59 protein-coding genes and 1 other annotated feature (1 of these 60 only partly in view) are annotated in these 57,031 nt (G+C 47.0%); of the genes, 6 read left to right on the forward strand and 53 right to left on the reverse strand.

What is annotated here, in order from left to right; translation table 11 throughout:
• Window positions 1-29 precede the first annotated feature (29 nt).
• On the forward strand, window positions 30-221 hold the full coding sequence (locus tag LQ247_RS09685) for a hypothetical protein (RefSeq protein ID WP_020452457.1): 192 nt from the start codon (window positions 30-32) through the stop codon (window positions 219-221).
• Window positions 222-239: 18 nt separating this feature from the next.
• On the opposite strand, the gene ysxE is transcribed toward LQ247_RS09685, so the two are convergent.
• The 8 genes from ysxE to hemA all read right to left on the reverse strand — a co-directional run bounded on the left by ysxE (window position 240) and on the right by hemA (window position 9,203).
• Window positions 240-1,262, reverse strand: a complete 1,023-nt coding sequence (ysxE, locus tag LQ247_RS09690) for a spore coat protein YsxE (RefSeq protein WP_095290849.1) — start codon at window positions 1,260-1,262, stop codon at window positions 240-242.
• 27 nt (window positions 1,263-1,289) lie between these two features.
• Window positions 1,290-2,795 carry a LysM peptidoglycan-binding domain-containing protein gene (locus tag LQ247_RS09695; protein WP_231005946.1) on the reverse strand — a complete coding sequence of 502 codons (1,506 nt, stop codon included), beginning with the start codon at window positions 2,793-2,795 and terminating at the stop codon, window positions 1,290-1,292.
• A 148-nt stretch (window positions 2,796-2,943) separates the two neighbouring features.
• Window positions 2,944-4,239, reverse strand: coding sequence for a glutamate-1-semialdehyde 2,1-aminomutase (hemL, locus tag LQ247_RS09700; RefSeq protein WP_025811039.1), 1,296 nt, complete (start codon window positions 4,237-4,239; stop codon window positions 2,944-2,946).
• 26 nt (window positions 4,240-4,265) lie between these two features.
• Window positions 4,266-5,240 (reverse strand): porphobilinogen synthase, encoded by a 975-nt coding sequence (hemB, locus tag LQ247_RS09705; protein WP_020452461.1) that lies wholly within the window; start codon window positions 5,238-5,240, stop codon window positions 4,266-4,268.
• A 3-nt stretch (window positions 5,241-5,243) separates the two neighbouring features.
• Window positions 5,244-6,035 (reverse strand): uroporphyrinogen-III synthase, encoded by a 792-nt coding sequence (locus LQ247_RS09710; RefSeq protein ID WP_231005948.1) that lies wholly within the window; start codon window positions 6,033-6,035, stop codon window positions 5,244-5,246.
• The gene (gene hemC / locus LQ247_RS09715) at window positions 6,025-6,966 is read right to left on the reverse strand and encodes a hydroxymethylbilane synthase (protein WP_095290842.1); all 942 of its coding nucleotides are present in this window, start codon (window positions 6,964-6,966) and stop codon (window positions 6,025-6,027) included. Before hemC ends, LQ247_RS09710 begins: the two co-directional genes overlap by 11 nt.
• 39 nt (window positions 6,967-7,005) lie before the next feature.
• Window positions 7,006-7,836, reverse strand: coding sequence for a cytochrome c biogenesis protein (locus LQ247_RS09720; RefSeq protein WP_020452464.1), 831 nt, complete (start codon window positions 7,834-7,836; stop codon window positions 7,006-7,008).
• A 5-nt stretch (window positions 7,837-7,841) separates the two neighbouring features.
• Window positions 7,842-9,203, reverse strand: coding sequence for a glutamyl-tRNA reductase (gene hemA, locus LQ247_RS09725; protein WP_231005950.1), 1,362 nt, complete (start codon window positions 9,201-9,203; stop codon window positions 7,842-7,844).
• 188 nt (window positions 9,204-9,391) lie between these two features.
• Between hemA and LQ247_RS09730 the strand changes: the two genes are divergently transcribed.
• Window positions 9,392-9,877, forward strand: a complete 486-nt coding sequence (locus LQ247_RS09730) for a hypothetical protein (protein ID WP_231005952.1) — start codon at window positions 9,392-9,394, stop codon at window positions 9,875-9,877.
• A gap of 48 nt (window positions 9,878-9,925) precedes the next feature.
• Here LQ247_RS09730 and yihA read toward each other — a convergent pair whose 3' ends face one another.
• From yihA to ilvE, 14 genes are all read right to left on the reverse strand, one after another.
• Entirely contained in the window at window positions 9,926-10,513 is a 588-nt protein-coding gene (gene yihA, locus LQ247_RS09735) for a ribosome biogenesis GTP-binding protein YihA/YsxC (RefSeq protein ID WP_025811037.1), read from the reverse strand.
• Window positions 10,510-12,834 (reverse strand): endopeptidase La, encoded by a 2,325-nt coding sequence (gene lon, locus LQ247_RS09740; protein ID WP_020452468.1) that lies wholly within the window; start codon window positions 12,832-12,834, stop codon window positions 10,510-10,512. Before lon ends, yihA begins: the two co-directional genes overlap by 4 nt.
• Before the next feature lie 216 nt (window positions 12,835-13,050).
• Entirely contained in the window at window positions 13,051-14,706 is a 1,656-nt protein-coding gene (lonB, locus tag LQ247_RS09745) for an ATP-dependent protease LonB (RefSeq protein ID WP_035338220.1), read from the reverse strand.
• Window positions 14,707-14,887: 181 nt separating this feature from the next.
• Entirely contained in the window at window positions 14,888-16,153 is a 1,266-nt protein-coding gene (gene clpX / locus LQ247_RS09750) for an ATP-dependent protease ATP-binding subunit ClpX (RefSeq protein WP_003184083.1), read from the reverse strand.
• 268 nt (window positions 16,154-16,421) lie between these two features.
• Entirely contained in the window at window positions 16,422-17,696 is a 1,275-nt protein-coding gene (gene tig, locus LQ247_RS09755) for a trigger factor (protein WP_020452470.1), read from the reverse strand.
• A 226-nt stretch (window positions 17,697-17,922) separates the two neighbouring features.
• The gene (ddcA, locus tag LQ247_RS09760; protein ID WP_023855434.1) at window positions 17,923-18,930 is read right to left on the reverse strand and encodes a DNA damage checkpoint antagonist DdcA; all 1,008 of its coding nucleotides are present in this window, start codon (window positions 18,928-18,930) and stop codon (window positions 17,923-17,925) included.
• 129 nt (window positions 18,931-19,059) lie between these two features.
• Window positions 19,060-19,659, reverse strand: a complete 600-nt coding sequence (gene leuD, locus LQ247_RS09765) for a 3-isopropylmalate dehydratase small subunit (RefSeq protein WP_231005955.1) — start codon at window positions 19,657-19,659, stop codon at window positions 19,060-19,062.
• Window positions 19,660-19,671: 12 nt separating this feature from the next.
• On the reverse strand, window positions 19,672-21,090 hold the full coding sequence (gene leuC / locus LQ247_RS09770) for a 3-isopropylmalate dehydratase large subunit (protein WP_020452473.1): 1,419 nt from the start codon (window positions 21,088-21,090) through the stop codon (window positions 19,672-19,674).
• A gap of 33 nt (window positions 21,091-21,123) precedes the next feature.
• Window positions 21,124-22,236: a 3-isopropylmalate dehydrogenase gene (gene leuB, locus LQ247_RS09775; RefSeq protein ID WP_023855435.1), complete on the reverse strand. Its 1,113-nt coding sequence runs from the start codon at window positions 22,234-22,236 to the stop codon at window positions 21,124-21,126.
• Window positions 22,237-22,263: 27 nt separating this feature from the next.
• Complete coding sequence (locus tag LQ247_RS09780; RefSeq protein WP_026579125.1) at window positions 22,264-23,820, reverse strand: 2-isopropylmalate synthase; 1,557 nt, start codon at window positions 23,818-23,820, stop codon at window positions 22,264-22,266.
• Window positions 23,807-24,835 carry a ketol-acid reductoisomerase gene (gene ilvC / locus LQ247_RS09785; RefSeq protein WP_020452476.1) on the reverse strand — a complete coding sequence of 343 codons (1,029 nt, stop codon included), beginning with the start codon at window positions 24,833-24,835 and terminating at the stop codon, window positions 23,807-23,809. Before ilvC ends, LQ247_RS09780 begins: the two co-directional genes overlap by 14 nt.
• Window positions 24,836-24,858: 23 nt before the next feature.
• The gene (ilvN, locus tag LQ247_RS09790) at window positions 24,859-25,377 is read right to left on the reverse strand and encodes an acetolactate synthase small subunit (protein WP_020452477.1); all 519 of its coding nucleotides are present in this window, start codon (window positions 25,375-25,377) and stop codon (window positions 24,859-24,861) included.
• Entirely contained in the window at window positions 25,374-27,098 is a 1,725-nt protein-coding gene (ilvB, locus tag LQ247_RS09795) for an acetolactate synthase large subunit (RefSeq protein WP_105980130.1), read from the reverse strand. Before ilvB ends, ilvN begins: the two co-directional genes overlap by 4 nt.
• A 157-nt stretch (window positions 27,099-27,255) precedes the next feature.
• Window positions 27,256-27,517, reverse strand: a binding site (T-box leader).
• Between the two features lie 4 nt (window positions 27,518-27,521).
• Window positions 27,522-28,436, reverse strand: coding sequence for a branched-chain-amino-acid transaminase (gene ilvE, locus LQ247_RS09800; RefSeq protein ID WP_023855438.1), 915 nt, complete (start codon window positions 28,434-28,436; stop codon window positions 27,522-27,524).
• A 455-nt stretch (window positions 28,437-28,891) separates the two neighbouring features.
• Between ilvE and LQ247_RS09805 the strand changes: the two genes are divergently transcribed.
• A complete protein-coding gene (locus tag LQ247_RS09805; RefSeq protein WP_224067341.1) occupies window positions 28,892-29,119 on the forward strand; it encodes a hypothetical protein in 228 nt (75 codons plus the stop codon).
• 44 nt (window positions 29,120-29,163) lie between these two features.
• Here the strand turns inward: LQ247_RS09805 and gdhA are convergent, their stop codons facing one another.
• Complete coding sequence (gene gdhA / locus LQ247_RS09810) at window positions 29,164-30,546, reverse strand: NADP-specific glutamate dehydrogenase (RefSeq protein WP_128823515.1); 1,383 nt, start codon at window positions 30,544-30,546, stop codon at window positions 29,164-29,166.
• A gap of 398 nt (window positions 30,547-30,944) precedes the next feature.
• Between gdhA and LQ247_RS09815 the strand changes: the two genes are divergently transcribed.
• Window positions 30,945-31,199 (forward strand): hypothetical protein, encoded by a 255-nt coding sequence (locus tag LQ247_RS09815; RefSeq protein ID WP_020452482.1) that lies wholly within the window; start codon window positions 30,945-30,947, stop codon window positions 31,197-31,199.
• A 44-nt stretch (window positions 31,200-31,243) separates the two neighbouring features.
• Here the strand turns inward: LQ247_RS09815 and LQ247_RS09820 are convergent, their stop codons facing one another.
• The 3 genes from LQ247_RS09820 to LQ247_RS09830 form a co-directional block, all read right to left on the reverse strand.
• Window positions 31,244-31,735: a hypothetical protein gene (locus LQ247_RS09820; RefSeq protein WP_031304790.1), complete on the reverse strand. Its 492-nt coding sequence runs from the start codon at window positions 31,733-31,735 to the stop codon at window positions 31,244-31,246.
• Between the two features lie 580 nt (window positions 31,736-32,315).
• Window positions 32,316-32,645, reverse strand: coding sequence for a YolD-like family protein (locus LQ247_RS09825; RefSeq protein ID WP_231005957.1), 330 nt, complete (start codon window positions 32,643-32,645; stop codon window positions 32,316-32,318).
• A 72-nt stretch (window positions 32,646-32,717) separates the two neighbouring features.
• Entirely contained in the window at window positions 32,718-33,500 is a 783-nt protein-coding gene (locus tag LQ247_RS09830) for a helix-turn-helix domain-containing protein (protein ID WP_231005958.1), read from the reverse strand.
• Between the two features lie 130 nt (window positions 33,501-33,630).
• On the opposite strand from LQ247_RS09830, the gene LQ247_RS09835 reads away from it, so the two are divergent.
• Window positions 33,631-33,849 (forward strand): helix-turn-helix transcriptional regulator, encoded by a 219-nt coding sequence (locus LQ247_RS09835; RefSeq protein WP_231005960.1) that lies wholly within the window; start codon window positions 33,631-33,633, stop codon window positions 33,847-33,849.
• 42 nt (window positions 33,850-33,891) lie between these two features.
• Here LQ247_RS09835 and LQ247_RS09840 read toward each other — a convergent pair whose 3' ends face one another.
• The 26 genes from LQ247_RS09840 to terL all read right to left on the reverse strand — a co-directional run bounded on the left by LQ247_RS09840 (window position 33,892) and on the right by terL (window position 56,222).
• Window positions 33,892-34,194 carry a hypothetical protein gene (locus tag LQ247_RS09840; protein ID WP_231005962.1) on the reverse strand — a complete coding sequence of 101 codons (303 nt, stop codon included), beginning with the start codon at window positions 34,192-34,194 and terminating at the stop codon, window positions 33,892-33,894.
• 120 nt (window positions 34,195-34,314) lie between these two features.
• Window positions 34,315-34,545: a phage holin gene (locus LQ247_RS09845; protein WP_003181194.1), complete on the reverse strand. Its 231-nt coding sequence runs from the start codon at window positions 34,543-34,545 to the stop codon at window positions 34,315-34,317.
• 20 nt (window positions 34,546-34,565) lie between these two features.
• The gene (locus LQ247_RS09850; RefSeq protein ID WP_231005963.1) at window positions 34,566-35,558 is read right to left on the reverse strand and encodes an N-acetylmuramoyl-L-alanine amidase; all 993 of its coding nucleotides are present in this window, start codon (window positions 35,556-35,558) and stop codon (window positions 34,566-34,568) included.
• 65 nt (window positions 35,559-35,623) lie between these two features.
• Window positions 35,624-35,887 (reverse strand): hemolysin XhlA family protein, encoded by a 264-nt coding sequence (locus LQ247_RS09855; RefSeq protein ID WP_231005964.1) that lies wholly within the window; start codon window positions 35,885-35,887, stop codon window positions 35,624-35,626.
• A gap of 67 nt (window positions 35,888-35,954) precedes the next feature.
• Entirely contained in the window at window positions 35,955-36,782 is an 828-nt protein-coding gene (locus LQ247_RS09860; RefSeq protein WP_331000500.1) for a glycerophosphodiester phosphodiesterase, read from the reverse strand.
• A 28-nt stretch (window positions 36,783-36,810) separates the two neighbouring features.
• On the reverse strand, window positions 36,811-36,987 hold the full coding sequence (locus LQ247_RS09865) for an XkdX family protein (RefSeq protein ID WP_231005965.1): 177 nt from the start codon (window positions 36,985-36,987) through the stop codon (window positions 36,811-36,813).
• Entirely contained in the window at window positions 36,977-37,273 is a 297-nt protein-coding gene (locus LQ247_RS09870; RefSeq protein WP_144498706.1) for an XkdW family protein, read from the reverse strand. The genes LQ247_RS09865 and LQ247_RS09870 overlap by 11 nt, the downstream gene beginning before the upstream one ends.
• A gap of 19 nt (window positions 37,274-37,292) precedes the next feature.
• Complete coding sequence (locus tag LQ247_RS09875; protein ID WP_231005966.1) at window positions 37,293-38,840, reverse strand: phage baseplate upper protein; 1,548 nt, start codon at window positions 38,838-38,840, stop codon at window positions 37,293-37,295.
• Window positions 38,841-38,863: 23 nt separating this feature from the next.
• A complete protein-coding gene (locus LQ247_RS09880) occupies window positions 38,864-40,840 on the reverse strand; it encodes a right-handed parallel beta-helix repeat-containing protein (protein WP_144498704.1) in 1,977 nt (658 codons plus the stop codon).
• A 15-nt stretch (window positions 40,841-40,855) separates the two neighbouring features.
• Window positions 40,856-42,220, reverse strand: coding sequence for a phage tail protein (locus tag LQ247_RS09885; protein ID WP_144498702.1), 1,365 nt, complete (start codon window positions 42,218-42,220; stop codon window positions 40,856-40,858).
• A 10-nt stretch (window positions 42,221-42,230) separates the two neighbouring features.
• Window positions 42,231-43,073, reverse strand: coding sequence for a phage tail family protein (locus tag LQ247_RS09890; RefSeq protein WP_231005967.1), 843 nt, complete (start codon window positions 43,071-43,073; stop codon window positions 42,231-42,233).
• 18 nt (window positions 43,074-43,091) lie between these two features.
• Window positions 43,092-45,908: a phage tail tape measure protein gene (locus LQ247_RS09895; RefSeq protein WP_231005968.1), complete on the reverse strand. Its 2,817-nt coding sequence runs from the start codon at window positions 45,906-45,908 to the stop codon at window positions 43,092-43,094.
• A 335-nt stretch (window positions 45,909-46,243) separates the two neighbouring features.
• Window positions 46,244-46,612 carry a hypothetical protein gene (locus tag LQ247_RS09900; protein WP_003181177.1) on the reverse strand — a complete coding sequence of 123 codons (369 nt, stop codon included), beginning with the start codon at window positions 46,610-46,612 and terminating at the stop codon, window positions 46,244-46,246.
• Between the two features lie 58 nt (window positions 46,613-46,670).
• Complete coding sequence (locus LQ247_RS09905) at window positions 46,671-47,216, reverse strand: hypothetical protein (RefSeq protein ID WP_003181175.1); 546 nt, start codon at window positions 47,214-47,216, stop codon at window positions 46,671-46,673.
• A 38-nt stretch (window positions 47,217-47,254) separates the two neighbouring features.
• Window positions 47,255-47,629, reverse strand: a complete 375-nt coding sequence (locus LQ247_RS09910; protein ID WP_003181173.1) for a minor capsid protein — start codon at window positions 47,627-47,629, stop codon at window positions 47,255-47,257.
• A 3-nt stretch (window positions 47,630-47,632) separates the two neighbouring features.
• Complete coding sequence (locus LQ247_RS09915; RefSeq protein WP_231005969.1) at window positions 47,633-48,043, reverse strand: hypothetical protein; 411 nt, start codon at window positions 48,041-48,043, stop codon at window positions 47,633-47,635.
• Window positions 48,040-48,378 (reverse strand): hypothetical protein, encoded by a 339-nt coding sequence (locus tag LQ247_RS09920; protein WP_048350738.1) that lies wholly within the window; start codon window positions 48,376-48,378, stop codon window positions 48,040-48,042. The genes LQ247_RS09915 and LQ247_RS09920 overlap by 4 nt, the downstream gene beginning before the upstream one ends.
• Window positions 48,379-48,765: a hypothetical protein gene (locus LQ247_RS09925; protein WP_231005970.1), complete on the reverse strand. Its 387-nt coding sequence runs from the start codon at window positions 48,763-48,765 to the stop codon at window positions 48,379-48,381.
• A gap of 14 nt (window positions 48,766-48,779) precedes the next feature.
• On the reverse strand, window positions 48,780-48,992 hold the full coding sequence (locus LQ247_RS09930; protein WP_231005972.1) for a hypothetical protein: 213 nt from the start codon (window positions 48,990-48,992) through the stop codon (window positions 48,780-48,782).
• A gap of 54 nt (window positions 48,993-49,046) precedes the next feature.
• Window positions 49,047-50,138, reverse strand: a complete 1,092-nt coding sequence (locus LQ247_RS09935; RefSeq protein ID WP_231005973.1) for an SU10 major capsid protein — start codon at window positions 50,136-50,138, stop codon at window positions 49,047-49,049.
• 51 nt (window positions 50,139-50,189) lie between these two features.
• Entirely contained in the window at window positions 50,190-50,921 is a 732-nt protein-coding gene (locus LQ247_RS09940; protein WP_231005976.1) for a phage scaffolding protein, read from the reverse strand.
• 114 nt (window positions 50,922-51,035) lie between these two features.
• Window positions 51,036-51,590 carry a hypothetical protein gene (locus LQ247_RS09945; RefSeq protein ID WP_231005978.1) on the reverse strand — a complete coding sequence of 185 codons (555 nt, stop codon included), beginning with the start codon at window positions 51,588-51,590 and terminating at the stop codon, window positions 51,036-51,038.
• A complete protein-coding gene (locus LQ247_RS09950) occupies window positions 51,587-52,411 on the reverse strand; it encodes a phage minor capsid protein (protein WP_269146000.1) in 825 nt (274 codons plus the stop codon). Before LQ247_RS09950 ends, LQ247_RS09945 begins: the two co-directional genes overlap by 4 nt.
• Window positions 52,411-54,018 (reverse strand): phage portal protein, encoded by a 1,608-nt coding sequence (locus LQ247_RS09955; RefSeq protein ID WP_231005980.1) that lies wholly within the window; start codon window positions 54,016-54,018, stop codon window positions 52,411-52,413. Before LQ247_RS09955 ends, LQ247_RS09950 begins: the two co-directional genes overlap by 1 nt.
• A gap of 2 nt (window positions 54,019-54,020) precedes the next feature.
• Window positions 54,021-54,449 (reverse strand): phBC6A51 family helix-turn-helix protein, encoded by a 429-nt coding sequence (locus LQ247_RS09960; RefSeq protein ID WP_144498678.1) that lies wholly within the window; start codon window positions 54,447-54,449, stop codon window positions 54,021-54,023.
• A gap of 12 nt (window positions 54,450-54,461) precedes the next feature.
• Complete coding sequence (gene terL, locus LQ247_RS09965) at window positions 54,462-56,222, reverse strand: phage terminase large subunit (RefSeq protein ID WP_231005982.1); 1,761 nt, start codon at window positions 56,220-56,222, stop codon at window positions 54,462-54,464.
• 104 nt (window positions 56,223-56,326) lie between these two features.
• On the opposite strand from terL, the gene LQ247_RS09970 reads away from it, so the two are divergent.
• Window positions 56,327-56,872: a tyrosine-type recombinase/integrase gene (locus tag LQ247_RS09970; RefSeq protein WP_231005984.1), complete on the forward strand. Its 546-nt coding sequence runs from the start codon at window positions 56,327-56,329 to the stop codon at window positions 56,870-56,872.
• On the opposite strand, the gene LQ247_RS09975 is transcribed toward LQ247_RS09970, so the two are convergent.
• Window positions 56,869-57,031, reverse strand: the 3' portion of a protein-coding gene (locus tag LQ247_RS09975) for a hypothetical protein (RefSeq protein ID WP_061576361.1). The gene runs 62 nt beyond the window's last position; the window shows 163 of its 225 coding nt (coding positions 63-225); its start codon lies off the right edge, out of view; its stop codon occupies window positions 56,869-56,871. The two genes, LQ247_RS09970 and LQ247_RS09975, sit on opposite strands and share 4 nt — an antisense overlap.

Below are 57,031 nucleotides of genomic sequence, written 5' to 3' on the forward strand. Positions count from 1 at the left end.
GCTGTAACGATAAGGAGAGGAGGCATAAGATGCGAAAAAAATTCAACACACATTCATTCCAGCCGTGGCTGAAGCAAGTCAGGCTTGTTGCTGTTCAAGTCGTCCTCCCGATCACGATCTTCCAGGGCATACGCACGATCATCTTTCCGACCACATTTGATGTCCTCCTTTTGGGCATTCTCATATTCCTTGCGTGCGCCTTTCACCTTGACTGGATATAAGCACGAAAAAAGTCCGCATCATGATGATGGGGACTCTGTTTCTTCCTGCAGTTTTCTGTTTTCTTCCGTCTCGTGAATGCTCATCACAAGCGGTTCGGCGTTTTTCATTTGCCAGTACGCCTTCAAAAGCGTTGTACAGGCTTCTTTTTCTCCGGGCCCCTTCTCAAGGTCGTAGCGGTTCAGCACACCGTATACAGGCCCGGGGTAAGCCATATAGCTGAGGAATAAGCTGATTTCTTCCTCCCGCAAAGGATAGACATTGTGATACGTATAAAACCAGTTTACACATTCCGTGCACATCACGGGATTCGTCTTAAACATTCTTGTAAAAAATACGATGAGATCGTTCGCTGGGGGCCCGTGTCCCGCTTTCTCAAAGTTCGTAAAGTAACCCGTTCCGGTATCGTTATAGAGAAAATGCCGGACGGACAGCTGCCCGTGGTTTAAAACCATTCTCGAAGACTCTTTGTCTTTCATGGTCTCATACCACTCTTCAAGGCGGGCAAGCGCAAAGTCTGCAGCTGATATCGTCTCTTTGAAATACATGGCTGCCTGAAGCTGGAACGGGGACATATACCATTCGTTTTCCGCTCTTGAGATGAATTCTTCATATTTCTGTTTTTGCTGTTCCCATTTCCGTTTTGTCCGTTCATAGTGCCCGAGTATTTCTTCCCGCCTCACACCGAGCTCTTTTTCCGTTCGCTGGTGAAGAAGAGCGATTTCTTTAAACATATATTCGTGTTTTTGGTCACGCTCTTCCTCTCTTTCAAGGGTAAGCCAAGGCATGAGATAACAGACATCTTCTCCGGCTTGCGTTAAAAATTCGCCCGTGCGATTTCGATAGACGGGAACAAACTGCCTGTAGCCTTTTTCCTCCAGCAAGATCATCTGTTCTGTGAAGCGGGCGTTTCTTGAAGCCGCCAATTTTTTCAGGGCGAATACACCGTGATCCGTATACACTTTCCATACCTTTGGACTGACCGATTCCATATATTCAGGCGTAAGACCGTACTCATTTAAAACAGACTGGATGCCTTCCATCGGCTTCACCACATTTTTATCAATGCATTAGGCATGGCTGCTTTGATAATCCGGTATATAAAGGATCTGTCCCTCTTTTAATTCCTCGTCAAGGGAAAGGGAATTCATCCGGATGAGCTGCTGGACATTAATATCATAGCGCTCGCACAAAAGATCAATGGTATCGTTTTGCTGAACGATGCACATCCTCATTCGAGTAAACTCCTCCTCTCCCTGTTTTGTAAACAGCTTTGTCAAATAGAGAGCATTGTCATTCTCCTTCGCTGACACTTCCTGGTCGTCTGCTGCCGGCATCTCATCTCTTTCTTCTTCAGGCTCCGTCTGCTCATGAAACGAATATTCCGGAATTTCAATGGTATGCCCGGCTTCCTCTTCTTCATCAATCGCTTCTGCTTCCTGTGTCACTTCAACTTCAAACGTCTCAGGCTCCCTGTCATTCTGGTCTTCCTCCAAAAGAGGCGGAACACCGTAGAACGGGGTTTCTTTCAGTTCATCATGAGGTTGATAAGCCCTTTGGAGCGGCTCCGGCTCTTCTTCCGCTTCTTCCCTTTTTAACTCGTATTCTTCCGGCTTCTCTTCCGCTTTCTCCCTTTTCAGCTCATATTCTTCCGGCTTTGCTTCTTTCTCCTCTTTCAGCTCATATTCTTCCGGCTTTGCTTCTTTCTCCTCTTTCAGCTCATATTCTTCCGGCTTTGCTTCTACTTTCTCCCTTTTCAGCTCATATTCTTCCGGTTTTGCTTCTACTTTCTCCCTTTTCAGCTCATATTCTTCTTCCGGATGTTCAAGAGCGGCGTCTTTTGGATTTTCCATTTCACGCTTCGTCCGCTCTGCCGCAGACAAAGACGCTGTAAAAAACGGCTTTGTTTCCTCTGTATCGTCTCCGAGAAACGACTGGTAAATCGGAACCGCTTCCGCATCGGTATCAGTTTCTTCTGCTTCTTCATACGGCTGTTCTTCGTCCTGCTCTTCATAAGACCTGTCAAGCTGAATCAAAAATTCTTCCTCTTTACCCTGTTCTTCGTCGTCTGAAGGTGATCTGAAGGCAGGCTCAAGCTCCTCTTCCGGCTGGACTGCCGCAGGCATAGTACGCGGTTCTTCTTCTCCGGCTTCACCGCTTACATTCAAGAGGCCTTCAATCGCCAAATCAGCTTGAATCGTCAACATCCTCGCATCTGTCAGCTGATAATCGAAAGCATCAATAAAAACAAATACGTCGTTTAAATGATTGACCTTGTCTTTCGGGATGGTGATATCCACTGGGAAACAATGCGTCAGCTCTGCGCTGCCGTCCCCTTTCAGCTTTACATCTTCCACAAATCGGCTTGTCGCAGGCAGCTCTGCATATTCCCGGGTTTGATCTATGTTGTATTCGCCTGTCAGCTCTAATGACCCTCGTATGGATACATAATCATTTACTTCCTGAACGGTAATGTCAGGATCCAATGAAATCGATAATAATTCGGATACTTCCTGTCCTTTTTGAAAACAGATTGACTCTTCTACAGAAAATTGCAAACGATTGTTTTGCGGCAAACTGATATCCTCCCTTCACCTAATTTTTAAAATTAGATGTCAGTAAAGATGTATGAGAAAAGCTGGCAGAATATGAACAGAAAAATCATAAGCCGTTACCGGCACCATGCAAAAAAGAGCCGCCGGCAATGTCCGGCAGCCCTTTTCTTTATCTGGAGCGGCTGATTCTTTCGAATACGCGTTCAGCAGCTTGAATCGTATGCTCAATGTCGTCATCCGTATGAGCGGTTGACAAGAACAGCCCTTCAAACTGTGAAGGCGGGAGAAACACGCCTTCATCGGCCATCCCTTTATAATATTCGGCAAACAGTCCGAGATCAGACTGTTTCGCTGTATCATAATTGATGACCGGTTCATTTGTGAAGAAAAAGCCGATCATAGACCCCGCTCGATTAAATGTACACGGAATGCCATTTTTCTCGGCAGCTTCAGAAATTCCTTTTTCCAAACGGTCTGCTTTGCGGGAGAATTCCTGGTAGGATTCAGGAGTCAGCTGTTTCAATGTTTCGAGTCCGGCTGTCATGGCAAGCGGGTTGCCGGACAGCGTGCCGGCCTGATAGATCGGACCGCTCGGCGCAATTTTCTCCATGATTTCCGCCTTTCCTCCATAAGCGCCGACAGGAAGACCGCCGCCGATCACTTTTCCGAGGCAAGTCAAATCAGGCGTCACTCCGAAATAGCCTTGCGCACAGTTGTAGCCCACCCTGAAGCCTGTCATTACTTCATCAAAAATCAGCAGAGCGCCATGCGTCTCAGTCAGCTCGCGAAGCCCTTCGAGGAACCCTTTAACCGGAGGTACGACACCCATATTGCCCGCGACAGGTTCAACGATAACGCCGGCAATGTCCTCTCCGAATTCCTGAAAGACAAGCTTCATGCTTTCCAGGTCATTGTAAGGAACGGTAATCGTGTTTTTTGCAATGCTTTCCGGAACTCCGGGGCTGTCAGGGAGGCCGAGCGTTGCTACTCCAGAGCCCGCTTTAATCAGCAGGGAATCACCGTGTCCATGGTAGCAGCCTTCAAATTTCACGATTTTGTTACGGCCTGTGTAACCGCGCGCCAGCCGCAAGGCGCTCATCGTCGCCTCCGTACCGGAGCTCACCATCCGAACGATTTCTATGGAAGGAACGCGGTCGATAACAAGCTCGGCAAGCTCGGTTTCCAGTTCTGTCGGTGCACCGAAGCTTGTCCCGTGTTCTGCCGTCTTTTGAATTTCTTTCACCACTTTTTCATTGCTGTGTCCTAAAATAAGCGGTCCCCATGACAAGACATAATCGATGTATTCGTTTCCGTCAATATCATAGATTTTTGATCCTTTTCCCCGCTCCATAAAAATCGGGTCCATGTTCACTGATTTAAAGGCTCTGACCGGGCTGTTCACCCCGCCAGGCATGACTCGTTGCGCCTCCTCGAATGCCGCTTTAGACTTCTCATAGCTCCGCATCCTCTAAAACCCCCAGTTCAAAATTCTTATTCCGAAATCCATTTTGCCGCATCTTTTGCAAAGTACGTAATGATCAAATCAGCGCCCGCCCGTTTCATGCTTGTCAGCATTTCGAGAACAAGAGCTTTTTCTTCAATCCAGCCGTTTTGGGCCGCGGCTTTGACCATCGCATACTCCCCGCTTACATTGTATCCGACAACAGGCAGGTTAAATTCGTTTTTCACTTCTCTGACGATATCAAGATATGAAAGCGTCGGCTTGACGATCAGGAAATCGGCGCCTTCTTCCACATCGGATTTTGCCTCCCGGAGAGCCTCCCTGCGGTTGGCATAATCCATTTGGTACGTCTTGCGGTCGCCGAACTGCGGACTGCTTCCCGCGGCATCGCGGAACGGGCCGTAAAACGCGCTCGCATATTTTACAGCGTACGACATGATCGGCACATTTGTAAATCCTTCCTGATCAAGCGCATCCCTGATGGCGGCAACGAAACCGTCCATCATGTTTGAAGGCGCAATAATGTCAGCGCCTGCACGGGCTTGGCTGACAGCGGTTTTTGCCAAAAGAACGAGCGATTCGTCATTTAATATTTCACCGTTTTCCACAAGGCCGCAGTGACCGTGGTCCGTGTACTCGCATAGGCATGTATCTGCGATAACGACAAGCTCAGGAAAGTCTTGTTTAATTTGCGCAATCGCTTTTTGAACGATGCCGTGGTTGTGATAGGCTCCGCTTCCCACATCATCTTTGTGTTCAGGCACGCCGAAGACGATCACAGATTGAATGCCGAGGCCTGCGACTTCCTCCATTTCCTCTTTCAGCCGGTCCAAAGACAGCTGGTATACGCCCGGCATGGACGGAACTTCGCTTTTAACGTTCTCTTCCTCGGTTACAAATATCGGATAAATGAAGTCAGATGCTCTTAACTCGGTTTCTCTTACCAATTTTCGCATACCTGCTGTCGTCCGCAGGCGGCGGTGTCTTTGAAATGATGCTTCCATTTGTCATTCTCCCTTTCTTGAAATGCGGCATATTTCACGCAGCATTCCGTCGATTGTATAGACGTCCGGCATATATGAAGGAATTCCGTAGTCCGACAGCGCCTTCTTTGTCATAGGCCCGATCGTAATAAAAGCCGTACCGTTCTTTTCGGCCCACGTTCTGCTCTCCTCTTCCAAAATGGACATGAATGTATGTACCGTCGAGGAGCTGGTAAATGTCACAAAATCAAAAGACGCGTGTTTTGCTGCTTCCTTAAGCTCCAGAATTCCTTTTTCATCACGAACGGTTTCATACAAAATCCATTCCGAAACTTGAATTCCGAGCGGAGTGAGGGTTTTCTTGATGACGTCCCGGGATAAATTTCCTTTTAAAACGGCCACTTTATCATGACGGCCGGCATTTCGCTTCAGTGCCTCCGCCAAATGTTCAGCCACGTATAACTCAGGCATCAGATCGACAGAAAGACCCCTGTCGCGCAAATACCTGGCCGTTTTTTCACCGACAGCGGCAACCTTGGCCTTTGATGCGAAAGGAACGCTGAACCCGGCGTTCTTCAAATAAGAAAAAAAGAATTTTGCCCCGTTCACGCTTGTAAAAACAAGCCAGTCCGCGCTTTCAAGATCTGCTCGAAAGCGCTGGGCCTGTTCTCGCGGGAGGGCGGGCCGAAACGAAATCAATGACGTTAAAACAGCTTCTCCGCCCAAAGCCTCCACCTTTTCCCTGAAGGATTGGGCTTGGGCTTTATTGCGGGTGACGAGCACTTTCTTTCCCTGTAAAGGAAGATCATGCTTCATTGTCTTCCAGCTCCTGTTTCACACGGTCAATCAGTGCCTTTGCTCCTTTTTCCGACATGACCGCCGCGCATTCTCTGCCGACAGCCTCCGGATCTTTTCCTTTTACTGTTTCTCTGTATGCGGTTTTTCCGTCAGGCGATGCCACAAGACCGGTCAGTTCGATGACGCCGTCTTCGTCCATCGTCGCAAATCCGGCGATTGGCACTTGGCAGCCGCCTTCCATCGCATGAAGAAAAGCACGCTCGGCCGTGACGGTCAGCTGTGTGTAGCGGTCGTTCAGGCGCGAAAAGAGGGACAGCAGCTCCTCATCCGAGCCTCTGCACTCGATCGCCAACGCGCCTTGCCCAACGGCGGGAAGGCAGCTCTCTGGATCAAGAAATTCGGTGACGACATCGTCCTTCCAGCCCATTCTTGACAGGCCGGCCGCTGCTAAAATAATCGCGTCGTAATCTTCGGTTTCAAGTTTTTTCAACCTTGTATCGATATTTCCCCTGATCCACTTGATCTCAAGGTCGGGGCGCATTTGCAAAAGCTGCGCGCTTCTTCTGAGGCTGCTCGTGCCGATAACCGCATCTTGTTTCAGGTCGGCCAGCTTTTGACGGCTTTTTGAAATGAGAACGTCCCTGGCATCTTCCCGTTTTGGAATGCAGCCGACCACCAGCCCTTCGGGAAGCGCCGACGGCATGTCCTTCATGCTGTGAACGGCCATATCAATTTCCCCGGAAAGCATCGCCTGTTCGATTTCTTTGACGAACAGGCCTTTCCCGCCGACCTTTGACAGCGTAACATCCAAGATCCGGTCGCCTTTTGTAACGATTTCCTTTATTTCAAACGTGAAATCCGGATTTAATTCCTCCAGCTTTTTGATCACCCATTTTGTCTGGGTCATCGCCAATTTGCTTCTTCTTGAGCCTACAATGATGTTTCTCATGTTTTCTTCCTCCCAATCCGTCACGGGCAACCGTTTTAACTAACTAAACCAATGAAATTGCGAAAAGCTGCCGAGCAAAAAGAAATTGATTAAAAGAACAAGAAAAGACGCGGTATTCCACATGGCCGCGATCCTTCCCTGCAGCTCTTTGACAATCCTGATAAATAAATAGTATCCGTATAAAAAAAGCAGCACGATCGATCCGAGCACTTTCGGATCCGCCCAGTACAGGGTTTCAAGCGATACATACGACCAGATAATCCCCAGAATCAGACTCAGCAAAAGCATAGGAACGCCGATGAGATTAAGGACATAAGCCATATGATCAAGTTTTGGCAAATCTTCGATTCGTAAGAGCCATTTCCCCCACTTTTTCTTTTTCAATAAACGGTACTGAAAAAGATACAGCACGGAAAAGACAAACGACAATGAAAACGCTCCATACGAAAGAATCGCCATTGTAATGTGAATGATCAAGAGCTCGGACACGAGCCTTCCCGAAAGCTCCGCCGACTGCTGGGCCGTCGGTGTAAACGTGTGGATCGCCGCCATTGAAAAGCCGATGAGATTGGTGAAAAAAACGAGAAATTCCACTTTCAAAAGCTTCGTCAAAACGAGAGACAGCGTGACAAGCACCCACGCGTAAAAATAAAGCCCCTGTGCATTATTCAAAACAGGAAACTGATCTGTGTACTGCATGAAATAAAAAAGGTATACCGTCTGCAGAATCCAGACAATAGAAAGCAACCAGAAGGCCGCTTTTCCCGCCTTCCGGTTGTGCTGTAAAAAGTCTATAAAATAAAAGAGGACGGTGAGCGCGTACAACACGATTGTAACTTCGTTAAGCCTTGCTAACAATGTGTCTGTCATGTCTGTCACTCGCTCGCGATAGAAGTCAAACCCTGCTGGTTTTGCCGCTTAAACGCATGAACCGGCTGGCGTTCGTCTTGATTCTCTCCGTCAGGAAAAGCCGCTTCTTCAATATCAAAAATCTGCGAAAACAGTGCAAGCTTTTCTTCGGCATCAGCTTCTGACGCAAACTCCTTCACTTTTAAAATCGGGTCGCGCAAGAGCTGGTTGATAATGCTTTTCGTATGCTTGTTTAAAAGTTTTTTCTCTCTTGTGCTCAAGTGAGGGAGCTTCCGTTCGATGCTCTGCATCGTTTCCGCCTGGATTGTCAAAGCTTTTTCCCTGAGAGCAGAGATGACCGGCACGACGCCGAGCGTATTCAGCCATTGTTTAAAAGCGACGATCTCAGTTTCAATAATCAGCTCCACTTCTTCAGCAACGGCCTGACGCTCCTTCAGATTTTCTTCCACGATCCCTTCAAGATCGTCAATATCGTACAGAAAGACGCCTTCCACATCGCTGAGAGCCGGGTCAAGATCCCGCGGCACGGCAATATCCACCATAAAAAGCGGACATCCTTTGCGAAGCTTATTGACATGTTCGATCATCTCTTTTGTGACGACATAGCCGCTTGCGCCCGTTGAACTGATGAGAATGTCGGCTTCCATTAAAGCGCATTGCAGCTCATTTAAGCTTTTCGCCGCGCCTGAAAAACGGCCGGCAAGCTCCTTCGCTTTTGAAAATGTTCTGTTGATCACGGTAACCTGTCCGATTCCGTGGCCGTGCAGGTTTTGAACCGCAAGCTCTCCCATTTTGCCCGCGCCGAGAATCAGCACGTGTTTATCGGAAAGGTCGCCGAAGATTTTCCTGGCAAGCTCGACGGCTGCATAGCTGACGGATACAGCATTTGAAGCAATGTCCGTTTCGGCATGGCAGCGCTTCGCGACGGTGACAGCCTGCTTAAACAAATAGTTGAAAACGGTACCAATTGTCTTCTCTTCCTGAGCCAGCTTAAAACTTGTACGCACTTGGCCTAAAATCTGCGTTTCTCCAATAACCATCGAATCCAATCCGCACGATACGCGGAACAAATGTTCAACGGCTCCGTCGTTTTCATAAAACTTCAAGTAAGGCGAAATGTCCTCTTTGCTTAGTCCGAACCAGTTCGCCAAAAACATTTTCATATAATAACGCCCGGTGTGCAGCTGATCAACGACTGCATACAGCTCTGTCCGGTTGCATGTCGACACGATGATATTCTCAAGTATGCTTTTTTCTTCTTTCAATTGCGACATTGCCTGCCCCAGCTCATCCGGCTGAAAGGTTAACTTTTCACGTATATCAACAGGGGCTGATTTGTAATCCAATCCCACGACAAGTATATGCATAACTCTTGCTTGCACCCCCAGCATCTATCTAAATTAGAATGATTATAATATAGAATTTATTATTCAAAACGATTATAACATATATTCACTATTTTCTCTTCCCAAAATGTGAACAGATTTTAAAAAATTGATGTGATATAGTAGAAAATGTGTTTCTATTTCTTTCACTACATCAAGAAGGTGATACTTTGAAAAAGAAATCTGTTTTGCTTCCATTGCTGTTGATAGCCGTGGCTGTCTACGCCTTTCTGCGGTCGGGCCGGATCAGCCTGTTTGACGGACAGGAAGAATGGTCTGTACTTGCGGGGCTCATCGGGCTGGCTCTTTTTTATCAGGGGCGGAAGGAAGCCGATTCCGCCCATTCCTTTGCAGGGCTCTTCATGACAGCGATCGGCGTTTATTTCACATTTAAAGAGGACTATTTCAGCCGCGCGGATGATTTTGCGGTCATCGTGCTGATCCTTGGTGCGGCGCTTCTTGTCAAATCGTTTAAGACGAAAGAATATCAATATGAGAGTCTGCTGATGATCGCAGTCGCCCTCTATCTTTATTTTTTCCGGCAGATTGCCGCCTGGCTGAAGACGGCGAATATCGAGACGGCATATGTAGAAGCTTATTGGCCGGCCGCTTTTATCGCGGTTAGTCTGCTTTTATTATTCTTAAAAAGAAAATAGTTTATTCAAGAAAAAGCACTTGCATCAATCCCGCAAGTGCTTTTTCTTTTATCTCGCGATCATTTGCTCGATCGCCGACCACGCTTCTTGTTTACCCTTTTTCGTCTCGGAGGAAAACAAGATGAGCTGGTCTTCTTTTTCTATATTGAGCGTCTCTTTGACGACTTTGGCATGCTTTTCCCATTTACCTTTAGGGATTTTATCCGCTTTTGTCGCAATCACGATCACAGGAATTTCATAATGCTTTAAAAAGTCGTACATGATGACATCATCCTGTGAAGGAGCATGTCTGAGGTCGACGATTTGGACGACCGCTTTCAGTTCTTCGCGGGATGTCAAATACGTCTCTATCATACGGCCCCAAGCCTCGCGCTCCGTTTTGGAGACTTTCGCAAATCCGTAACCGGGCACATCGACAAAGTGAAGAACATCGTTAATGATATAAAAGTTTAATGTCTGTGTTTTGCCCGGCTTTGATGATGTCCTCGCCAAGTTTTTACGGTTGATCATTGTATTGATAAATGACGATTTTCCGACATTAGATCTCCCGGCAAGGGCGATTTCCGGCAGCCCCCCTTCAGGGTACTGCTCGGGTTTCACCGCACTGATGACAATCTCTGATTTCGTTACTTTCATTTCTCTTCTCCTACTAGCGCATGCTTTAGAACTTCGTCCAGGTGAGCGACAGGAATGAAGGTTAAGCCTTCCCGCACGCTGTTTGGAATGTCCTCAATGTCTTTTTCATTATCTTTCGGCATAATGACAGTCTTTAAGCCGGCACGGTGTGCGCCGAGCGCCTTTTCCTTCAAGCCGCCGATCGGAAGGACGCGGCCTCTTAACGTGATTTCGCCGGTCATGCCGACATTTCGTGAAACAGGTCGGCCCGTCAGCGCCGAAACAAGAGCTGTCGCCATTGTGATCCCCGCGGATGGCCCGTCCTTCGGAACGGCCCCTTCCGGTACGTGAATGTGAATATCGTGTTTTTCATGAAAATCAGGGTTGATGTTTAACTCTTCCGCTTTTGAACGGACATAGCTGAATGCGGCTTGTGCCGACTCTCTCATGACATCGCCGAGCTTTCCGGTTAAAATGAGCTTGCCTTTCCCGGGGGAAAGAGACACTTCGATGGACAGCGTATCTCCGCCGACCGTCGTGTAAGCAAGACCTGTGACAACGCCGATCTGATCGTCGAGCTCAGCCTGTCCGTACCTGAACATTCTTTTTCCTAAATAGTCTTCAAGGTTTTTGTCCGTGACCGTAATTCTTTTTCTTTCCCCTGATACGATCAGCTTCGCCGCTTTTCTGCATATCGCTGCGATTTGGCGTTCAAGACTTCTGACGCCGGCTTCCCTCGTATAATAGCGAATAACATCAAGGACAGCCTGCTCCCGTATTTGCAGATTGGATTTTTTCAGACCGTGTTCTTTCAGCTGTTTTGGAAGCAGATGGTCTTTGACGATTTCGACCTTTTCCACTTCCGTATAGCCCGCGATCGTGATGATCTCCATTCGGTCTCTGAGCGGACCGGGGATTGTGGCCAGGTTGTTCGCGGTCGCAATAAACAAAACCTTTGATAAATCAAACGTCTCTTCAATATAATGGTCGCTGAACGTATGGTTTTGTTCAGGATCGAGCACTTCCAGCATCGCTGAAGCAGGATCTCCCCTGAAATCCGAAGCCATTTTGTCAATCTCGTCCAAAAGGAACACGGGATTGTTCTTGCCTGCTTTTTTCATCCCCTGAATAATGCGGCCCGGCATGGCGCCTACATATGTGCGGCGGTGGCCGCGGATTTCGGATTCATCCCTCACGCCGCCAAGGGAAATGCGGACAAATTTGCGTCCGAGCGATTTGGCGATCGATTTGGCCAGCGAGGTTTTTCCGACACCCGGAGGTCCAGCCAAGCATAAGATCGGTCCTTTTAACGAGCGGGTCAGCTTTTGGACTGCCAAATATTCGAGAACCCGTTCTTTCACTTTTTCAAGGCCGTGATGTTCTTCATCAAGAATTTGACTGGCGAGATTTAAATCAAGCCTGTCTTCTGTTGCATCATTCCATGGGAGGGAAATAAGCCATTCAATATAATTGCGGATGACAGAACTTTCAGCTGAGCTTGACGGAATTTTTTCGTACCGGTTTAGCTCTTTAAACGCGGTTTCTTTCACATTGTCAGGCATGCCGGCCTGTTCGATTTTCTCAGTCAGCTTTTGGACCTCGCCCGTTTTTCCTTCTTTATCGCCAAGCTCTTTTTGAATGGCTTTCATCTGCTCGCGCAGGTAATACTCCTTTTGCGTTCTTTCCATTGAACGCTTGACGCGCTGCCCGATCTTCTTTTCAATCTCAAGGACTTCTTTTTCGTTGTGAATCAGGTCGATCACTTTGTTTAATCTGGCTTTGACATCGATCGTTTCCAGCACTTCCTGCTTGTCTTTCAGCTTAAGCGGCAGGTGGGAGGCGACGATATCGGCCATTCTTCCCGGCTCTTCAATATCTGTCACAGCGGCAAATGTTTCAGCCGATATTTTTTTCGAAATCTTTATGTATTGATCGAAGTGGTCAAGCAATGTGCGCATGAGTGCTTCATCTTCAACATCTTTTTCAGTCTCTTCATCGATTCGTTCGATTTTTACAGACGTATATTCATCTAAATCATGGTACTCAAGAATGCGGGCGCGCTGCAGCCCCTCCACCAAAACGCGGATCGTTCCGTTCGGCAGCTTGAGCATCTGCTTGATTTTTGTATAGGTTCCGAATGTAAAAATCTCGTCTTCATCCGGTTCGTCTATGGATATGTCCTTTTGTGTTGCCAAAAAGATCATATGGTCATTCATCATCGCCTGTTCAAGCGCCTGAACCGACTTTTCACGCCCGACGTCAAGGTGCAAAACCATCGTCGGATAGACGAGTAAACCTCTTAAAGGGAGGAGCGGGATGTTTCGTTTCGTTTCATCTGCCATTTTGACTGACACCTCCGTAACTTTAGTATGAACCATTATAATATACTTTTTTTATCCCTGTACAATTGTAAGCCCGGCGAAATAAAAAGGGTCTCCTGTAGTATACCCTTTCTTTCAGTTCTGAAAAAGGAAAAGATGTCCTCCGCTAAGAAAACATGCCGGCGCCTGTCGGAGAAAACCGGCCCGAAAAAAATCCCCATCTGAAATGATGGGGATTTATACGGATTCTCTTTTCATCTGAGCGCCGTCAGGCATTTCTGAAGGAGGGTTGACCAATGCAAGGTCCAGCACTTCCTGCAAGGTTTTGACGGGAATGATATGTACGCCTTCTATCCGCTTTAAAATCGACTGGACATTTTCATGCGGAATAATAACCGTTTTTGCCCCCGCATGCTTGGCCGCTTTGATTTTCGGAATCACGCCGCCGATCGGCTTTACCCGGCCGTTCAGGCTGATTTCCCCCGTCATGGCGACAGTATGGTCTATCGGAACCTTATGAATGGCGGAGAAAATGCCCGCCGCCATGGCAATTCCTGCAGATGGTCCGTCAACCGGGATACCGCCGGGGAAATTCACGTGAATATCATAATCCGAAGCTTTTACTCCCATTGTCCGCAATACAGTCATGACATTTTCGACCGACCCTTTCGCCATGCTTTTCCGGCGGATCGATTTTGACTGGTTGCCGATATTCTCTTCTTCTGCGATGCCTGTGATATTAATCGATCCCTTATCAGCAGCCTTGTTGACTGTGACTTCAATTTCGAGCAGCGAACCGCTGTTAGGGCCGTGGACGGCAAGTCCGTTGACGATGCCGACCTGCGGTTTGGAGGCAATTTTTTGTTCATATTTCGGTGTCAGCTGGCTCGAATGGATCACCCATTCGATATCTTCAACCGTCACCTCGTCGCGCTCTTCAGTCAAAGCCATTCCGGCGGCGATTTGCATCATATTGACGACTTCGCGGCCGTTTCTCGCATACCGCGTCAACAGGTCAAGTCCTTCCTCTGCGACTTTCTTCTGAATCTTATCAGCCGCTTTTTTGGCGACCGTTTTTAATTCTTGCTTTTCAAGGTCGCGGAAGAACACTTCCAGACATCTCGACCGAATCGCTGGCGGGATTTCGTCAGGCATCCTCGTCGTCGCGCCGATCAGTCTGAAATCCGCCGGCAGCCCGTTTTGAAAAATGTCGTGGATGTGTTTGGGGATTTGCGTGTTTTCTTCACTGTAATAGGCGCTTTCCAAAAACACTTTCCGATCTTCAAGCACCTTCAGCATTTTATTCATTTGAATCGGATGAAGCTCTCCGATTTCGTCGATGAATAATACCCCGCCGTGCGCATGCGTAACGGCTCCCTGCTTTGGCTGAGGAATTCCGGCCTGCCCCATCGCTCCGGCACCCTGATAAATCGGATCGTGGACCGATCCGATCAACGGGTCGGCGATTCCCCGCTCGTCGAAGCGGGCCGTTGTCGCGTCAAGCTCGACAAAGACGGAATGTTCCTGGAACGGTGAGCGCTTGTTCTTTTTCGCTTCTTCGAGGACAAGCCTTGCAGCTGCGGTTTTCCCCACACCTGGAGGGCCGTAAATAATGACATGCTGCGGATTTGGTCCGCAAAGGGCGGCTTTCAGCGCTTTAATGCCGTCCTCTTGGCCGACGATGTCTTTAAAAGCTGTCGGCCTTACCTTTTCTGATAACGGTTCTGATAAATGGATTGATCTCATTTTCCGGAGCTGTTCCATCTCTTTTTTGGACTCTCTGTCTATCGTAACCTTTTGGGTTCTTTGATTCTTGAGCAGATTCCAAAAATATAATCCGATGATGATCCCGAAAAATAGTTGTACAAAAAGTGCAATGCTCGTCCAGCTCAACTGATGGTCCCTCCTGAAATGGTTTCGTATCTTTAAGTATGTCAGATAGTATTTCCTGATCACGGAGGGAATAAACGTACAGAAAGGGATAATTTTGCTTTTCGAACCGTCACTTTTTTCTGTATGGCGACGGTTTCCAAATGCAAAAAAAGAACCTCCTTTGGCTAGGAGGTTCTCTGCATTATGCTGAAGTTTTTTTGTCTTTATTGACGACCGTGCCGTCTTTCATAATGAGACGCGGCGGTTCGCCGTCAGTGACGGTTTTACCTGTAATCACGCATTTTTCAATATCCTCGCGTGACGGCAGATCGAACATCACGTCGAGCATGATTCCTTCGATAATGGAACGAAGTCCGCGTGCTCCTGTTTTACGTTCAATTGCTTTTTTAGCGATTTCTGTGAGCGCTTCGTCTTCAAATACAAGCTCCACATCATCCAGCTCAAGCATTTTTCTATATTGTTTAACAAGTGCGTTTTTCGGTTTTGTTAAAATTTCAACCAGCGCTTTTTCATCGAGTGGTTCAAGGCTTGCGATGATCGGGAGACGGCCGATGAATTCAGGGATCAGACCGAAGCGAAGCAAGTCTTCCGGAAGCACTTTGGAAAGAAGCGCCTCTTTTTCAAGATCTTCATGCTTGTTGTCAGAGCCGAAGCCGATGACCTTTTGACCGAGACGGCGCTTGATGATTTGCTCGATTCCGTCAAAAGCTCCGCCGCAAATGAACAGGATGTTCGTTGTGTCAATCTGGATGAACTCTTGATGAGGATGCTTTCTTCCGCCTTGTGGAGGAACGCTTGCAACCGTACCTTCAAGAATTTTAAGCAGAGCCTGCTGAACGCCTTCACCTGATACATCGCGTGTAATTGAAGGGTTCTCGGACTTTCTGGCCACTTTATCGATTTCATCGATGTAGATAATGCCTTTTTCCGCTTTTTCAACATCGTAGTCAGCAGCCTGAATCAGCTTAAGCAAAATGTTCTCCACATCTTCACCGACATAGCCTGCTTCAGTAAGCGAAGTGGCATCTGCAATGGCAAACGGCACATTCAGGATGCGGGCTAGTGTTTGAGCAAGAAGCGTTTTTCCGCTTCCAGTCGGTCCGATCATGGAAATATTACTTTTTGACAGCTCGACATCATCGACTTTGCTGTTCGAATTGATCCGCTTGTAATGATTGTAGACGGCCACGGCAAGGGATTTTTTTGCCTGGTCCTGGCCGATGACGTATTCATCAAGAATCTCGCGGATTTCCTTTGGTTTTGGGACATCTTTGAACTCCACTTCTTCTTCAGAGCCGAGTTCCTCTTCTACAATTTCAGTGCAAAGTTCGATGCACTCGTCACATATATATACGCCTGGTCCGGCGACAAGCTTGCGTACCTGATCTTGTGTTTTTCCGCAAAACGAGCATTTTAATTGTCCTTTTTCCTCGTTGAATTTAAACATTCTTTCACCCCTTATATCCTTGTCATTCCTGTTTCTTCGTTAAAAGAAACATCGCTTGAAAACATTCGTTCCATTATGTATTGCATTTTACCACACTTTCCAAAAAGGCGATAACGTTGTGTTTGCCGTTCGGCATATTCAATATGTATGTTGATCAAAACGACATTATCTATCCTTTCCCAAAGAAAAGATGATAAGTCAAAATTGTATAAAACAAGGCACGAAACATTCGCGCCCTGTTTTATATAAAGTATGATTATGAAACATATTAACGGTTTTCTACAAGAAAATCAATTGCTTTGCGAACTTTTAAGTCCTCTTTCATTCCTTCTGTAGAACCGATTGCTTGTTTGATGTTTTCAACAGGCATGTTGTACGCTTCAGCCATTTTAGAAAGCTCTTCTTCGACTTCTTCGTCAGTGACTTGAAGGTTTTCAGCTTTGGCGATGGCTTCCAGTGTCAGGTTGGATTTCACGCGTTTTTCAGCATCCTCTTTCATTTGCTCTTTCAGCGCGTTTTCATCCTGTCCTGAGAATTGGAAGTAAAGCTCAAGGTTCATGCCTTGCATTTGCAGACGCTGTTCGAATTCTTTCATCATGCGGTCAAGCTCTGTGTCGATCATCGCTTGAGGAATGTCAGCTTCAGCGTTTTCAGCTGCTTTTACGACAAGCTCTTCGCGAAGTTTAGCGTCCGCTTCGTTTTCTTTTGCTTCCTCGAGACGTTTTTTCGTTTTTTCAGTCAGCTCGGCAAGCGTTTCAACTTCCTCATCGACATCTTTCGCAAACTCGTCATTAAGCTCAGGAAGCTCCTTCGCTTTGATTTCGTGGATTTTCACTTTGAATACGGCAGGTTTGCCCGCAAGCTCTTCCGCATGGTATTCCTCAGGGAATGTTACTTCTACGTCTTTTTCAGCACCGGCTTCAAGTCCGACAAGCTGATCTTCAAAACCTGGAATGAAAGAGCCTGAACCGACTTCAAGGGAATAGTTTTCCGCTTTTCCGCCTTCGAACGCTTCGCCGTCTACGAATCCTTCGAAGTCAAGAACAACAGTGTCCCCTTCTTCCACTTTGCCGTCTTCTTTTACAACGAGTTCAGCCTGGCGCTCTTGAAGAGACTTCAGTTCATTTTGAACGTCTTCATCCGTTACGGCAGTATCGTCTTTTTCAATGCCAAGGCCTTTGTATTCGCCAAGTTTCACTTCAGGCTTAACCGTTACCTTCGCAGTGAAGATCAGGTTTTCGCCTTTTTCGATTTTTTCCACATCGATTTCCGGGCGATCAACAGGCTCAATGCCCGCTTCCTCTACCGCTTTCGGATACTCGACAGGAAGCAGGATGTCCAGCGCATCCTGATAAAGCGCCTCAACACCAAAACGCTGTTCAAACAAACCGCGCGGTACTTTCCCTTTGCGGAATCCAGGAATGGATACTTGCTTTACGACTTTTTTAAATGCATCATCAAGGGCTTTATTAAAGGTATCGGCATCTACCTCAACCGTTAAAACGCCTTCGTTTCCTTCTTGCTTTTCCCATTTTACTGACATGTGTTTCCCTCCAAAATCTATTCAGGTTGTGTCGGTTTTCCATTTTAAAACAAACAAACGGCTACGTCCATCGCAAGCTGCCGACTGTGTGCAGCTCATGTGTTTCTGACAGCCATCATTATGTATACAAAGATAAATAATGAACTTTAAGCGGCAAACGGATCAACTTCCGTTTTTCACAAATGCAACCACTATATTATAACACAATGCCCGCTGCTTTCAACATTTACAAATAAGAAATTTCTTCTATGTCTTTGATGAGCGCGCAGGCCTCGTCAAGCTGTCTGTCATTGAATTCATAGAGAATATGAAGCTCCTCTTTATCGATGTCGATCCCGTGCATTTCGTATCCGACTTTATGCAGCGCAGCAGCCCAGAGCTCGCGGTTTGAGTATTTAGGCTGAAACGGATAGAGGACGTAAATATGCCTTCTCCACAGCTCTTCGACCGCTTGGTACAGCGTGGGATTTTCATTCCCCAGCGTGTCATCCAGCACGCTCAGAACATGCTTTAATATCGGCATATCATCCGGCTTGACTGTCTCTGTCGGATTAATTGTCATCGAATCGCCAAATTTTGCGACAAGTGTCGGCTTTTCATGGTCTGACTCGGCCAAAAGCTGGAGAATCATCGTTTTTACGACAGGATGCGCGCTCGGATTTTGCAAAATTGTTTTCAACAAGCCGATATAGCTTGTCAGATTGCGGTCCTTCAGTCCGTGAAGAAGCTTAACCTGCTCTTCCGTGTCATTCAAAAGCCTTTCCTGATCAACCTCCTCCGTCTCGGGAAGGTCTTCGGTGATATCCTCAGGTCCGGGGTCTTCCGTCATCTTGCGGCTGAAATCAAGCAGTTTATAAAACTGTTCCGCGCTTTCAGGAGGCAGCTTATTTTCTTCGAGTACAGCTTCAATCGTTTCTTTTACTTTTTCGTATTGTCTGAGCTGGATTAAAATCGTCATATAGACTTGTAAAACGGTAAAATAATGGCCGTGGCCTTCTTTCAGCATTTTTTCACAGATGCCTTTCGCTTCTTCAAGCTCGCCGATTTCCAGCAGGCAGATGGCCATTCCCAGATAAATATCCGATTCCTCGTCATCATAGCGCTTCGCTTCAGAAAACAGCCTGAGCGCTTCATGGTAATTCTTTTCTTTAAGCGCGGCCATCCCTTTGTGCACTAAACGCTCCTTAACGTTCGGGAACGGGATGATCTTCGAGTTTTTCTTGTCATGCTTCATTTCTAAGTTCCTTTCAGGCACTTATTTTTTAACAAGTGTAACAACCCGGCCCGCTAAACACAAGAAAGAACCGGCGGCAGTATGCTGCCTTCAGCAAAAAAAGCCTCCGATCTACATCGGACAGCTTTTTTATGCTTGCAGCCAAGAACTTCTCTGTTTCTCAAATTGTTCGATTTCTTCTTCAAGGAGCAATGTTAAAGAAATTTCATCGTACCCGTTCAGCAGCATCTCTTTCCAATGCGGATCGACCTCAAATGCAATCTGCTGCCCGGCGTGGTCTGTTATCGTCTGTTTTTCAAGATCGACAGTCATCGGCAAAGACTGATGTTCATACTGTTCAGCAAGCACTTTCCACGTCTCGTAAGGAAGGCGGATCGGCAGCATGCCGTTTTTGAAACAGTTTTGGTGAAAGATATCAGCAAAAGACGGCGCGATAATGATTTTAAATCCGTAGTCGTCTAGCGCCCATGGGGCGTGTTCCCTTGAAGAGCCGCAGCCGAAGTTTTCGCCGGCGATTAAAATCGAAGCGCCTTTGTATTCCTGCCGGTTCAGCTCAAAATCAGGGTTTGGATCGCCGTTATCCAAATACCTCCAGTCAAAGAAAGCAAAGCGGCCGTATCCCGTTCTTTCGATCCTCTTTAAAAATTGCTTCGGAATGATCTGGTCCGTGTCTACGTTGATTCTGTTTAGCACCGCCGCTATTCCGGCATGGGTCTTTAATGGCTCCATCTTGTCACTCCTCTATACAGCTGTTGTCTCTTGGTAATATTTTCTGACATCGACAAAGCGTCCGTGAATCGCGGCCATCGCGGCCATCGCCGGGCTGACGAGATGCGTCCTGGCCCCTTTGCCCTGTCTGCCTTCAAAATTGCGGTTGGAAGTAGAAGCACAGCGCTCTCCTTCAGGGACAACATCGTTGTTCATGCTCAAACACATGCTGCATCCCGATTCTCTCCATTCAAAACCCGCTTCGATGAAAATCTGGTGAAGCCCTTCATTTTCAGCTTGAATTTTGACGCTTTGCGAGCCGGGAACGACGATCGCTCTGACGCCGTCGGCGACTTTTTGGCCTTTTATCATTTCAGCAGCCTGGCGAAGATCTGTCATGCGCGAGTTGGTGCATGAACCGATAAAGACGTGCTCGATTGTAATGTCCTCGATTTTTTTATATGGTTCAAGACCCATATATTCATATGCGCGCTGCGCTTCTTTTTTATCGTCTTCCTGAGAGAAGGCCTCAGGGCCCGGAATCGCTTCATCAACCGGCAGCACCATGCCAGGGTTGATGCCCCACGTCACCATCGGTGAAATCGCGCTTCCGTCCATCACGATCGTCCGGTCGTAGACCGCCCCCGGATCGGTTCTCAGATTCTTCCACTCTTCTACAGCTTTCTCAAACTCTTCGCCTTTTGGCGCATATTTTTTCGTTTTGACATATTCAAATGTTGTTTCATCCGGTGCAATCAATCCTGCTCTTGCCCCAGCTTCGATTGACATGTTGCACACCGTCATCCGTTCGTCCATCGACATGTTTCGGAATACTTCGCCGGTATATTCAATGACATAACCCGCACCGAATTTAACCCCGTATTTTCCGATGACCGCCAGAATGACGTCTTTAGCCGTCACTCCTTTTTGCAGTTTGCCGTCAACGCGGATTTCCAGCGTCTTCGGTTTTTGCTGCCAAAGCGTCTGCGTCGACAAGACGTGCTCCACCTCGCTCGTTCCGATTCCGAAAGCGAGCGCACCAAACGCTCCGTGTGTAGATGTATGACTGTCTCCGCAAACGATCGTTTTGCCCGGCAGCGTCAGCCCCAGTTCAGGCCCGATGACATGGACGATCCCCTGGTCGACGCTTGACAAGTCTGCGAGGCGGATGCCGAATTCTTCGCAATTCCGTTCGAGCGCACTGACCTGCCGTTTGGCGACATCATCTTTAATCTCAAACCGATTGACAGTCGGAATGTTGTGGTCCATTGTGGCAAACGTATTTTGAGGCCGTCTGACTTTTCTATTCTTTTGCCTTAGGCCTTCAAAGGCCTGGGGTGACGTTACCTCGTGTATCAGATGCAGATCGATATAGAGAAGGTCAGGCTTCCCTTCACCTTTTTTAATCACGTGTTGATCCCAAATTTTTTCGATGATCGTTCGAGGCATCATCTTTCTTCCTCCCTCTACCAATATCCATTTTCCTTAAACGTAAGCGGTCATGATGTTTGAAATGGCATTGTCGTCTGCCAGCGCAGCTTTTACTTCCCCTGTAATCGATTGAGTCGTGGAATGTTCCGATCCTTTTGCCAGGTCCTTCGTCCGCTTACCTGCCCGGAGAACTTGATCAACTGCGTGTTCAACAGCTTTCGCTTCAGCTTCAAGACCGAATGACGTCCTGAGCATCATAGCCGCGGACAAGATCGCCGCAAGCGGATTGGCTATGTTCTGTCCCGCGATATCAGGGGCCGAGCCGTGCACAGGTTCATATAGATGAAGTCCGGAGCTTGATAAGCTTGCCGACGGCAGCATGCCGAGCGACCCGGTTAGCATCGATGCTTCATCGCTTAAAATATCGCCGAACATGTTTTCAGTCACGATAATGTCAAACTGTCCAGGCGCATAAATAAGCTGCATCGCTGCATTGTCGACGAGCATGTGCTCAAGCTTGACGTCAGGAAACTCTTTCGCTACTTCTTCCGCCGTCTTGCGCCATAGTTTGCTTGACTCAAGGACGTTCGCTTTATCAACTGAGGTCACTTTGCCTTTTCGTCTCTGCGCCATTTGGAAGGCCTCCCTGATGACCCTTTCCATTTCCGACTTTTTATAAAACAGCGTGTCAACGGCTTCTTCCTCGCCGTTCTGATTGACGTACTGCTCGCTAGGCTTTCCGAAATACAGGCCGCCCGTCAGCTCGCGAACGATGACAAAGTCAACACCTTCGATATATTCAGCTTTTAACGGAGAAGCCCCCGCAAGGCTTTCAAATACTTTAACAGGCCGCAGATTGGCAAAAAGATCGAGCTGCTTGCGGATGGCGAGCAGCCCTTTTTCAGGCCTCAGCTCAGAAGGATTTTGATCCCATTTCGGCCCGCCTACTGCTCCGAGCAAAATGGCGTCCGCAGCTTTGCAAGCGGCGACAGTTTCCTCGGGAAGCGGCGCTCCCGCCTCATCAATTGCCGCTCCGCCGATCAGGCCGTATTCAAATTCGAATTCATGCTGATAATGTTCAGCAACGCTTTTCAGCACATCAACAGCCGCGTCCAATACTTCGGGACCAATTCCGTCACCGGGCAAAAGTGCGATTCGTTTTTTCAAATTCAACAAACTCCTTCCTTATTACTGTTATGATCCTACAGCCGCCTGTTTTGACAATCCTTCCGTATTCGTCTTCAATACAAGATAGCGGTTCACTGCGTTCAAGTAAGCTTTGGCAGATGCTTCGAGAACATCCTGGGCGACTCCGCGTCCTCCGGATTCTTTTCCGTCGATCATCACCCTGACGTATACTTGCGCGAATGCATCCTGTCCCTTGCGATTGGATTGAATCCGGTAATCAAGGAGCTGAACTTCTTTATCCATACAGCGCTTCAGCGTGTTGTACACCGCTTCAACACTTCCCGCTCCGGTCGCCGCTTCCTGGATGATCTGATCCGTTTCCTGATCTTTAAGGGAAACCGTTGCTGTCGGAACCTGCGAGGTGCCGTAATGAACCTGCAGTGAAATAAATTCATAGCCGATTTTGCGGTCTGCCGTTTTCTCCTCGAGAATCAGCGAGATGAGATCTTCATCCGTAAATTCCTTTTTCTTGCCGGTAAGTTCTTTAAAGATGTTAAAAAATTTATTGATTTCTTCTTCTCCAAACTGGAATCCGAGGTTTTGCAGCTTATCTTTAAATGCGTGGCGCCCTGAATGCTTTCCGAGGACAAGCGCATCCGTTTTTACGCCGACAAGCTCCGGAGAAATAATTTCATATGTTGTTTTTTCTTTTAAGAAGCCGTCCTGGTGAATGCCTGATTCGTGGGCAAAGGCATTATCGCCGACGACCGCTTTGTTCCGCGGCACGGCCATGCCGGTCAGTTTGCTCACTAAATCACTTGTCCGCTTAATCTCATTCAGCTGAATCGTTGATTCCGCCTGGTAGAAATCTTTTCGGAGATAGAGGGCGACGGCGATTTCTTCAAGAGAGGCGTTCCCCGCTCTTTCGCCTATGCCGTTGATGACCGATTCGACTTGATCCGCTCCGTTTTCAATCGCAGCCAAAGAGTTGGCGACAGCCATGCCTAAATCATCGTGGCAATGGGCTGAAAGCGTGACTTTGTCAGCATTGCGGGCATTTTCTTTAATATAGCGGAAAATATTTCCGTACTCGGCGGGCGCTAAATAACCGACCGTATCCGGAAGATTGACGACGTCCGCTCCCGCGGCGATCACTTCGCTGACGATCTCGGCTAAAAACGGAAGGTCGGTCCGGCACGCATCTTCGGCAGACCACTGGACGATCGGGAAGCGTTCTTTGGCGTATTTCACCATTGCGACCGCCTGTTCCAGAACCTGTTCGCGCGTTTTTTTCAGCTTATATTTTAAATGGATGTCAGAAGTGGCGATAAAAATGTGAAGCCTTGGTTCAGCCCCGTCTTTGAGCGCTTCCCACGCCGAATCGATATCTCCTTTGACAGAGCGGGCAAGCCCCGTTACCGAACAGTTTTTAATCGTCCTTGCGATTTCTTTTACTGCGTTGAAATCCCCGGGGGATGAAGCGGGGAAACCCGCTTCCATAATGTTGACCCCGAGTTTTTCAAGCTGCTGGGCGATCGCCAGCTTCTCCTGCGTGTTTAAATTAACGCCCGGCGACTGCTCACCGTCACGGAGTGTCGTATCAAAAAAGTTAATTTTTCGCACCGGCTACCACCGCTTCCTTCTTCTTGCCCTGCTTGACAAACGGCATCATTTCGCGAAGCTTTCTTCCGACCACTTCGATTTCGTGTTCGTTTTCGCTTGTATTGATGGCGTTGAAACGCGGACGGTTGACTTGGTTTTCGACGATCCATTCTTTCGCGAATGTACCGTTTTGGATGTCTTTCAATACTTCTTTCATTGATGCTTTTACCTTCTCATCGACGACGCGCGGGCCTGATACGAAATCTCCCCACTGCGCTGTGTCTGAAATCGAATATCTCATGCCTGCCAAACCTTCTTCATACATCAAGTCGACGATGAGCTTCAGCTCGTGCAGACACTCGAAGTATGCGAGTTCAGGCTGATAGCCCGCTTCTGTCAGCGTTTCGAATCCTGCTTTGACAAGGGAAGTCAATCCTCCGCACAGCACCGCCTGTTCACCGAAAAGATCGGTTTCAGTTTCTTCTTTAAATGTTGTTTCAAGAACACCGGCTCTTGCTCCGCCGATCGCTTTAGCATAAGCAAGGGCTTTGTCTTTCGCTTCCCCTGTGACATCCTGATAGATCGCAAACAGCGCCGGAACCCCTGCACCTTGTTCAAACGTTCTTCTGACAAGATGTCCCGGTCCTTTAGGAGCGACAAGGAATACGTCAACATCTGCCGGAGGCACGATCTGATGGAAATGAACGTTGAATCCGTGGGCGAATACGAGTGAATTGCCCGCTTGAAGTCCGTCTTTAATTTCCGCTTCATACACTTTTTGCTGCTGTTCATCCGGAAGAAGCACCATAACGATGTCGGCCTGTTCTGCCGCTTCTCTTACCGTGAAAACTTGATGGCCGTCTTCCTCTGCTTTAGCAAAGGATTTCCCTTTTCTGACGCCGACAATGACGTCCACTCCGCTTTCTTTCAGGTTCAGTGCGTGCGCATGGCCTTGAGAGCCGTATCCGATTACCGCTACTTTTTTGCCTGCCAATACGTTTTCTTTGATATCACCGTTATAATATACTTTTACCATTTCAATCTCTCCCTTTTTATGTTTTATACAATAGATATTGTTTTAATAGAGGACGGCTTTTGCTGGGTTCCCCTCGCAAAGGCCGTGGTGCCTGTTCTGGCAACCTCTTTAATCCCGTATGGTTTCAACAGTTCGATCAGGGCTTCGATCTTGCTTGATTCCCCCGTCACTTGAATCACGACGCTGTCTTTTGCGACATCGACGACAGTCGCCCGAAACGGTTCAATGACGCCGTTTATTTCCGCCCTGCTCGACGGAGGGGAAACCACCCTGATTAATGCCAGCTCTCTTTGGACGATCGATTGATTTGTAATATCCGTGACTTTCAGTACATCAATCTGTTTGTTTAATTGTTTTGTCAGCTGTTCCGTTTCTTTTTCATCTGCCACATGCACGACAAACGTGATCCTGGAAATCCCCGCTGTTTCGGTGTGGCCGACGGTAATGCTTTCAATGTTGTAATGCCGTTTTGTAAACAACCCTGTAATTCTGTTTAAGACGCCGCTTTGATTCAAAACTGTCAGCGTGATGATTCTTTTCAAGGTTTCACCCCCACCATTTCGTGCAGCCCTTTTCCAGGCGCAACCATTGGAAATACTTTTTCAGCTTGTGCAACCTGAACATCGATGACCACCGGTTCATTCGACGTTAGCGCCGCTTCCAGCTTTTCTTCCGCTTCTTTTTCAGATGTGATTCGGACACCTTTGATGCCGTATGCTTCAGACAGCTTGATAAAATCAGGCTGTGATGCGAACTTGGAGTGTGAATAGCGCTCATCGTAAAAGATCTCCTGCCATTGCCGGACCATTCCGAGGCAGCGGTTGTTTAAGACCACGACTTTGATCGGAAGGTTCAGATCGCGAATGACGGACAGCTCCTGCAGTGTCATCTGGAATCCTCCGTCGCCGAGTATCGATACAACTGTCGCATCCTTATCCGCAAGCTGTGCCCCGATTGCCGCCGGAAGCCCGAAGCCCATCGTGCCGAGCCCGCCGGAAGTGACCCACCTGTCGGCTTTTTGGAACTGATAAAATTGCGCGGCCCACATTTGATGCTGTCCGACGTCCGTCGTTAAAATAGCTTCGCCTTTTGTATAGCGGTGGATATATTCGATCAGCTTCTGCGGTTTGAATCCTTCTGCTTCATTCTCTTCATACCAGAGCGGATATTCGTTTTTCCAGTCCGCAAGCTGCTTTTTCCACTCATCGGAAGCGCTCGGTTTGCCGTTTTGCTTGATTAGCTCTGTCAGTACAAGCTTGCTGTCGCCGACAACCGGAATGTGCGTATGAACGATTTTGCCGATTTCAGCCGGATCGATGTCAATGTGAGCGACTTTCGCATATTTTGCAAAATGCTTCAAGTTTCCTGTGACCCGATCATCGAATCTCGCACCGATGCTGATTAACAGATCGCTTTCATACAGAGCCATGTTGGCCGCATACGTTCCGTGCATTCCGGCCATCCCGAGGAAAAGCGGATGGTCGGCTGGAAATCCTCCCAAGCCTAACAGCGTATGCGCCACCGGAATTTGCTGCTGTTCGACATAATTTTTTAATTCTTCTGACGCTTTCCCGTGCAAGACGCCCGCGCCCGCTAAAATTACCGGCTTTTTCGCTGCACTGACCGCTTCCACAAGCTTTCTGATCTGCAGATAATTCGGTTCCTTCGTCGGCTGATAGCCAGGAAGGTGAATCTCATGGTCGTAGCGGAATTCTCCTTCTACAACGGCGATGTCTTTAGGAATATCGATTAAAACGGGGCCCGGTCTTCCTGTTGTTGCGATATGAAATGCTTCTTTAATAATTCTCGGCAGATCTTCTGCATGGCGAACCTGGTAGCTGTGCTTTGTAATCGGCATCGTAATTCCGATGACATCAGCTTCTTGAAATGCGTCAGATCCGATAACCGAGGTCGCAACCTGACCGGTGAATACGACGAGAGGCAATGAATCGATCATCGCGTCGGCCAGACCTGTTACAAGGTTGGTCGCTCCCGGACCGGATGTGGCGATGACGACACCCGGTTTCCCCGAAATCCTCGCATATCCTTCGGCTGCGTGGATAGCACCTTGTTCATGGCGCGTTAGTACATGAAACATCCCCGATCCGTAGAGTTTGTCATAAATCGACAGGACCGCACCGCCGGGATACCCGTAGATCACTTCGACATTTTCCTGTTTTAAAGCCTCAATCAGCATTGACGCCCCTGCCATTGTTTGTGTACATTGGGCATTTTCAGCATCCAACTGTACATTCGTCCCCATTTTTCTTCCTCCTTATCAAGTGATCATCATCACTGTTCATTCACGTGGTTTTTTTAAAAATAATTCATGTATATATGCCGCAAAGCATGTTTCCAATCTGCTTTTGCAGCTAAAAAAAGCCTTCCCGCCCACTGTTGACGCTGCACACCTTGCAGGCCAAAGGGGCGAAAAGGCTTTTCTTTCCGCGGTACCACCCTTGTTCGCGGCTTTCGAAAGCCGCCTTATGGATAATCGCTTATCCGGTTTAATAACGAGTGAACCTTCGTGACGTTCACCCGGCCAGCCTTACTAAACTTGGAAGTCGTTCAGGCTGACACTCAGAGGGGAGTTCACAAGCGGAGGCCGTCACCGGTTTCCAGCAATCCCGGCTCTCTGCAGGCGGCGTTTCCGCTGTTACTTATCCTCTTCAACGTTTGTCTTTATTCAACTGACACTTAAGCTTTGATCTTCGAGGCTGACTTTTATCCCTTCACGGACGACGCGCTCGCGGAACTTTTCAAGCATCCGGTTTGTGTGGACTCCCGGTTTGCCGTCCCCGATCTTGCGGCCGTCAACTTTAACGACCGCGATGACTTCTGCAGCCGTTCCGGTTAAAAACACTTCGTCGGCTGTGTATACGTCATGGCGGGTAAACGGCTCCTCCTTCACTTCATAGCCGAGCTCCTGCGCTATTTCGATAATGGCATTCCGAGTGATTCCTTCAAGCGCTCCGATATAGCCCGGAGGCGTCAAAAGCTTTCCGCTTTTATAAATAAATACGTTATCCGCAGAACCTTCGGCGACATAGCCTTGATCATTGAGCATGAGCGCTTCTGTCACGCCCGCCATGTGCGCCTCGATCCGGACAAGAATATTGTTTAAATAGTTCAGCGATTTCACTTTAGGGCTCAGCACATCAGGTCTGTTTCTTCTTGTCGGAACCGTAACGATGTCAATTCCCGTTTCATATAAGTGTTTCGGGAATATTGCCAATGGTTCGACAATTATAATGACACTCGGGTGTGAACAATTGTTTGGATCGAGTCCGAGGTCACCTGCTCCTCTTGAAACGACCAAGCGGATGTAAGCGTCTTTAAGCCCGTTTTTTTCGACTGTTTTGAGAACGTGCTGTGTCAGTTCTTCCTGCTGATATGGAATCTCCAGCATGATCGATCTCGCAGAATCGTAGAGGCGGTCCATGTGCTCTTTCATTCTGAAGATGTTGCCGTCGTATACCCTGATCCCTTCAAACACGCCGTCCCCGTATAAAAATCCGTGATCATAGACTGATATTTTAGCGTCTTCTTTTTTAACGAGTTTGTCGTTTAGGAAGATCCACTGGTCTTTCTGGTCCCCCATCCCTCTAGCACACCTTTCTGTTGTAAATGAACGCTTTAAACGGTTAAAAATCGATGATGCGGGAACCCGTTTTCCCGCTGTCATTCCCGGGAAAGATGAAAAGTTTTCAAGTGATTTGTTCTTTTGTTTGAACTCATATTACGCCCCTTTACATGCAGTGTCAACCGTATTTTTTAAAATTATTAGACAATTTCGATTAATCAATCTACTTGTATACGCTTACATGATTGATATAAAAGGAAATGCAAAATTGAAAAACAATTTGAAATTTTTTATGCAATCTATAAAGATTACATAAAAAAACTGGTGTTTTATACAGTTTTGTTAGATTTTATGACTGACAACTTTTTGAAATTTCATCCCGGAAGGTTAGATTTTTTACCACATTTGTGTACAGACTCCATTTTACGATTTTTTACATAAACTGCTGTTAATCCAAATAGAAACGGGTGAATATGATGTACCGCACCTTTCCTCCATACTCTGATCCCCGCGTGCGCCAATACCCGGGATACTTCGGTTATCCGACTACTTATGTCTATAATCCTTCAGCACACGGGCCCTATACCTATTATCCGTACGGCGGAGTGTTCACCACTCCGACTCTCGGATTCAGCATCAGCTATCCGGGAATTTCCGTTCCCGCTGTGCACGGCTTTACCGGTGGATTCAGAGAAGATTAACAAAGCACAAAAAAGAGAGAGCATTTTGCTCTCTCTTTTTACGGTTAAACGACTCCCTGAGCGATCATCGCATCCGCCACTTTAATAAATCCGGCTATATTGCAGCCGTCAAGCAGATTGCCGGGACGTCCGTATTCTGAAGCCGCTTCAACGCTTCTCTTGTAAATATCGGTCATGATCGTTCTGAGCTTCTCATCCGTTTCTTCCGCCGTCCAGTGGAGCCGTGCGCTGTTCTGCGCCATTTCGAGCGCTGAAACGGCCACACCGCCGGCATTTGCAGCCTTAGCCGGCCCGAAAAGAACCCCCGCATCCAAAAAGCGTTTGACGGCGCCCTCTTCAGACGGCATATTCGCCCCTTCTCCGACGGCTTTGACCCCATTTGAAATGAGCACTCCGGCCGCCTCTTCGTCAATTTCGTTCTGGGTCGCGCACGGAAGCGCGATATCGCACGGAATAGACCAAATACCGGAGCATCCTTCGAAATAGTGTGCTTCCGGATGCTCGCTGACATACTCGCGAATCCTTCCGTTCCCGCTTTCTTTAAGCCGCTTCACCGTCTCAAGGCTGATGCCTTTTTCGTCATAGACATAGCCGTCAGAATCACTGCAGGCCACTACTTTTGCGCCGAATTGAGCCGCTTTTTCCATCGCATACAGCGCGACATTGCCTGAACCGGAGACGACAACGGTGCTGTTTTCAAAACGCAGCCCCTGATCCTTCAGCATTTCTTCTACGAAATAAACCAGACCGTACCCTGTCGCTTCTTTCCTCGTCAAACTGCCCCCGTATTCAAGGCCTTTGCCTGTTAACACACCTGCATCATAGCGGCCCCGAATCTTTTTATACTGTCCGAACATAAACCCGACTTCCCTAGCTCCGACACCAATATCACCGGCAGGGATATCCGTGTCCGGTCCGATATGTCTGTACAGTTCATTCATGAAGCTTTGCGTAAAACTCATGATCTCCCTGTCAGACTTGCCCTTCGGATCAAAATCAGCCCCGCCTTTTCCGCCGCCGATTGGCTGGCCGGTCAAAGAATTTTTAAAAATTTGTTCGAAGCCCAAAAATTTAATAATGCTCGCATTTACAGAAGGATGAAAACGGATGCCGCCTTTATACGGACCGATTGCGCTGTTAAATTGAACCCGGTATCCCCTGTTAACCTGGATATTGCCTTCATCATCGACCCACGGCACCCTGAAGGTGATCATCCGTTCAGGCTCTGCAATCCTTTCAAGAATGCGGTGTTCGATATACTTTGGATGTCTTGCCAATACAGGGACGAGGGAATCGAAAATTTCTTTTACAGCTTGAAGAAATTCGCTTTCGTGAAGATTTCGCTGCCGCACTGTCTCATATGCTTTTGTCACATAATCTCTCGCCATCTGAACATTTGTTTGCTCCATTTTTTCTAGCGTATGCATCTTTCTTCAGCTCCCTTTCTAAAATAAAAGCAGAACGAACGTTGTAAGATTTTCTACATGGTAAATTTTACAACCAATGCCCCATTTACATCAATCTGAAAAACAGATTAAACCATTGCTGAATTGAGATGTATAACAAAAAGCGAGAATAGACGGGTATTAAGATAGAAGAACCGTTCTTAAATGCTGAGGAGAAAAGAACCAATAAACCATAAAATACCATAACATCTGAAAGGTTTTTTCTGTGCTTTTCGTTGCGATCGGCGCATTTGCCCGTTGTACTCTCGGCAGAAAATGAGCATCTTCTCCCGTTCTTAAAATGAATCGTACTGCACAAAACGAAAACACATAGCTCTTCTTTTTCATGGCAACAATAAAACTAAAACAGGGGTGATCTGATGGACGACAAAAAAGAACTGTCAAACGTTGAAACACAAAGAAACTTTTTAACGGCAGAAGAATTTCCTGAAGGAGCATATGGAGCTGCCCAGGGCAAAGACAAGCCTGTTGAAAACAAAAACACGCCATGGAAGGAAGGTCAGCAGTACTACAGCAATTTCACATATGAATTCCGCAACCTCCACCAAGGAATGCCGCGGCAGTACCCCGGGGCGCATCCAACCCATGACGAAAAGGATCAAAACGAGGAATGACCGATATAAAAAAGAGCCGTGCTAAACGGCTCTTTTAAGCTTTTTTATTGGAGGGGCTGCTGGAAATTTTGATTGTGCTGCTGGTTTTGTTGGTTTTGCTGACCCTGTTGACCTTGCTGTCCTTGCTGGTTAAATGACTGCTGCGCCTGCTGAAGTGCCTGGCTCATTTGGTTCATGGCCTGGTTTGTCTGGATCCCTTGAAGAGCCTGATTCAGCTGCTGGACAGCCTGCTGAATGCTTTGCTGAATTTGCTGATCCGTCTGCTGCATCTGCTGCTGAGATTGGGAGCTGAACTGCTGAATTTGCTGCTTCAGCTGATTGATTCCCTGGCTCAATTGAGAGCTCTGCTGGCCGCTTTGGCCCTGCTGCTGTGACCCCATTTGATTAACAGTTTGCTCCAGCTGGGCAAGCTGCTGCTGGATATTTCCGAATTCCTGAGCAAGTTCGGTATCCGTGATGTTCACTCCGAGCAGCTGCTCATGCTTTTGTTTTTGTTGCTTTTGTTTTTGCTGCTGGTTTTGCTGTTGTTTTGTCATGACAACATCCTCCTTAAAATTGATCACACCCTTTATCTTTTTCATTTTGTTCGAAATGATGAAAGGGAATTTTTAGGATGTTGTTATTTGAAGAAAAAGGCCATTCAGAGAACTACTCTCACCTCAAGATACAAATGGAGATGTTCTTGGAAGAAGTATAGAAAGAGGATTAGGTACCTCAGAAGTTGTTATAAATGAAAAAATGGAGTGTATATTTTAATAGGTTATCCAATAAATAATGGAGTTTTAAATCCACTCCCAAAACACATTTTCAAACCAAAAATAGAGCAGAAGTCCCATCAAATAAAAAAGCCTCAAACCCTTGTATACCAAGAAGTTTGAGGCTTTTTCCAGAGACGTCCCAGGAGAGATTCGAACTCCCGACCGACGGCTTAGAAGGCCGATTGAGACGTCACCGGTATGTCAAACGTTGATTCAATCGGATTTGTATGTCCGACGTACTTCCGTTAGTCTTACGTACAAGAACGAATGATGCTTACGTACATCATTATCGCTAAAAATTGGCGGAAATGTCAAGCGTATTTATTCTATAGAAGAAACTCGGTATGTCAGCCGTCGGTCACACGTCCTCCAACGCAACCCACACGATCTCCCTGAACGGTATGTCAACGCCGTCAATCCGCAATGACCCTCCGACCGGATCCACGGATTCAATCACGCCGCTCACCCTCTCCGCCACCCAATTCCGCCAGTAACGGATTTCGCAATCCTGGCCGGTCCTGTACGCGTATTGTATCTTCGATTCAAAGTCCGACCACTGCTCCGGATCAATCGATGGCTTCCGCTCATATGCGTGATCGATTTCGGATTTAAGTTTCCGGATACTCGCGATATGCTCCGGCAAGAATATAGACGTCCATTTCATCGTCCCTCTATCGCGTAATGTCATTCGTGGTTCCTCCTTCGGTCCTATTCGTTATCTATGACGAAAGTATAACACGAACAAATGTTCTTACGCAATCTATTCCGCTTGGAGGAACGTTTCGAATTCTGCCAATAGCCCAACGTTTTTAACGCGATTTTCACGGGCTTTTACAGTCCATGCGGCTTGTCGGAAGCTAGCGTATAGGTAGTCGTCAAAGCATCTAATTTTCTGCTGTTTTCGTTTGAGAATCGCTGCATGCCACGCTTCAACGAATGGCTGCGGATGCTCTTCGAGTATCAGCGTCGGATCTACGCATGCCTTAGCCCGCAATAAGATTCCGTAGTATTTATAAATTTCGTCCGCTTCAAAGTAGCGCGCCATTGCGGAGTAGATTTCGCTTGGTAACGCGTTTTTAAGACCGCAGGCCGGCACCGTATCTATTACGTGATTTTTTGAAAGATTAATAGAATGCGATGGTTCATTCGTAATTTTAGGCGCTTCATCCGTTGGCTCCGTTGGCTTTTCGACATCCTCACGCGTGGTCATTGTCGACTGGTCAACCGGAAGAATGACGATAATATTTGCGCCGTGGCCGCCGTTTATTTTCCGTGTTGTCGCGACCTTCTGGATGATCGAAAGTGATGCGAGTTTGTTGACGGCACGACGCGCCGTCTTGACGGACTTTCCGATCAGGTCCGCGAGTGTCTCCGCTTTGAGATGCGCTGCGCCGGCGAACTTGACCGCATAACGAGCAATCGTCTTCAGCGTAAGCCGGTCCGTGTCGTTTAATTCGTATGTATTGCGTTTGATATGTTCGTAGACTGCCGTGTTGAGTTCGGCCGTCGAAGCGAACGTTTGATGTTCCGCTAAATAATGCATAACGATTCCGCCTTCCGTAATTTACGTTTAACGTAAGTATAATTACACTAAACGGAATTGTCAATTACGGTTTGCGTAATTTTTAACTTTGTCGTATACTACGAATATGCAAGGAGAAAGGGTGGGGCCGATGCGTCTTCGTTTAAAAGAACTGCTTGAGGAGCACGGATATGAACAAAAAGAAATCGCAGAGGAATTGGAGTTATCAACTCGCGCTGTGAGTGAACTATGTTCGGGGAAAACCAAAAGGTATCCAAAAGAGGCACTCGAAAAAATAATTGATAAATTTAATATCACAGATATGAATGAACTATTTGATGCCCGTGACTCAATCGATGTAGTAGAGTGAATAAAAAAAAAGAACCCCAACCGATTATAGTTGGGGCGTTGATTAATCTACTATGCCGTTTCGAGCTTTCATTAATCTCATGTCCGTATGAATATCTTTAATATAATTTATTTCTTCATCTTTTCGCTCTACTAGCCGGGATATCCCAAGTAATACACTTCCGAAGAAAGAGCTTGAAAGCAAGGACGCAAACGCATAAACCCATCTTAAGGGATGCAGCTCTTCGTAAGTAAAACCTTCTGTTAATCCAGGCTCATATGTCTTCATTCCAAAACCTAAAAATAGAAAAGAAATTATGCCTACTGCTAATATTGCAAAACCTATAAATTTGATGAATTTCACCATAATTAAACCCCCTTTAAGTTCTCACTCAATTTTAACTGAAATTAAAGTATTATGTCACCACAATTATGTATAAGAGCACCTACGCTTTTATACGCAGGCGCCCGCCAAAAGTTCCGTTATTTATTCGCCTTTTGTCCGCGCTTTCTTCGTCACGTCGTTATTTTTCCAGTACGCCCACAGCGAAGTTACGCCCATGAACGCGAGCGAAATAAACTGCTGCACGCCTTCCTCATCGACCGGAATCGGACTGTGCCCCGTCATCGTAAGCGTCTGGTTAACGAGTGCCAGCGCAAGTAGTACGAACCGGGCGACTGTGCCCGCGCTAATATTTTCGATTGTCTTTACGTTCATAATATCGTCTCCCTTTTCGATTAGTTTACGGAATAGCCGGCTTTTTTCAGCGCAGCAGCGAGTTTAGCTTTCGTATTAGGTCCGTAAATTCCGTCAGCTGCGAGTCCATGCATCGACTGGAATCGTTTGACTGCGTTCGCTGTTTTCGGGCCGTAATAGCCGTCGATTCCGTTATTCTTGGCGCCTTTGTCCGGGTAGAAGTAAACGGCAGCAAGCGCGGTCTGAACTTGCGTAACCTTTGTCCCTTTCGTCAGTGGGCTCGTTACTTTAAGGATTCCGCCCGGCAGCGTGAACGTCTTTTTAGAGGATCCGGATGGTTTCGGAGCCGCAGCCGGTTTAGGCGTTCCTTTAAGCTTCAGCACTTGACCAACGTAAATTTTATTCGGATCCTTGATGTTGTTCCAGCTCTGAAGGCTCGCCACGCTTACTCCATTCGCTTTAGCAATAGCGGAAAGCGTATCGCCCTTTTTAACGGTATAAGTCGTGCCGGATGACTTAGCCGCTGAACTAGACGACTTTCCTCCGAGAGCTTTCAATTCCGCAGCGATAGCCGCCTTCACCGCATCCCAACGTCCCTCATCGAGTACACGGTGCGGACAGTATTTTCCGCTCCAATCCTGGTGTTTTTTAACGCGATCAACGCCCCAACCGCGCTCTTTTAATAGCTGAGCGATGAATTTAATCGCAAGCTTTTCGGCCGCTTTATACTTAGCGCCGCCTGATTTCGAATAGCAAACTTCGACGCCGATAGATGAACGGTTGCCCGGTCCGTTCCTGTCTCCGCAATGCCATGCGTTACGGTTAGTCGGAATCCCCTGAACGACCTCTTTATCGTCTACCGCGAAGTGATACGATACTTCGTTGTTATTGCGGATCATGTACGCAATTTCATTCGCTGCTGAAGCGTTGTTCGCCGTATTGTGAAACGTGATGTACTTCGCATCCATTGAATACGGACACTTAACGGAATACTTGCTTGACGCGACGAGGTTTTTCGTAACTGAAATCGCCATTTAATCGTCTCCCTTTCGTTATTTTTCCGTATATAAAAAGCCCGCCGGACTCTCACCGAACGGGCTCATAAAAATAGCGCAATCCCCGAGATCGCCAACCCGACGACCGTGAGAATTACGCCCCATAACCATTTCGTATTTGCTTTCATGTCGGAGATATCCGCCCGACTTTCTTTCGCGAGCGCCAACGCTTCGTCTGCCTTTTCATACGCTCGATCTGCCGTATGTTTTACTTCGTTGAAATAGTCGACTTTCGTATCGATTCGTACTAACCATTCACGAATGTCGGCTATCTTACCGTGCAATTCGTTGTTCGACGGTTCGCCCAATGATTACGCCTCCTCTAAATTTAGGCAAAATAAAAACACCTCTGCGAATGAGGTGCTAAGACAGCTATTACTTTGATTCATCGAGTAATTTATTTAAATAGGCCGGGTTATTAGTGAACATACCGTCGACTTTTAGTTCAATCATTCGCTTTGTTTCCTCTTTCTCTAACTCGACACGGAAGAACGTATGGACCTCCATGTCCTCGTCATGAATCATTTTCACTTCCTTGTCAGACAGCGTCTGAGAACTAATTCCAATCGCATATGCGTATTTTTTATAGTCTTTAATTCTTTCGGACAGTTTCTCCGCATCCCAAGTCTGCACAAGTTGTACGATGGGAACTTCTTTATTGAGTTTTCTAACTTGTTTCAAACTTTTCGCGCTAAACGACTGAATGATTACTTGATTATTTTCAAGTAAATTATAGCGATTGAGTATATCGATCAGTTTCTTCTCCATAACCAAACGGCCTTTAGAATCTTCGCGAGTCTCTATATAATACTTCGTTGAATCCCCGTATTTCTTGATAATCTCTTCAAGAGTTAAGACCTGTTGATCTTTTTCAGTTCGCAATTCTTTGACATGGTTTAACGATAAATCTTCAATGTTTCCCTTTCCATCTGTTGTACGGGACATGTCTTCATCGTGAAAAGCGACTAGTTTTCCGTCTTTCGTCATCCTTAAATCAATCTCAATGAAGTCGGTCCCGTCCTTAATTGCTCTAGAATAAGATCTGATTGTATGTTCAGGCTCCAGCTCCGAAGCTCCTCTATGTGCGATTATAAGAGGTGAATATTCTTTCGATTTGCTTGCTGTAGCATCGACGTTGCTACACCCAACATTCACACTAAGTAAAAGCATAATAGTTAGCGATATAAAAAATAATTTTCTCATAGGATTATATTACCATGCTTTTCCTCATCTAGGCAACGTACTTCTCGCCAGTTATTTCTTGGAACTGCTCAGGCGTAACATATCCTTGATCTACACCGTCTCTTAACTCCTCGATTGTTACGTCATTGTATTGTAGTGCTTGCTTAACCATAGAAGTATCGGCCCAATTATAAAAAAGTGCATACACCCAAAAATTAAGATCCATTAGACGCACCTCCTTTAAGAGCCAGAATTTCGAGCTTTAAAAAGGATATTTCCTGACCTAACTTCAATAGCTGTTGAGAAGTATCTGGAGTTTGCGGGGCGTCTATAATAGGATCCGCCAAATACTTCTCCCATGCTTCTTGTAATTCTTGATCGCTTGGTTGTGGGTCACTTATCTTCCAAGTTTCGATATATTGACCACGTCCGTCCCCGTCATCTCGAATAACAAAATCCTCCCCAATTACCGCGTTAGGGAAAAGATATTTAACGGCCAGCGCTAAATTCATCTATACTCACTCCCTCTCGTTATCTAATTTGTGACATCGTCAAAAACGCGGATTTCACATTGACTGATGAAGGCGTGCTTCCGGTCACTTTAGGGAATATGTGAAATGTCACTTTATCCCCGCTACTGAATTTTTGTTGCAAAATCGCCACCTCTGTCTGCGTAGTTCTTGAAGGATACCAGTACGATATTGTTTGATAATGAGCATCGTTAACATAGCAGATCAAAGATATATCTGAGTTTGCTGGGATAGCGGTCGCTGAAATATATATCCTTATCAAATACAAACCGCTGTTTTTTAAAGTAACTTCTGATTTTGTTTGATCATACTCGGATTGATCGTCTGCCCGAGCTGCTCCGAATTTTATTTTTGTTACAATACCTTCAGTAGCAGTAAACGAAGAGTTATCGAAGTCATACGTTTCTACAAAAGTTTTCTTTAAAAAATCATCTTCCGTTATAAATCTGTGCCAACCTTTAAACGATCCGTCTGTGTGAATTGTTCCGAACCATCTTTTAGGATTGGCTGTAGCTGTTACAACGATCGTTTTGCGCGCGCTATTAGTTGAAACGTCGTAATGAAACCATTCGACCGCATTCGGATCCGGAGAGTTTACAATTTTGCTGCTGACGCCATAATAGAGACCGGACGGTAAGGTTAATAAGTCAGTACCATCAGGAATTAGTTTTCTGTCTCCACTATCTTCGGTTAACTTAAAAAGCTGACCGGCATTCCATTTCGTCCGCTCGGACGCAGTAATATGGCGAGTGTTGTCGCTGTTGTGCGTATCAAATTCGGTCTTGCTCGCCTGCTTAACGTTGTCTACATCCGACAGCCCGACTTGTGCTTTCGTGACTGCGTGAGGGTTCGCTGTGTCGGCAACGTGACCGTCAAAATCGGTTTTGGACGCCTGTTTTACATTATCAACGTTAGAGAGGCCGACCTGAGATTTCGTTACCTTGTGCGGATTATCAGTCTTAGCTGCGTGTTCGTCGGTATAGGCTTTCGCACCAGCTTCCGCAGCGTCCGCCTTCTCCTGCGCGCCTTCTTTCGTTTCAATGTTATCGAGATTTTCGAATTTCTTCTGTAACTCAGCGAGAACCTGTTCGGCATCATCCGCCATTTCCTGAATGACGGCCTTTAGCGATTCGAAATCGTCAACATAATATTCGGCCACCGGGGCGATATCCTGATCGACGAGTGCTCGATCGATTTCAAACGAAAATTTATGGACGCTCAATTTCTGGCCGTTGTCATAATTAACGTAAAGCTCGGCCTGCACCGTTCCGTAATGCGTAACTTGATCCGACGTCAGGACATAAAAAATAACGCCCCCTAGCGCGTCTTGAACTTCCGTATTAACGTAGAACTTGCTTCCGTCCGCAAACCGCATAAACAACTTACCGTGAGTCGCTTGGCTTATCGGCAACGGCACGCCGTCCTTCGTTAAGCTGAACGTTAGCTTTGCCGTATTGATGTCCTGCGTACTAAATTGAATGTTCGCGGCAATACTTCGTTTGATTTGCGGATTTATATTGAAATGGACTTCGGAATCTTTATATAACATACGGAGAAATCCCTCCCTTTTATTTAGCTGCTGCTCTTCGTGCTGATTTTTCTTATATAATCATTCTGTGTTGTGCCGTAATATCCGTTAAGATTCGAATCACCTTGAACGATGACGCGACCAGTTCCCTTCGTGTTAAACACGTTCACTTCAGTTGCGGTAGACTGGACTAAGATTGCGAATATTTTCTCTACACCTCTGATTCGGTTACCTTCGATACGTCCATCGTAAGCCTTTTCTACGAAAACACCTCCGCGATCTTTTGTGCCCTGTTCAATATTCGTATTGAATATGTTGTTGTTCCGCACATCGAAATTATCGCAATTCTGAACGTATATCCCGTTTCGACCGATCGTGTTAATTTCGTTTCCGTCTATCGATAAATGCGTAGACTTTGTAATAGTCGAAGATGTGTCGCGACTTTTCGCAACGTAAATCGCTTCCGTATCTACGCACGATATATAATTGTTCGAGATGAACGTATTAAAACATCCTTCGAGCCAGATGCCCCTACGCCCTCCGAAAATCCTGTTATCGGAGATGAAGACGTTCCTTCCGTAGACTATCTGAATCGCCTGCTCATTGCCGTAGCTGCCGATATCTTTCTCCCGCAGTTTAAAGTAGTTTCCGAAGATCCGGATACCATCGCTCCAAGCAGCTTCTTTGTTATAAATCTGTCCGTAGGTCACTATGCCGCAGACCGTATATTCATAGAAGTCGTTCCCTTGGATTAAAATGTTTTGAGCGTTTTGCGGGCGATTCATCTGCACACCAGAGGCATTTTTAGAGCTTTCGATTCCGCCGGAAACTTGAGATATCCGGATGCACTCCCGATTTCGTCTGAAGACGTTGTTAATAATTTTGACTTCGCCCCACTTAAAAGTCCGAACGCCAGCATACCCGCAATCCTCGATCGTATTGTCAAAAATCGTTATGTTCGTCTGGAAAACGTCGTATACAGCGTAGTGGTTTCCGACAGCGCATCCCCAACCTCCTAAAAGGTCGGACTTACCGAAGTAGTTATGCGCAATATAGACGTTAGTGTTCGGTGTGCTGTCGAAGGCTCCGAAAATGTTGACGCCGCCTTGCGTAAACTCCCCGAGCTGAATTGCTTCTGAAAAAGGACGTGTTCCGCTAGTATCGATAAATCCGGTAAATCTGCAATTTGTGATTCGCAGGCCATTGCATCCATTTGCGTCGATTGCGTGGTCGGTGATCACGTCTTTAAACGTTACATTATCAATAACGATATTTTTCGCGTGTCCGATAATAACGCTGTCCATCGCATTCGTTTTATATGTTTCGATCTTCAGGTAATTCCCATCTAACATACCGCCCTCAATGACGATGTTACCTCTTCCGGAATATCCGGAGAAATTATCGGTGGGCTTACCGTTTGCAAAGAATCCGCCAGACCATCCTCGAAGCAGCACGCAATCAGCCGCCATTGTAACGTGTGTGTTTTCGTAAATGATCATGCGTTTATCGATCAGATAAGTACCGCCAGGAATGACGAGCCAACCGCCGCCTTCGCTGTGGATTTCGTCCAGCGCGCTTTGAATCGCATCCGCTGACGGTGTTTTCCCCGTAGGATCTGCGCCATAACTAAGTGCATTTTTAAAGCTGATTCTCGTGATAAGATCGTCCTTTATGTCATCAACCGTCTGTCCGTCGGCGTCTAAACGATCCCTGAGCGTCGGATAAATCGTCCCGTCCCGGCCGACACGGGCATCGACGACTTCTTTAACGTTGGTTCCGTCGACATTTAGGACGAGATTTCTAAAGCGCGCCTTCGTTACTTCGATTTCCTGTCCGACATTTAGTCCGCTTTCGTGCGATATTTGTTCGGATGTATGGGCGTTTTTGGCTTTTTTATGTTCGTCAATAACCGTATTAGTTGCCCTAATATCCGATTCAATATCGGCCATGTTCTGGTTATAATTATTCCGAAAGACACGGTCCCAGGTAGTCCCGGCTTTCCGATACGGATATTTCGCCATTCGTCTCCTCCTTTATCATTCTCCTACCTTAGCCTCAAGCGCAGCTAGTCTGTCTAAAATCGACTGTATATCGACGTCACCCGATGCCGGCATAATAATCCGTTTCAACTTCGTAAAATCTGCCGCGCTCATTAAACCCGCTTTGTTATCCGTCGCAAGATCTACGATTACTTTGCCGTCAGGCCCGACTTGAATATTCGACAACTTAACGAAATCTCCCGAACTCATCAAACCGTCAGAATTCGCGGAAGCAAGTCCGTATTGTGGAATGCTTATTAGCGTCGGATCGTAACCCGGATCAAACTTCGTACCGCTCCCAATTTTGACGGACTCCTCTCGCAGCTTTCCCGTTCGTGAATCTACGATTTTGGATAACGTCTTCTGCGTCTTTTTAAAGGACGCGACTATACTCGGAGCCTTCTGAACAATGCTTCCGAATGTGAATTTCGGAGATTTTAACGGATCAGAATAATCCTCGACTTCTACGACGCGTATCTGCACGTCAATATCTAACGGATCTAAAATGCACCAGACGTAATCTCCCAGTTGTATATCTTGAATACCGAGTTCGGAAAGCTCGACATAAGTGAGCGAAATTGAAATGTCGATCTGATCGTGAAGCTCCTTCTTCATTTGCGCAATTAGCTGGTCTTTGTTCTTCTCCGTATACTTGTCATCGCGAACAGGCGCCGCATGGCGAACCCCGTAAATGCTCGCTAGTGGACTCGTATATTCCGCTGTGACCGCATAAGTTCCGGTTTTTTCGTCTTTTTTACCGAATCCTTTGATAAACGTTTTGAGCTGGCTTGTATCGATTTCTTTCGATGGGTTGGCAGCGTTAAGTCTGTGCCGGACCTGATGGTCGGTGTATCTCGCAATCTGCTTCGCAATATAAATAGTCTTGCCTGCGCAATCAAACTCGGCACCGAGCTCCGAGACGATCGTCTTCAAAAGATCAAGCGAAAAGTTGTCGCCAAAATTCGAAACTTTGATCGTAGACGGCAACCCGGTCTTATCAACTTCGTAATTGTAACCGGTCCCTTTCAATGCGATATTTAGAGCCTCTTCGATCGTATAATCTTTTTCTTTCTCCTCGACTTCGTAAATATAAACGTCAGCAAGATCGATAAACATGCGATGAATGCCTTTCACTTTCACAGACCGAACGGAGGCGTTGATTGGACGGATGACGTACTCTTCACCTTCGTATATCAAATAATTCTCCGGCTGAACCAAAGGAAAGGAGTGAGCGTTTGTTTCGTGCCTAACGACCGTGACATCGATGTACTTTTCACTGTTTAGACCTCGCTTTCTTGTTACGCCATACTTAGTCAACGCTTCCTCTTGTCCGAGCCTGCTGCGTACGGATAATGCCTTCAAAAACTTCACCTCACGATACGTAGTAAAAACGGAAGTTAAAAGAGGTCTCGATACTGCCTGTTGTTCCGCTTAACTTGAACTGATTCCATCCTGGAGCAAGCGTGATCAAATTTCGATTTGTGTTTCCGAATATACTAGTATTATTTTTAGACGCCCTAACTCGATTAAGGACAATCGTGTCCCCTAACGCTGTTGTGCCAAAATACTGCCAAACATCTCCGGTTGTTTGATTCGTAATTTTAAGATTTGACGACTTGCCTTTATACGTAATAATTAACGGCATCTCAACCGGATCTATAGGAATATCCCCCGCATTATAGATTGAAAACGACGTAGTCTTGTGTGTATACGACGGGATGGTATCGGTGAGCCCTACTCCCAAAAGCCACCTATTCGCGTCAAACGTGAACGGATCGAGTGTCGTGCCGAGCGATTCCGCAAATCCGTCCGCACAGTCAAATTGAATATTAAAGTCTCCCGTTGTTCCGATGCGGTCAACGTCAAAAGACGAGCTTACTTCCACCTTCCATCGCTTATAAGGCTCCGATTCTACAATGATGTAGAATTGCGTCTGCTTGTAAAGTGCCGCTACTATTTTGTTCCGCAGCAAGAAGAAATCGTCCGTGTCTTCGGCAAACAGGCGGCATTCTGCTTTGATCGACCGTATTCCGAAGTCTTTTCCTGTTCTAATGCTGCCGTTTGTTCCTTCGATTTTTTCGTAATAGATGTTAGGAGATGGCGCACCCGGAACAAAGCTTCGAACTAAAATAGAAAGGTCCCTCGCCATATCGACGGTGGACCCGTTATCGTATACGATCTTAAAATTGCTATCTGTTATCGGGATTTTTTCCACGCAAGCACCTCCTGTCCATTAAATATTAAACGCATTCAAGACGCCCACTTCCTCGGCCTGTTGCCGGCTCACATACGGCTCCACCAAGCGCCCGACAACTTCGTCGCTCATCATGATTACTTGGCCGTCACTGTTGCGGATGGCTCTTTCGATAGATGTAAGAGCCGCCAATACTTCCGGCGAAGCTCCGGCCTGGCTTCCGACTGCCGCCGTATGACCTGCGTCAATCATCCGCATTAAATTTGCCTGCTGCGCTTCCGTCAGGACCATTTCGTTCCGTAGTGCCCGGATGTCTACTTCGTGGCTCATCGGAGCATTTTCGAACTTAGACGCAAGGCCACCGGTATGGAGCCTGTTGATCTGTCCGCGGCCGACGATGCCGCCGATATGATACGGAGTTTCACGTCCGCCCTTACCGTGCGTCTTCTTGAATGTCTCCGCACTCTCTTCGATTTCCGATCCGTCCATGCTGTATGTGACGTGGATCTTTTTACTGATCCTTCTCGCCAGCTTTGCGTTCATATTTTCGGCTTCGTTTGTAATCTCCTGAACCTTCGATTTGGCCGACTGAAGCTGCGCGATTTCTTTATCGATTGCTTTAACGGCATCACGATACTCCTTCGTCTTCTTGTCCGCAGCCGTCGTGTTGTTTTCGAGATTGGCTTTCGCGTCTTTGAGATTAGCAATTTCTTTCTTGAGAACGTTGACGCCTTCTCCTTTTTTCGCATTCAAACCGACCTGACGGAGCTCGAGATCGACCATCTTTTGTTTGATAGTGTCCAGTTTTCCAAGCTCTTCGTTAACCTTGTTTAACTCAGTATTCTTCGCACCGATTTTCCCGTAAATCGTATCTAACTGCCCGCGTAGGGTTGCTAAAGTCCCTTTTTGAACATCAAGAACGGTCTCCTGAGATTCGGCTTCTTTCTTATTCCCATCTAACTTAGCCTGGGCGATCTTCTTCTCAGTAGACTCTACGATATCCAATTGGGCCTGGACATCAGCCTCGATTTTCTGCCGTTCTTTTGCGAGATCGTTAATTTCTTTTTGGATGTTCTTCTGCTTCTCTAAGTTCTTATCATAATTTTTCTCTGCTAGGTTTTTCTGCTTCTCAAGCTCTAATCGGAGTTCTTCGGCTTTCTCCGCGTTCAACGCTTTAAGCGCATTTGTGTTCTTAGCGACTGCATTTCCCTGAGAGCTGATCGCCGCCTCTGTATCCGGCGATTTTTTAATTACCTCATCGTTCAGTTTTAAAAAGCGATCAAATTCGTTATTTGTTAAACCGGAATTTTTCTTAAGGTCAGCCTGCTCATCTTTAAGCCGCTTAATAACATCTGGATCTGTCTCGGTCTTTAATTGATCATTTATGTCAAGGTAGCGAGCGAATTCATCCGCAGTCAATTTCGTCTTGTTTTTAAGTTTGTCGAACTCTACCGCTAGGCTTTCAATCGATTCGATCTCTTTTTGTTTGGTCTCTGCTGCCTCTAAGCTGACCGTATTCATAGCGTCGTACCCCTCTGCGACACCGACCAACAAGCCGCCAAGAATCGATAGTCCAGCTATGACCCAACCGGCAGGCCCCATCGATACGAAAAGGCCTTTTAACGCGATTCCGAGCTTAACGGCTGAAGCTGCTACGAGCGCAATCGCCGCAGCTGTCCCGGCCATTTCGAGTCCTGTCGTAATGATCCCCGGATTCAACTTGTTAAGGAAATCGAGTATTTTCGTTCCCTCGTCTACAATTTTTCGGAAAGTAGGCAAAAACTCGTTGCCGATCTTGATGCCGAGGCCGTCTAACGCACTTTTAAACTTTTCGAAGGAGCCTTTCAGGTTATCCATTTGCGTCTTGGCTACGCGATCAGCCGTCCCTCCTGCGTTCTTTAATGCATTAGAATAATCTCGCAGTCCTTTTTCGCCAACGCCAAGCAACGTTACGAATCCGGAGGCAGCTTCCGTTCCGACGAGCTGAGCCGCTGTTGCCGTTTTTTGTGCGTCTGACATTCCTTCGAGGTTCTTCGAAATGTATCCGATCAATTCCGGTAGCGACTTTAAGTTTCCGTTGGCGTCTTCCAATTCGAGATTGTACTTTTTGACCGCCTTCGCCGTCTGCCCTACCGGATTTGACAAATGCAATAGCGTCGCCCTTAGCGCGGTACCCGCCATCGATCCCTGAATACCGGCGTCTGACATTTTCGCGACAGCTGCGGCCGTATCTTCTATCGAATAACCTAGTCCGTTTGCGACCGGGGCCACGTATTTCATGGCGTCGCCCAATTGGCCGAGGTCCGTATTCGCCGTCGTCATCGCTTTAACAAGCACATCGACCGCATGTCCGGACTCTTCCGCTTTGATTCCGAAACCCGTCATGATATTCGATACGATATCGGCTGACCGTCCGAGGCTTTCGTTTGATGCTGACGCCAGGTTAAGGACTGCCGGCAATGATCCGACTTGTTCCTTGACGCTGAAGCCCGCCATTGCGAGGTATTGCAGGCCTTCCGCCGCCTCTACCGCTGTAAATTTCGTTTCAGCGCCCATCTTAGACGCGATGTTCTTTAAATCTTCGAATTCCTGACCGGTCGCGCCGCTGATCGCCTTAACGTTAGACATGGCCGCTTCGAAGTCTGCCGCCGTCTTAACGGATGCTCCGATGCCGGCGACCACCGCACCGCCGACGGCCAGCGACGCCTTTTGTACGAGGCCCATCTGTTTCGAAAGATTTTCGGATGATCGCCCCAGTTGCGTCATATCGTTCCGAGCCTGCTGTGATCTGCGCGACCAATCCGACATGTCGAGAATCAAACGGGCGCGTATTTCTCCGACTGTTGCTCCGGCCATCTAGTTACCTCCTTTCCGAAAAGCTGCTTGCATCGTGCGTAATTGTTCGAATTTATCTCTATCGAAGTGATTAGCGTTTTCGATTCCTGCTGTTCTCGTAAGCCCGTTCATTAGAGACTTGAAATCCTCGTCCTCACTTGATCGGTTATTCGTAGCGAGAGTGATACGAACTTCTTCAAGGCGTCTAATTGCGTTTTGCTTTGCCTTGGCGCGAATAAGCTTCGGAATATCGACCATGTAATAATCGTTTTCAATCTCGCGTTGAGTGACTCCGAGAATAATAGCCGCATCGATTAAGTAGTCATCGATCGTATATGAGACGCCCTCTTCTTCGCCTACTTGCCGAGGTTCGGAAGAAGGCTTTTCACGTTTTTTGCCATCGAAGACAACCGGTTTTTCTTAACCGTTAAGGCGAGGTATTCGAACATCTCGTCTGCCCCGACGTTCTCTGAAATGTAATCAGCGTCGACATCGCTTAAAGCCGCGACAATTCCGACTATCTCATCGAGTCCTACTTCGAGACCGGTGACTACGTACGAGTAAAAGTCTTCCGGTGGCGCGCTAAGAACTTGAACGATAATTCCTGGCAGCTTATCAACGGCCCCGAATAATTGCTTCCACTTCTTCGGTGTGAGCTTCGGAATCTCGACCGGATAATCACCGAAATAAAGCTGTTCAGGATCTTTTTTGGTGAACAGTTTCATAAAGCATCTCCTTTCTCTTAAATAAAAAAAGACACCGCGGTTAAGCGATGTCCCTCGGTTATTCTGCTGCGGATTCGTCTCCCATAATGAACAAGTCTCCGTCATTATCCGTATCCGGATATGCGACAAAGGTCAGATTCGCAATCCGTTCGTTGTCTGAATCGTAAGTGTACTCCGGATCAGCTACTGCGCCTGCTAACGGAATTGTGATATAATCGTTCGGCGTTGTCGAAGGTGCCGTCGGCTTAATAACGAGTTTCTTTGCGGCTGCGAGCATGTCGAATCCCGCCTTACCGCTAACAACTAGCTTTTTCTTTGTCGAATCGGTACCATCGGTCACCAACCGACTGTTCGGAATGGCTACCGCAAGTCTATCGAGGTCATGTAGAGCGAAAGGGATCGTGACTTCTGCGGTCCTCCCCTTCATCGTAGACTTAACGATTGTGTCTCCGTATTGATCGACCGTGGTGTCTTGCTTTGATGTTTGAACCTTAAACTGAATTCCGCCCTTAGTGATGTCGTAGGTAACCATATCGTCGCCTTCGCCATACTCAACAATTGCTGGACCGATCGGTACGTTAATACCTCTAATTCCTGCCGCCATGCAATTTCCCCCTTATATTCAAAATAAAAAGCCCCTGATTAGGGGCGTATCACGCAATCAAAATTCAAAGAGTATTGAGGACGATTGTTGTCGTCGTATCCAATAAACAACGGGACTGAAGTAGTAGCGCGAATAATGACAACTGAATTCTCGCCGATCATTACCTCTTTCAAATTAGTGAGCGAGTTAAAAAGCTCGTAAGCTTTATCTTCGCAATCCTGTTCGCCTGCTGCGCGTCCTCTTACAAGTATCTGAAAAGACGGCTGCTTTTTCCCGGTCCATTGCGATGTCGGAAAACCGCCGGTCAGCTTTACGGAAATACATTCGTCAGGTGCTTCGCGAGGGAATCTGTTCGGAAAGTAAACGCCAGGAACCCGCGATTTAATGAACGATATTAATTCGAGTATCTTCAACGTTTACCTCAACTCCTCTCTTACGGCCTCTGCGACGTTCCGTATATACTTTTCGGCCTCTCCTTTTAACGGTCGCTCAAGGTACTTGTTACCGACCGTATATCCGTCCGCTCCGCCGGCTTGTGCGGATGTAGGACCGAGATTGTAATCGGCTTCGTGCGTCCAAATTGCGTAGTTAAATCCGTTTTCTACAGCTCGGAAAGATACTTCGCCGATTAACCGATCCCGCGATAGTTTTACCTTCTTCTGCATCCCTCTACGAAGTGTAGCCTTATCAATAGGTGCGATGTTTTGGGCGATACGAGCGAGATCATCGGTATTGTCCTCCATCGCTCGGACTGCCGCCTGCTCTGCGCCGTGCTCCGTCCGGTTTAGTCGATTAAGGAAATCGCTTGCGTCGAAATCAAAACTCAAACGATCACCTCCGTCAGAATCGGCTTTCCGGATACGTGCCTTCTTACGTTGATCTCTTTCGGCTTTCTCGCAATTGTCTCCCCGAGTTCATTTGTAAATAAGATCGTATCTGAGTACCGAATATCCGCCAGTTTATCGACTAGAATTCTCGCAGTGGCGACGGACTCTTCGCTTTTAATGACGCCAGACGAGCGCGATAAACTGATCCGGGAACCCTCGTCGACACGACACTTGACTGCGAACGGTTCGATTTTTATTGGATTTCCCCACGAATCGAACTCTCCGGAACTGTCACGCTCCACCGTAATGGTCTGCCGCATAGGAACGATAGCCATCTACAACACCGTCCATTGAATACGACGTCCGCCGAGCTTCACACCGTTTTCTTCTCCGATCAGATCAAGCGTCTTTTTCGGAATTAACGATTCATCATCGACTTTCATCGTATCTTTAAAGTTAAACGACGCCACACCGGTCAAAGAGAACGACGCAATTCCTTGTTTGTTCAGACGGTTCGTGTCGTTATAGGCAATTGCCAGCACGTTCGCGAATTCGTATACTGCGTCAGCCGGTATTTTATAGTCGGGAAATTTACGGACGAGAACGTCATCAGCAACGTTTAAGATCCGTTGCTTCCTTTCGTGATCAGAATCGTTCCAATCTTCGTTATCTACCGTAAAACTATTGATATATTCGTCAGCACCCTCGACACTTAATGCCATACCGCCACCTCCTGTTATTTTGCGGAGGATTTACGCGTTTGTTTCTTCGCTGCCGGTTTAGGCGCGTCTTCCTCCGCTGGTTTGTCGGTCCGAGTTACGTCTACCAGTTCGGACAGAATTTCGATTTCTTCCGGTTCTTCTGTTTTAAATACACCGTTTTTGAACGACTTAAATACGTCGCCCACATAAAACCCGAGTTCAGGATATTTCGATTTGAATTCCGCCATTATTTCACAACACCTCTGTCAAAATAAATAGGCCCGCGATTTGCGGGCCGTTGATTACGCTAATCCTTTGATTCGCGCGTGTGCTTTTTCTTGTAGGAATTGAAGTGTGTATTCACCGACGACTTGACCTTCGTAGTAATCACCTTTCTTACCAAGGTATTCGTGGAAGAATCCTCGATCTGCAAGAGGTCTGATTTCAGTACGGTTTGCGTCGAAGATGAACAACTCATCTGCATTTAGGTTGTTGTTCAAAAGAATTTCCGCTTGGCCGAAGTCAGAAACGAAGTGATCAACGACCTGTCCGCGGCCATTGTCAGCGCGAGTCAGGCGGATTTGAGATTTATCGAAGTTTGAGATCGCACGTTTTTGTTTTGCGCCAACCATAATCTTAAACGCACCACCTGTTGTGAATCCGCCTTTTTCGTAGATTTTCTGCATAGCGTCGTTAACTTTTTCGTCAGTTAGTGCGGAATTTTGTGCATCGATTACATTAGTTTTGATAAATTGGCGCATACCTTCCATCTGACGAACGATTCCGTCTGGTGATTCGTACTTGATACCGCTAATTGCGGCTTTTTCAAGCTGTAACGCCAGTTCAAGCTGTTTCTTCTGCTTCTCGTACTCGTACAGGCTGTCGATGCCGTAATTACTTACGGCTGCCGCAGTACCAGTAATTGAAATTGTTTCGTCGAAAATTTGTGTGATGTTAGATACGCGTTTTCTTGGCTTGTACTTAGCGTCGCGTGCGTCTGCACCTTCTCGACCTTCAACGAATTGTACTTGGATAACCGCACCGTCTTCGATAGCTTCCGCAGTTGTTCCGGCATACCCCCGTACAACAGTCAATTTAGTTCCACTAACCGCTACAACTTTAAGTAGTTCGTCGCCGATCTTAACAACTTGATCAGAACGGAAAGGTTCTGCGTCTGCCACTTCAATCTCAGTGTCTGCGTTAGTTTTTGCTCCGAGGACTCTGGAGTCATCTGCAATCATTTCGTCCTCGAACCATTGGTGCTCGACTTGAGTAACCGGATTGCTAAATCCTAATAGATTCAACAAAGGAGTTTGGTGTTCATTTAAAAGTAGAATCTCATCTACAACGGATTCCTTCTTACCTACTAATTCACCTGATAAAATTTTTGACATTCGATTTCCCCCTCAATTTTCGCATTAAAAAAGCGCCCGTTAAGGCGCTGTTTACTTCGATAATTCCCTTTTTAATTTTGCGTAGGCCACTTTGTCTTCAGGCCGGCCGCTATGCTTCGCTCTTTCTGCGGCTTCTTTCAATAGTTGTTCCGCTGTCTTTTCGGAAGCTCCTGCGGCATCTCCGTTCGAGCTCTGTCCGATAGGCTTTGGCGCCTTCTTCTTGACCAAGAACGGTTTATTGTCAACGAGCGTTTTGACAACGTCCTCCACCCCGACAACCTTTCCGTCTTCAACCGTTACCGCGGATAGGTCAGCCAACGCAATGGCGTCATCAATGTAGGCGATATCATTGCTCGTAGCAACCTTAATAAATTCATTGCGGATTTTCTCGCGTTCATTAGCTTTCCGGAGGTCTTCAAGTTGCTGTTCGAGAGTTTTCTCGGCCTCTTCCTTCGCTTTCAAATCGTTTTGAAGGCGTTCGAGCTCCGTCATTTCACTACGCTTACGTTCCTCTTCGGCAGTTTTCTTCGCATTGTAGTCTTCGACGAGTGTTTTAAGCGAATCAACTCCGTCAATACCCAGATCTTCAAAGGTAGACTTAAAGACTTTTAAATCGTCGTTAACTTGCTTGAATCTGTCGTAAGGGATTGTTTTTACTTCGTCTTTTTGCGGTTCGGGTGTATCGGTGTTTTTCGGCTCCGCAGCCGGTGGTTCCGCCTGGTCTTTAGTTTCTTCCGCAAAATGCTGTAAATCTAACGACAATAGAGATTTTGATAGTTCCATAACCTTGTTTCCTCCTATTACGTTTTTAACGTCCAACGCGACGAATTTATCGGATAGTTTAATGTCATAACCGAATTTGGACAAAATAAAAGACGCCGTATTCGACGTCCACTGTTATTCCGCCAGTATTTTTGCAGCTCGAAGAGCAGCAAGTAGCGCATTAAAATCCGCGACTAAGCCGGCGATATCCTCTGCGGTACTATCCGCTTGTGCAGCCGCCTGTTTCGCAGTCAGCTTCGAATTGAGCGTTGTTTGCAGGTTGGTAATTTGCGAAATTGGATGCGTATGTGATGAAGGCGGGAAATTTTCCGGCTTGTTCTGAATTTCCGACCAATCAACGGCTGTATCACCGCCACCGACACTCGCATAAACGAATTTACCTTCAGCGTTTTTCGTAACAGGAACGATTGGCACCGCCTTTAATCCGTCTACATCTTCGTCAACAACTTCGGCAGATCCGGCCGGATCAGTTTCGACTGGATAACTCATTTCGTTATCTAGCGCAGTACCTTCCTCCGGAGCTGTTCCGTATGAGAAACTACCCTCCGTAGTCTTCTGTACGAACACGACCGGAATTGCCTTTGTACCGTCAAGCGATTCGTCAACAACTTTGCTAATGCCGCGTGAATCATTCGAGATACCAACGCGCATTTTATTATTTACGTTCAAAATAAAGCCCCCTCTGGATTTCTGATCGGTGAATACACGTGTTTACAATTCGGATGAAAAATCTCACCAGACGCCTTCAACTGATCGTACGTCGGATAATTACCGGGTGCATCGTCCGTCAATTTCATGATTCTTCCCTCGTAAAAACGACATGCGTCCTTCGCTCCGTGTGAAGAGATCTTCGCATAATACACGTTCCTTCTAAGCGCCTCATTCGTCGTTGCCTCTCGATAGGTATCCATCATTTTTGTACGTGTCGCCATGTCCGCATAAACTTCCGGCCGCCAACGTCTTCCCGCTGCGTCTATGATTCCAGTTTTCACCGACTGCTGAAGCGTATTTCGAATGTCGGACGCAATAGTTCGCCGTCCATTCGTACCTCGCGTCATGTGATATCGCATAGAATCGGAGACAGCTTTCCGGACAGATGCTTTCGTTTTCCGGTCGATATTCTGCGTGACCGCTAATAGGTCCGCGTGAGTATCGGCAACGGCAGCCGCAACCATTTCTTTGTTCAAGCGCGAAAAGGAAGCGATCTGTGCCGCTTTTTCTACCGTTTCAGCAACGCCAAGAGAGACGATCGTGTTTATTACGCCGTCTCTAGCCGCTTTCGGTATGTTCTTTTCGACCCACGCTTTCGCTTTATCGTCTAATTCCGAAAGGATTTCCGAAATAGAGGCCAGTGTTGCGTTGGCGTTTGCTCGACGGAAATTGTCGATATCAACTCGATCCAATTCGGCTAGGATGTCTTGAACGGCGTCTTGATAATACGCAGCGAGTTGATTTGTCTCGTAGCTGTATTTCGGCTCTGTAACGCGCATTATTCGTCATCCTCTTCGACGATCTCTTCTTTCACTTCGGTCTCGTTAAATACCGAACCGTCAACGAATCCATTAACGCTCTTTTCATCGTCTTTAATTCTGCGTATAGTTTCTTCGGCTTTATCGTCATCTACTTCGTCAAGCTCTTTAATAGCAGATCGGACGTCCAGCGTAGGTTTGCCGCCAGTTCTAATACTCGCAATCTCTGCCGCTTCTTTCTCGTTACGCGGAATCCCGTCGTTCCAGATCGCTTTTGGATATACCGGATCAGATACGGATAAGTCTCCGAATTCTTTTTCGAAGAGCATACACGTCCATAGCGCGTCCCGAATCGCCTTATCATAGTGCGCCCGGATCCGTTTCACTTTCGAAAGGATAGGCATAAATCTCGCTCTAATTGCTACTCCGTCCGTATGGGACGTCCCGGTGCCGCCCGAATTGTCTCCGGACACCGTCGTTCCGAAAAGCCATTGCGGCGTCTCTGCCATCTGAAAGACGTTACTGAAAAGGACATCTAATTCTTTAAAAGCCGCATCTAGTTGCGCTTGCCACACCATATATCCCGGAGTCGGATCGTCTTTGTTAACAGGAATGTACTTTCCGCCAAACTGTACCGCTCCATTGGTCGTTTCCAGGTCTGGACCATATGCAGTAGGATCGCTGTGCTTCCAAAGAATATAATCGATCTGAACAAGGCGGTCATTGATCGCAGCTAGCACAGTTTCTAGCTTTTCGATGAGCCCAATTCCGAAGTACGAATCATCCACTGACTTATACGGAACGTGGAAAACCGGTATGTGCGGCAGATTCGTTACTTCTACGTCTTCCTCTCGACCTGTCGGAACTTGTTCTCCGATGGTAAACAATTGGACCGGTGTCCCTGTCGAAGTATCAACGCCGTTACCATGTAAGCGATGTCGCGAATACATAATATAACCCGGTATGTGACGCTCAACATTCAGAAATGGGATCTCTGTTTTCTCGGTTTCAACCCACTCGACTTGTGCAATATTGATCGCCTTCGTCTGCTTAACATTACCGGCGGACGTCTCCGGAAAAACCCAGCTTGCGTTAACATGCTCAATAATCGGCTCCATCTCGACACCTTCTGGCGCATCTCCCTCGATGAGTCCCATCTTTTTAAGCTCCGAATAATCCTGACGGTAGCCATAGCGCACTTTAAACCACGCGTCGCCGCGATATCCGTTTGCCGTAGCGCTTTCGTGAATCAATTGGTTGACGTCGTTTTCCTCAACGTATCTGTTCAGCGCCCTCTGCTCTTCGCTGTCATCGGCTTTTCCGCTCTCAAAACGGACCGGCTCTCCGACAAGTAGATCCGCAGGCTTGGTAACGAGGATATCCGCCAGGTTGATCGCGATATAGAGTTTTTCGAGCTGCGACGAGAATGGCGAATCTTTTAAAATAGCCGTTGCCCTTTCGTATACGTCTCGCTGCTTTCCGTCAAACCATTTTTTCGCCCGCTTATATTTCGCGAGCCTCTCGATCGAATCTTGCGGCGGAAATTGAGCGCCCTTACGGATAATTCCGTAGGTTTTTACGTATGTGAATTCGTCTGCATCGTCGTGTTTACGGTTAAATAAATTCATAGCTACTCGTTCCCATCGTTAAGCAATTCGTCAATATCTTCGATTTCTTTCGCGATATCTTCGTTGCTGGCCGTCCCGCTTTCGTTTTCCGTTGCCGTGACCTGACGATCGGTAAGCAAGCCATAACGTTTGAGGAACAAGTCAATCGCTTTTACTGACGGTTGAGAGCTTCGGATGAGCTTCATTAGCTGTGCATACACTTCGGATCGGTGACCGGAAAGCATATCGTCCGCGAGTAGATTCATATATTCGATGAATGCTTTATTCTGCGTCCGCCATCGGTAAACCGTAACGCGATCTGCTCCGATATCTTTGGCGAGCTCCTCCTGCGTCTTCCTTGCTTCGGCCATCAACTCGTTTTCCACAAGCAAAAGCGCGGCCTTTCGTTGTTGTAACGTTAATTTCGATTCAAGTTCTTTTAAACGCGACATGTTATCGCCTCCTTATAGAAATTGCGGTTTATTTAGTAAAACGGATTTCGAGCGCTTAGAAATAGAAACAGCCATCTCTAACGCATCCGGTAAGTCGTCATGCCAGCGAGATCCGTACCTTTCGAACTGCTCCAGCAAAAGCGTATGATTGCGATTGAAAACAAGAGTCCCGTTTTCGATAAGCTGCAAAAGCGCTTCAATTCGGAGCTCCTTACGGGATCTCTGTTGTATTTTTGTAACGCGAGAATGTGCCGGATATCCTTCTAGCTGTAACTCGCGTTTTAACGTATCGATAAAAAACTCTTGGGCCATTTGCGACTCGGCAGCAATTCTTGATGGTTGATAAATTTTCACTTTGTTGAGGATAACGCGCAAAAACACGTCAGGATGAACCCGGTCTCCCCACGCGTCAACAACGTATATTTTCCCAGTCGATTTGTGTTTTGCGACGGTAACTACTGCCGAGTAATCCCCCCGCTCTTTACCCATTGCAAAATCGACTCCCATGTAGAGGTCGTATTTTTTAGGTGTAAACTCGATATTTTCGTAATAACAAAAAGTCTCAGGCTTGAATAGCTGAGACTCTTCATCGATTGGGTTATTCATAAATTCTGTGTTGAATGCTTTGGTGCCGTAGTTTACTTTCTCAAGCATTAATTGAGTGATAGGAAAACGAGAAGGCCAGAGAACCTCAACACCCTTCTCCATATCCTCGCGATTTTCTTCGAAATATTCCAAGGCTGCTCTCGCGTTTGGCGTAGGCTTCTCTTCATCTGCCGTTTCCATTTCAGCGAGTTCTTCTTCAGTCGGATCATACTCTCTGTAGATTCGCTCAAACTCAGCCCACAGATCCATCCGTTCAGGCATCGATACAATTGCGGGGAATTTGTTCTTAATGAAGTCACGACGCTCGTTTAATACGTAATTCAGTAAAGAGTCGTGATGAACTAACGTCCCCATAAAAATTACCGCAGTTTGAGTCGGATCGTAGGCCGGCATTAAATCTTGGTTTAGCCAATCCTTCGCTTTTTGTCGAAGCTCGGCTGTGTTATTTGAATCACGCGACTCCAAGTCATCCAGTATAATCAAATCCGGTCGCTGCGATCCATTACGGAACCCCCGGATTTGTGTTCCGAGAGATGTCGCCTCCATCTTAATCCCCGTTGTGGTTAAGAACGCCTCTTCGCTATCCTTTTCATTTCTCGTTTTTTGTTCATGAAGAAGTACGCCGAAATCATCCCGCAATTTAAGATTATATTTTAGTTGGTTCGCAACCCATTTTATAAATTTTTTCGAGCCCGCGTTTGTCTCCGATATTATCAGAATCATTTTTCGTTTCCGGAAAACTATTTCGTGCACCGGAAAAGCATTCGATAAGTATGCGCTTTTTGCGTGTCCACGACTCGCAGCCCAGGCGATACGTGCTGTACGGTTCTTATTGGAAACGGAGTCTAATATCCGCGACAGCTTGACGTGGAAATCAGGCGCCCGGTTCATATCAACCTCTGCGGTAGGGACAAGATTGTCTGGATTTCCTGGGTTACGTGCTTCGGAAAAATATTCGTAGAAAAAATAGAGCATATCGACTTCTGACCGGTGTATTCGCTTCAGCTTCGTCAATTCCGCTTTATCTTTCCGAAAGGTGTCAATGTGGTATTCCGTAGCTTTCCCGGCCTTAATGAGCGCCACCAATTTACGGACACGCTCGGTCAATAAATCGATCCGTTCCTGTCTTTCTTCGCGGTCAAGCCATTTTCCGTTAACGTATGCCAAACTGGTGGCCTCCTTTCGTTTTAATTTCGTGTTGACTTTCGTTATCTTTTTCGTTAATATGAATGTAACAAAAATATTTATAAGTTACGTAGAGGTGAATCGACATGGCAAACGAAGTTTTTCCGATAAAGTCAAAACGCGATTATAACAAGTTCATAAAAGCGCTCAAGCCGGGCCGTGATCAATGGCTGGCGCAATTAGGCACGGCATTCGGCCTCCGTATCAGCGACTTGCGGCTTCTTAAAATCGGACAGCTTCGCGACCAGAAGTCGATCACCCTGTGGGAGAAGAAACGCAAGAAAAAACGTGTGATTACGTTCAGCTCTTCCGTACTCAAAATCGTTTCTCAGCTCGAAGGTGACGACGATGATTACGTATTTGCCAGCCGTAAAGGAGGCGAGCCGATCAGCCGCGTCCAGGCGTACCGCATTCTAAGCGACGCAGCTAAGCGAGCCGGCATTTACGAAAAGATCGGCGGCATCGGAACGCATACGCTGCGTAAGACTTTCGGATACCGGCTTTACCAGACCGGCGTGCCGCTTTCGCGAATCATGGTGATTCTCAACCATTCGAGCGAGCGCGATACGGCAAAGTACATCGGGATCACTGCGGAAGAGATTTCGGAAGCTTACGAAAGCATCGAGGTTTAAGCCTTCGGTGCTTTTTTAAATACTTCTCGCAATACTCTAGCAGTCTCCCAACCGTCAGCTAACGGCTTCTCACCGAGCCGTTCAGCTAGATCCTGAAATTCAGCCAGCGCCTTAGTCGCCGCCTTTGCTTCGCGTTGAACCGCCTTGAGTCCGGTTATC

This window comes from Bacillus sp. BS3(2021) (assembly GCF_021043345.1).
GTDB classification, from domain to species: Bacteria; Bacillota; Bacilli; order Bacillales; family Bacillaceae; genus Bacillus; species Bacillus paralicheniformis.

What these genes read in the sequence shown, in the direction of transcription:
- LQ247_RS09920 (WP_048350738.1), bottom strand. Translation starts at nt 48,378, where the DNA reads ATGGCTATCGTTCCTATGCGGCAGACCATTACGGTGGAGCGTGACAGT.
- hemB (WP_020452461.1), bottom strand. Translation starts at nt 5,240, where the DNA reads ATGGAAGCATCATTTCAAAGACACCGCCGCCTGCGGACGACAGCAGGT.
- LQ247_RS09960 (WP_144498678.1), bottom strand. Translation starts at nt 54,449, where the DNA reads ATGTCGCGTTTAAAAGAACTTGAATCGAAATTAACGTTACAACAACGA.
- LQ247_RS09830 (WP_231005958.1), bottom strand. Translation starts at nt 33,500, where the DNA reads ATGCATTATTTAGCGGAACATCAAACGTTCGCTTCGACGGCCGAACTC.
- LQ247_RS09900 (WP_003181177.1), bottom strand. Translation starts at nt 46,612, where the DNA reads ATGAAACTGTTCACCAAAAAAGATCCTGAACAGCTTTATTTCGGTGAT.
- ysxE (WP_095290849.1), bottom strand. Translation starts at nt 1,262, where the DNA reads ATGGAAGGCATCCAGTCTGTTTTAAATGAGTACGGTCTTACGCCTGAA.
- LQ247_RS09850 (WP_231005963.1), bottom strand. Translation starts at nt 35,558, where the DNA reads ATGGCGATTTCAGTTACGAAAAACCTCGTCGCGTCAAGCAAGTATTCC.
- LQ247_RS09720 (WP_020452464.1), bottom strand. Translation starts at nt 7,836, where the DNA reads ATGACAGACACATTGTTAGCAAGGCTTAACGAAGTTACAATCGTGTTG.
- ilvE (WP_023855438.1), bottom strand. Translation starts at nt 28,436, where the DNA reads ATGGGGGACCAGAAAGACCAGTGGATCTTCCTAAACGACAAACTCGTT.
- LQ247_RS09880 (WP_144498704.1), bottom strand. Translation starts at nt 40,840, where the DNA reads ATGGCGAAATATCCGTATCGGAAAGCCGGGACTACCTGGGACCGTGTC.
- LQ247_RS09925 (WP_231005970.1), bottom strand. Translation starts at nt 48,765, where the DNA reads ATGGCATTAAGTGTCGAGGGTGCTGACGAATATATCAATAGTTTTACG.
- lon (WP_020452468.1), bottom strand. Translation starts at nt 12,834, where the DNA reads ATGGCAGATGAAACGAAACGAAACATCCCGCTCCTCCCTTTAAGAGGT.
- ddcA (WP_023855434.1), bottom strand. Translation starts at nt 18,930, where the DNA reads ATGAAGCATGACAAGAAAAACTCGAAGATCATCCCGTTCCCGAACGTT.
- LQ247_RS09875 (WP_231005966.1), bottom strand. Translation starts at nt 38,840, where the DNA reads ATGTTATATAAAGATTCCGAAGTCCATTTCAATATAAATCCGCAAATC.
- LQ247_RS09935 (WP_231005973.1), bottom strand. Translation starts at nt 50,138, where the DNA reads ATGTCAAAAATTTTATCAGGTGAATTAGTAGGTAAGAAGGAATCCGTT.
- clpX (WP_003184083.1), bottom strand. Translation starts at nt 16,153, where the DNA reads ATGTTTAAATTCAACGAGGAAAAAGGACAATTAAAATGCTCGTTTTGC.
- LQ247_RS09940 (WP_231005976.1), bottom strand. Translation starts at nt 50,921, where the DNA reads ATGGAACTATCAAAATCTCTATTGTCGTTAGATTTACAGCATTTTGCG.
- yihA (WP_025811037.1), bottom strand. Translation starts at nt 10,513, where the DNA reads ATGAAAGTAACGAAATCAGAGATTGTCATCAGTGCGGTGAAACCCGAG.
- LQ247_RS09970 (WP_231005984.1), top strand. Translation starts at nt 56,327, where the DNA reads ATGGCAAACGAAGTTTTTCCGATAAAGTCAAAACGCGATTATAACAAG.
- gdhA (WP_128823515.1), bottom strand. Translation starts at nt 30,546, where the DNA reads ATGCATACGCTAGAAAAAATGGAGCAAACAAATGTTCAGATGGCGAGA.
- LQ247_RS09870 (WP_144498706.1), bottom strand. Translation starts at nt 37,273, where the DNA reads ATGAATTTAGCGCTGGCCGTTAAATATCTTTTCCCTAACGCGGTAATT.
- tig (WP_020452470.1), bottom strand. Translation starts at nt 17,696, where the DNA reads ATGTCAGTAAAATGGGAAAAGCAAGAAGGAAACGAAGGCGTTTTAACG.
- ilvC (WP_020452476.1), bottom strand. Translation starts at nt 24,835, where the DNA reads ATGGTAAAAGTATATTATAACGGTGATATCAAAGAAAACGTATTGGCA.
- LQ247_RS09805 (WP_224067341.1), top strand. Translation starts at nt 28,892, where the DNA reads ATGATGTACCGCACCTTTCCTCCATACTCTGATCCCCGCGTGCGCCAA.
- LQ247_RS09865 (WP_231005965.1), bottom strand. Translation starts at nt 36,987, where the DNA reads ATGGATCTTAATTTTTGGGTGTATGCACTTTTTTATAATTGGGCCGAT.
- LQ247_RS09860 (WP_331000500.1), bottom strand. Translation starts at nt 36,782, where the DNA reads ATGAGAAAATTATTTTTTATATCGCTAACTATTATGCTTTTACTTAGT.
- LQ247_RS09905 (WP_003181175.1), bottom strand. Translation starts at nt 47,216, where the DNA reads ATGGCGGCAGGAATTAGAGGTATTAACGTACCGATCGGTCCAGCAATT.
- ilvB (WP_105980130.1), bottom strand. Translation starts at nt 27,098, where the DNA reads ATGGGGACGAATGTACAGTTGGATGCTGAAAATGCCCAATGTACACAA.
- LQ247_RS09950 (WP_269146000.1), bottom strand. Translation starts at nt 52,411, where the DNA reads ATGCGCGTTACAGAGCCGAAATACAGCTACGAGACAAATCAACTCGCT.
- LQ247_RS09930 (WP_231005972.1), bottom strand. Translation starts at nt 48,992, where the DNA reads ATGGCGGAATTCAAATCGAAATATCCTGAACTCGGGTTTTATGTGGGC.
- hemC (WP_095290842.1), bottom strand. Translation starts at nt 6,966, where the DNA reads ATGAGAAACATCATTGTAGGCTCAAGAAGAAGCAAATTGGCGATGACC.
- LQ247_RS09895 (WP_231005968.1), bottom strand. Translation starts at nt 45,908, where the DNA reads ATGGCCGGAGCAACAGTCGGAGAAATACGCGCCCGTTTGATTCTCGAC.
- LQ247_RS09820 (WP_031304790.1), bottom strand. Translation starts at nt 31,735, where the DNA reads ATGACAAAACAACAGCAAAACCAGCAGCAAAAACAAAAGCAACAAAAA.
- LQ247_RS09840 (WP_231005962.1), bottom strand. Translation starts at nt 34,194, where the DNA reads ATGGTGAAATTCATCAAATTTATAGGTTTTGCAATATTAGCAGTAGGC.
- leuD (WP_231005955.1), bottom strand. Translation starts at nt 19,659, where the DNA reads ATGGAGCCATTAAAGACCCATGCCGGAATAGCGGCGGTGCTAAACAGA.
- LQ247_RS09955 (WP_231005980.1), bottom strand. Translation starts at nt 54,018, where the DNA reads ATGAATTTATTTAACCGTAAACACGACGATGCAGACGAATTCACATAC.
- hemA (WP_231005950.1), bottom strand. Translation starts at nt 9,203, where the DNA reads ATGCATATACTTGTCGTGGGATTGGATTACAAATCAGCCCCTGTTGAT.
- LQ247_RS09835 (WP_231005960.1), top strand. Translation starts at nt 33,631, where the DNA reads ATGCGTCTTCGTTTAAAAGAACTGCTTGAGGAGCACGGATATGAACAA.
- LQ247_RS09815 (WP_020452482.1), top strand. Translation starts at nt 30,945, where the DNA reads ATGGACGACAAAAAAGAACTGTCAAACGTTGAAACACAAAGAAACTTT.
- hemL (WP_025811039.1), bottom strand. Translation starts at nt 4,239, where the DNA reads ATGCGGAGCTATGAGAAGTCTAAAGCGGCATTCGAGGAGGCGCAACGA.
- LQ247_RS09845 (WP_003181194.1), bottom strand. Translation starts at nt 34,545, where the DNA reads ATGAACGTAAAGACAATCGAAAATATTAGCGCGGGCACAGTCGCCCGG.
- leuC (WP_020452473.1), bottom strand. Translation starts at nt 21,090, where the DNA reads ATGATGCCTCGAACGATCATCGAAAAAATTTGGGATCAACACGTGATT.
- LQ247_RS09685 (WP_020452457.1), top strand. Translation starts at nt 30, where the DNA reads ATGCGAAAAAAATTCAACACACATTCATTCCAGCCGTGGCTGAAGCAA.
- LQ247_RS09710 (WP_231005948.1), bottom strand. Translation starts at nt 6,035, where the DNA reads ATGAAGCATGATCTTCCTTTACAGGGAAAGAAAGTGCTCGTCACCCGC.
- LQ247_RS09825 (WP_231005957.1), bottom strand. Translation starts at nt 32,645, where the DNA reads ATGACATTACGCGATAGAGGGACGATGAAATGGACGTCTATATTCTTG.